The 54,731-nt window shown below is 63.4% G+C and carries 60 protein-coding genes and 2 tRNA genes (2 of these 62 running past the window's edge); 36 read left to right on the top strand and 26 right to left on the bottom strand.

Going from position 1 to position 54,731, the window contains the following annotated elements; translation table 11 throughout:
* Both AV059_RS15770 and menD read left to right on the top strand, forming a co-directional pair.
* On the top strand, nt 1-1,031 hold the 3' portion of the coding sequence (locus AV059_RS15770) for an isochorismate synthase MenF (protein ID WP_058995943.1). It extends 307 nt beyond the left edge of the window; 1,031 of the gene's 1,338 nt are visible here — the last part of the coding sequence; the start codon falls outside the window, past its left edge; it ends in the stop codon at nt 1,029-1,031.
* On the top strand, nt 1,028-2,806 hold the full coding sequence (menD, locus tag AV059_RS15765; RefSeq protein ID WP_058995941.1) for a 2-succinyl-5-enolpyruvyl-6-hydroxy-3-cyclohexene-1-carboxylic-acid synthase: 1,779 nt from the start codon (nt 1,028-1,030) through the stop codon (nt 2,804-2,806). The genes AV059_RS15770 and menD overlap by 4 nt, the downstream gene beginning before the upstream one ends.
* A 4-nt stretch (nt 2,807-2,810) precedes the next feature.
* Here the strand turns inward: menD and AV059_RS15760 are convergent, their stop codons facing one another.
* The 3 genes from AV059_RS15760 to AV059_RS15750 all read right to left on the bottom strand — a co-directional run bounded on the left by AV059_RS15760 (nt 2,811) and on the right by AV059_RS15750 (nt 5,100).
* Nucleotides 2,811-3,764: a J domain-containing protein gene (locus AV059_RS15760; protein ID WP_058995939.1), complete on the bottom strand. Its 954-nt coding sequence runs from the start codon at nt 3,762-3,764 to the stop codon at nt 2,811-2,813.
* Between the two features lie 58 nt (nt 3,765-3,822).
* The gene (locus tag AV059_RS15755; RefSeq protein ID WP_058995938.1) at nt 3,823-4,137 is read right to left on the bottom strand and encodes a hypothetical protein; all 315 of its coding nucleotides are present in this window, start codon (nt 4,135-4,137) and stop codon (nt 3,823-3,825) included.
* 279 nt (nt 4,138-4,416) lie between these two features.
* Entirely contained in the window at nt 4,417-5,100 is a 684-nt protein-coding gene (locus AV059_RS15750; protein WP_058995935.1) for a hypothetical protein, read from the bottom strand.
* A gap of 313 nt (nt 5,101-5,413) precedes the next feature.
* On the opposite strand from AV059_RS15750, the gene AV059_RS15745 reads away from it, so the two are divergent.
* Nucleotides 5,414-6,367 (top strand): 1,4-dihydroxy-2-naphthoyl-CoA synthase, encoded by a 954-nt coding sequence (locus AV059_RS15745; protein WP_058995932.1) that lies wholly within the window; start codon nt 5,414-5,416, stop codon nt 6,365-6,367.
* A gap of 21 nt (nt 6,368-6,388) precedes the next feature.
* On the opposite strand, the gene AV059_RS15740 is transcribed toward AV059_RS15745, so the two are convergent.
* From AV059_RS15740 to AV059_RS15720, 5 genes are read right to left on the bottom strand one after another with little or no spacing between them, the layout of a single operon-like run.
* The gene (locus tag AV059_RS15740) at nt 6,389-6,739 is read right to left on the bottom strand and encodes a hypothetical protein (protein WP_004517952.1); all 351 of its coding nucleotides are present in this window, start codon (nt 6,737-6,739) and stop codon (nt 6,389-6,391) included.
* A gap of 27 nt (nt 6,740-6,766) precedes the next feature.
* Nucleotides 6,767-7,504, bottom strand: a complete 738-nt coding sequence (locus AV059_RS15735; protein WP_058995930.1) for an NRDE family protein — start codon at nt 7,502-7,504, stop codon at nt 6,767-6,769.
* A 54-nt stretch (nt 7,505-7,558) separates the two neighbouring features.
* Nucleotides 7,559-9,082 (bottom strand): AMP-binding protein, encoded by a 1,524-nt coding sequence (locus AV059_RS15730; RefSeq protein ID WP_058995928.1) that lies wholly within the window; start codon nt 9,080-9,082, stop codon nt 7,559-7,561.
* Nucleotides 9,075-10,121 (bottom strand): mandelate racemase/muconate lactonizing enzyme family protein, encoded by a 1,047-nt coding sequence (locus tag AV059_RS15725; protein WP_058995926.1) that lies wholly within the window; start codon nt 10,119-10,121, stop codon nt 9,075-9,077. Before AV059_RS15725 ends, AV059_RS15730 begins: the two co-directional genes overlap by 8 nt.
* Nucleotides 10,118-11,077 carry a 1,4-dihydroxy-2-naphthoate polyprenyltransferase gene (locus AV059_RS15720; protein ID WP_058995924.1) on the bottom strand — a complete coding sequence of 320 codons (960 nt, stop codon included), beginning with the start codon at nt 11,075-11,077 and terminating at the stop codon, nt 10,118-10,120. Before AV059_RS15720 ends, AV059_RS15725 begins: the two co-directional genes overlap by 4 nt.
* Before the next feature lie 134 nt (nt 11,078-11,211).
* Here AV059_RS15720 and AV059_RS15715 point away from each other — a divergent pair, with 134 nt between their 5' ends.
* Nucleotides 11,212-12,831, top strand: coding sequence for a long-chain-fatty-acid--CoA ligase (locus AV059_RS15715; RefSeq protein ID WP_058995922.1), 1,620 nt, complete (start codon nt 11,212-11,214; stop codon nt 12,829-12,831).
* A gap of 157 nt (nt 12,832-12,988) precedes the next feature.
* Nucleotides 12,989-15,235: a PAS domain S-box protein gene (locus AV059_RS15710; RefSeq protein WP_058995920.1), complete on the top strand. Its 2,247-nt coding sequence runs from the start codon at nt 12,989-12,991 to the stop codon at nt 15,233-15,235.
* Nucleotides 15,236-15,385: 150 nt separating this feature from the next.
* On the opposite strand, the gene AV059_RS15705 is transcribed toward AV059_RS15710, so the two are convergent.
* From AV059_RS15705 to AV059_RS15685, 5 genes are all read right to left on the bottom strand, one after another.
* Nucleotides 15,386-15,820 (bottom strand): hypothetical protein, encoded by a 435-nt coding sequence (locus tag AV059_RS15705; RefSeq protein ID WP_058995918.1) that lies wholly within the window; start codon nt 15,818-15,820, stop codon nt 15,386-15,388.
* Between the two features lie 66 nt (nt 15,821-15,886).
* Nucleotides 15,887-16,936 (bottom strand): SMP-30/gluconolactonase/LRE family protein, encoded by a 1,050-nt coding sequence (locus tag AV059_RS15700; protein WP_058995916.1) that lies wholly within the window; start codon nt 16,934-16,936, stop codon nt 15,887-15,889.
* Nucleotides 16,937-17,027: 91 nt separating this feature from the next.
* Complete coding sequence (locus AV059_RS15695; RefSeq protein WP_058995914.1) at nt 17,028-17,330, bottom strand: hypothetical protein; 303 nt, start codon at nt 17,328-17,330, stop codon at nt 17,028-17,030.
* The gene (locus AV059_RS15690) at nt 17,323-18,336 is read right to left on the bottom strand and encodes a PGF-CTERM sorting domain-containing protein (RefSeq protein ID WP_058995912.1); all 1,014 of its coding nucleotides are present in this window, start codon (nt 18,334-18,336) and stop codon (nt 17,323-17,325) included. Before AV059_RS15690 ends, AV059_RS15695 begins: the two co-directional genes overlap by 8 nt.
* Before the next feature lie 78 nt (nt 18,337-18,414).
* On the bottom strand, nt 18,415-19,197 hold the full coding sequence (locus AV059_RS15685) for a DUF2797 domain-containing protein (protein WP_079990789.1): 783 nt from the start codon (nt 19,195-19,197) through the stop codon (nt 18,415-18,417).
* 48 nt (nt 19,198-19,245) lie between these two features.
* Between AV059_RS15685 and AV059_RS15680 the strand changes: the two genes are divergently transcribed.
* Complete coding sequence (locus AV059_RS15680; protein WP_058995908.1) at nt 19,246-19,701, top strand: YbhB/YbcL family Raf kinase inhibitor-like protein; 456 nt, start codon at nt 19,246-19,248, stop codon at nt 19,699-19,701.
* 8 nt (nt 19,702-19,709) lie between these two features.
* On the opposite strand, the gene AV059_RS15675 is transcribed toward AV059_RS15680, so the two are convergent.
* Complete coding sequence (locus AV059_RS15675) at nt 19,710-20,636, bottom strand: NAD-dependent epimerase/dehydratase family protein (RefSeq protein WP_058995906.1); 927 nt, start codon at nt 20,634-20,636, stop codon at nt 19,710-19,712.
* Between the two features lie 117 nt (nt 20,637-20,753).
* Here AV059_RS15675 and AV059_RS15670 point away from each other — a divergent pair, with 117 nt between their 5' ends.
* The 13 genes from AV059_RS15670 (at nt 20,754) to AV059_RS15610 (ending at nt 30,423) form a co-directional block, all read left to right on the top strand.
* Nucleotides 20,754-21,413 carry a thioredoxin domain-containing protein gene (locus tag AV059_RS15670; RefSeq protein WP_058995904.1) on the top strand — a complete coding sequence of 220 codons (660 nt, stop codon included), beginning with the start codon at nt 20,754-20,756 and terminating at the stop codon, nt 21,411-21,413.
* Nucleotides 21,410-21,952 carry a tRNA (cytidine(56)-2'-O)-methyltransferase gene (locus AV059_RS15665; protein WP_058995902.1) on the top strand — a complete coding sequence of 181 codons (543 nt, stop codon included), beginning with the start codon at nt 21,410-21,412 and terminating at the stop codon, nt 21,950-21,952. The genes AV059_RS15670 and AV059_RS15665 overlap by 4 nt, the downstream gene beginning before the upstream one ends.
* A gap of 55 nt (nt 21,953-22,007) precedes the next feature.
* Complete coding sequence (locus AV059_RS15660) at nt 22,008-23,360, top strand: sulfatase (protein WP_058995900.1); 1,353 nt, start codon at nt 22,008-22,010, stop codon at nt 23,358-23,360.
* Nucleotides 23,357-23,914, top strand: coding sequence for a dihydrofolate reductase (locus AV059_RS15655; RefSeq protein WP_058995898.1), 558 nt, complete (start codon nt 23,357-23,359; stop codon nt 23,912-23,914). The genes AV059_RS15660 and AV059_RS15655 overlap by 4 nt, the downstream gene beginning before the upstream one ends.
* A gap of 71 nt (nt 23,915-23,985) precedes the next feature.
* Nucleotides 23,986-24,264 (top strand): hypothetical protein, encoded by a 279-nt coding sequence (locus AV059_RS15650; RefSeq protein ID WP_058995896.1) that lies wholly within the window; start codon nt 23,986-23,988, stop codon nt 24,262-24,264.
* Nucleotides 24,265-24,456: 192 nt separating this feature from the next.
* Nucleotides 24,457-24,987, top strand: coding sequence for a transcription factor E (tfe, locus tag AV059_RS15645; protein ID WP_058995894.1), 531 nt, complete (start codon nt 24,457-24,459; stop codon nt 24,985-24,987).
* On the top strand, nt 24,987-25,661 hold the full coding sequence (locus AV059_RS15640) for a DUF2110 family protein (RefSeq protein ID WP_058995891.1): 675 nt from the start codon (nt 24,987-24,989) through the stop codon (nt 25,659-25,661). Before tfe ends, AV059_RS15640 begins: the two co-directional genes overlap by 1 nt.
* A 10-nt stretch (nt 25,662-25,671) precedes the next feature.
* On the top strand, nt 25,672-26,454 hold the full coding sequence (locus tag AV059_RS15635; RefSeq protein ID WP_058995889.1) for a DUF5803 family protein: 783 nt from the start codon (nt 25,672-25,674) through the stop codon (nt 26,452-26,454).
* A gap of 81 nt (nt 26,455-26,535) precedes the next feature.
* Nucleotides 26,536-27,375: an NOP5/NOP56 family protein gene (locus AV059_RS15630; RefSeq protein ID WP_058995887.1), complete on the top strand. Its 840-nt coding sequence runs from the start codon at nt 26,536-26,538 to the stop codon at nt 27,373-27,375.
* Nucleotides 27,372-28,004 (top strand): fibrillarin-like rRNA/tRNA 2'-O-methyltransferase, encoded by a 633-nt coding sequence (locus AV059_RS15625; protein WP_058995885.1) that lies wholly within the window; start codon nt 27,372-27,374, stop codon nt 28,002-28,004. Before AV059_RS15630 ends, AV059_RS15625 begins: the two co-directional genes overlap by 4 nt.
* A 107-nt stretch (nt 28,005-28,111) precedes the next feature.
* Nucleotides 28,112-29,191 carry a glutamate--cysteine ligase gene (locus AV059_RS15620; protein WP_058995883.1) on the top strand — a complete coding sequence of 360 codons (1,080 nt, stop codon included), beginning with the start codon at nt 28,112-28,114 and terminating at the stop codon, nt 29,189-29,191.
* Nucleotides 29,192-29,303: 112 nt separating this feature from the next.
* On the top strand, nt 29,304-29,864 hold the full coding sequence (locus AV059_RS15615; protein ID WP_058995881.1) for a winged helix-turn-helix domain-containing protein: 561 nt from the start codon (nt 29,304-29,306) through the stop codon (nt 29,862-29,864).
* A 70-nt stretch (nt 29,865-29,934) separates the two neighbouring features.
* Nucleotides 29,935-30,423, top strand: a complete 489-nt coding sequence (locus tag AV059_RS15610; RefSeq protein WP_058995878.1) for a phosphopantetheine adenylyltransferase — start codon at nt 29,935-29,937, stop codon at nt 30,421-30,423.
* Here the strand turns inward: AV059_RS15610 and AV059_RS15605 are convergent, their stop codons facing one another.
* Nucleotides 30,424-30,732 carry a cyclin gene (locus AV059_RS15605; protein ID WP_004961393.1) on the bottom strand — a complete coding sequence of 103 codons (309 nt, stop codon included), beginning with the start codon at nt 30,730-30,732 and terminating at the stop codon, nt 30,424-30,426.
* Nucleotides 30,733-30,818: 86 nt separating this feature from the next.
* Here AV059_RS15605 and AV059_RS15600 point away from each other — a divergent pair.
* A tRNA-Leu gene (locus tag AV059_RS15600) sits at nt 30,819-30,903 on the top strand.
* 232 nt (nt 30,904-31,135) lie between these two features.
* Nucleotides 31,136-31,324 (top strand): hypothetical protein, encoded by a 189-nt coding sequence (locus AV059_RS15595; RefSeq protein ID WP_058995876.1) that lies wholly within the window; start codon nt 31,136-31,138, stop codon nt 31,322-31,324.
* 136 nt (nt 31,325-31,460) lie between these two features.
* On the opposite strand, the gene AV059_RS15590 is transcribed toward AV059_RS15595, so the two are convergent.
* Nucleotides 31,461-31,545, bottom strand: a tRNA-Leu gene (locus AV059_RS15590).
* Between the two features lie 131 nt (nt 31,546-31,676).
* Here AV059_RS15590 and AV059_RS15585 point away from each other — a divergent pair.
* Genes AV059_RS15585 through AV059_RS15575 form a run of 3 tightly spaced genes read left to right on the top strand, consistent with a single transcriptional unit; the run spans nt 31,677 to nt 33,937 of the window.
* Nucleotides 31,677-32,180 (top strand): multiprotein-bridging factor 1 family protein, encoded by a 504-nt coding sequence (locus AV059_RS15585; protein WP_058995874.1) that lies wholly within the window; start codon nt 31,677-31,679, stop codon nt 32,178-32,180.
* A 38-nt stretch (nt 32,181-32,218) separates the two neighbouring features.
* On the top strand, nt 32,219-33,346 hold the full coding sequence (locus AV059_RS15580; protein WP_058995872.1) for an acyl-CoA dehydrogenase family protein: 1,128 nt from the start codon (nt 32,219-32,221) through the stop codon (nt 33,344-33,346).
* 48 nt (nt 33,347-33,394) lie between these two features.
* The gene (locus tag AV059_RS15575; protein WP_058995870.1) at nt 33,395-33,937 is read left to right on the top strand and encodes an HAD family hydrolase; all 543 of its coding nucleotides are present in this window, start codon (nt 33,395-33,397) and stop codon (nt 33,935-33,937) included.
* Here the strand turns inward: AV059_RS15575 and AV059_RS15570 are convergent.
* Nucleotides 33,916-34,143, bottom strand: a complete 228-nt coding sequence (locus tag AV059_RS15570; protein ID WP_058995867.1) for a DUF5822 domain-containing protein — start codon at nt 34,141-34,143, stop codon at nt 33,916-33,918. The genes AV059_RS15575 and AV059_RS15570 overlap by 22 nt on opposite strands.
* Nucleotides 34,144-34,240: 97 nt before the next feature.
* Between AV059_RS15570 and panB the strand changes: the two genes are divergently transcribed.
* Nucleotides 34,241-35,050 carry a 3-methyl-2-oxobutanoate hydroxymethyltransferase gene (panB, locus tag AV059_RS15565; RefSeq protein WP_058995866.1) on the top strand — a complete coding sequence of 270 codons (810 nt, stop codon included), beginning with the start codon at nt 34,241-34,243 and terminating at the stop codon, nt 35,048-35,050.
* A 22-nt stretch (nt 35,051-35,072) separates the two neighbouring features.
* Here panB and coxB read toward each other — a convergent pair whose 3' ends face one another.
* On the bottom strand, nt 35,073-35,795 hold the full coding sequence (coxB, locus tag AV059_RS15560) for a cytochrome c oxidase subunit II (RefSeq protein WP_058995865.1): 723 nt from the start codon (nt 35,793-35,795) through the stop codon (nt 35,073-35,075).
* A 176-nt stretch (nt 35,796-35,971) separates the two neighbouring features.
* Between coxB and AV059_RS15555 the strand changes: the two genes are divergently transcribed.
* Together AV059_RS15555 and AV059_RS15550 are read left to right on the top strand one after the other, a co-directional pair.
* Nucleotides 35,972-38,254, top strand: a complete 2,283-nt coding sequence (locus AV059_RS15555) for a DUF6789 family protein (RefSeq protein WP_058995864.1) — start codon at nt 35,972-35,974, stop codon at nt 38,252-38,254.
* 3 nt (nt 38,255-38,257) lie between these two features.
* Nucleotides 38,258-38,782, top strand: a complete 525-nt coding sequence (locus AV059_RS15550; RefSeq protein WP_058995862.1) for a hypothetical protein — start codon at nt 38,258-38,260, stop codon at nt 38,780-38,782.
* A gap of 22 nt (nt 38,783-38,804) precedes the next feature.
* On the opposite strand, the gene AV059_RS15545 is transcribed toward AV059_RS15550, so the two are convergent.
* On the bottom strand, nt 38,805-39,620 hold the full coding sequence (locus AV059_RS15545; RefSeq protein WP_058995860.1) for a heme-copper oxidase subunit III: 816 nt from the start codon (nt 39,618-39,620) through the stop codon (nt 38,805-38,807).
* Between the two features lie 105 nt (nt 39,621-39,725).
* On the opposite strand from AV059_RS15545, the gene bioB reads away from it, so the two are divergent.
* From bioB to bioD, 4 genes are read left to right on the top strand one after another with little or no spacing between them, the layout of a single operon-like run.
* A complete protein-coding gene (gene bioB, locus AV059_RS15540; RefSeq protein ID WP_058995858.1) occupies nt 39,726-40,841 on the top strand; it encodes a biotin synthase BioB in 1,116 nt (371 codons plus the stop codon).
* A 2-nt stretch (nt 40,842-40,843) separates the two neighbouring features.
* Nucleotides 40,844-41,971, top strand: a complete 1,128-nt coding sequence (locus AV059_RS15535) for a hypothetical protein (RefSeq protein WP_058995856.1) — start codon at nt 40,844-40,846, stop codon at nt 41,969-41,971.
* A 21-nt stretch (nt 41,972-41,992) separates the two neighbouring features.
* Entirely contained in the window at nt 41,993-43,195 is a 1,203-nt protein-coding gene (locus AV059_RS15530; protein ID WP_058995853.1) for an 8-amino-7-oxononanoate synthase, read from the top strand.
* Nucleotides 43,192-43,926 carry a dethiobiotin synthase gene (gene bioD, locus AV059_RS15525; RefSeq protein ID WP_058995852.1) on the top strand — a complete coding sequence of 245 codons (735 nt, stop codon included), beginning with the start codon at nt 43,192-43,194 and terminating at the stop codon, nt 43,924-43,926. The genes AV059_RS15530 and bioD overlap by 4 nt, the downstream gene beginning before the upstream one ends.
* A 198-nt stretch (nt 43,927-44,124) precedes the next feature.
* Here the strand turns inward: bioD and AV059_RS15520 are convergent, their stop codons facing one another.
* Both AV059_RS15520 and acs read right to left on the bottom strand, forming a co-directional pair.
* The gene (locus AV059_RS15520; RefSeq protein ID WP_058995849.1) at nt 44,125-45,201 is read right to left on the bottom strand and encodes a phosphotransacetylase family protein; all 1,077 of its coding nucleotides are present in this window, start codon (nt 45,199-45,201) and stop codon (nt 44,125-44,127) included.
* Nucleotides 45,198-47,303: an acetate--CoA ligase alpha subunit gene (acs, locus tag AV059_RS15515; protein ID WP_058995848.1), complete on the bottom strand. Its 2,106-nt coding sequence runs from the start codon at nt 47,301-47,303 to the stop codon at nt 45,198-45,200. The genes AV059_RS15520 and acs overlap by 4 nt, the downstream gene beginning before the upstream one ends.
* 133 nt (nt 47,304-47,436) lie before the next feature.
* Here acs and AV059_RS15510 point away from each other — a divergent pair, with 133 nt between their 5' ends.
* Together AV059_RS15510 and dpsA are read left to right on the top strand one after the other, a co-directional pair.
* Nucleotides 47,437-47,826 (top strand): hypothetical protein, encoded by a 390-nt coding sequence (locus AV059_RS15510; protein WP_058995846.1) that lies wholly within the window; start codon nt 47,437-47,439, stop codon nt 47,824-47,826.
* Nucleotides 47,827-48,003: 177 nt separating this feature from the next.
* The gene (gene dpsA, locus AV059_RS15505; RefSeq protein ID WP_058997639.1) at nt 48,004-48,537 is read left to right on the top strand and encodes a DNA starvation/stationary phase protection protein DpsA; all 534 of its coding nucleotides are present in this window, start codon (nt 48,004-48,006) and stop codon (nt 48,535-48,537) included.
* 146 nt (nt 48,538-48,683) lie between these two features.
* On the opposite strand, the gene AV059_RS22485 is transcribed toward dpsA, so the two are convergent.
* Nucleotides 48,684-48,833, bottom strand: a complete 150-nt coding sequence (locus AV059_RS22485) for a hypothetical protein (RefSeq protein WP_004517997.1) — start codon at nt 48,831-48,833, stop codon at nt 48,684-48,686.
* 139 nt (nt 48,834-48,972) lie between these two features.
* Between AV059_RS22485 and AV059_RS15500 the strand changes: the two genes are divergently transcribed.
* From AV059_RS15500 to AV059_RS15490, 3 genes are all read left to right on the top strand, one after another.
* Entirely contained in the window at nt 48,973-49,608 is a 636-nt protein-coding gene (locus AV059_RS15500; RefSeq protein WP_058995844.1) for an IS6 family transposase, read from the top strand.
* 77 nt (nt 49,609-49,685) lie between these two features.
* Nucleotides 49,686-50,270: a hypothetical protein gene (locus AV059_RS15495; protein ID WP_058995842.1), complete on the top strand. Its 585-nt coding sequence runs from the start codon at nt 49,686-49,688 to the stop codon at nt 50,268-50,270.
* A 79-nt stretch (nt 50,271-50,349) separates the two neighbouring features.
* The gene (locus tag AV059_RS15490; RefSeq protein WP_058995840.1) at nt 50,350-50,829 is read left to right on the top strand and encodes an HTH domain-containing protein; all 480 of its coding nucleotides are present in this window, start codon (nt 50,350-50,352) and stop codon (nt 50,827-50,829) included.
* 627 nt (nt 50,830-51,456) lie between these two features.
* On the opposite strand, the gene AV059_RS15485 is transcribed toward AV059_RS15490, so the two are convergent.
* From AV059_RS15485 to AV059_RS15470, 4 genes are all read right to left on the bottom strand, one after another.
* Nucleotides 51,457-51,837 (bottom strand): Zn-ribbon domain-containing OB-fold protein, encoded by a 381-nt coding sequence (locus AV059_RS15485; RefSeq protein WP_058995838.1) that lies wholly within the window; start codon nt 51,835-51,837, stop codon nt 51,457-51,459.
* Complete coding sequence (locus AV059_RS15480; protein ID WP_058995836.1) at nt 51,834-52,985, bottom strand: 3-ketoacyl-CoA thiolase; 1,152 nt, start codon at nt 52,983-52,985, stop codon at nt 51,834-51,836. Before AV059_RS15480 ends, AV059_RS15485 begins: the two co-directional genes overlap by 4 nt.
* 64 nt (nt 52,986-53,049) lie before the next feature.
* On the bottom strand, nt 53,050-53,877 hold the full coding sequence (locus AV059_RS15475; protein ID WP_058995834.1) for a hypothetical protein: 828 nt from the start codon (nt 53,875-53,877) through the stop codon (nt 53,050-53,052).
* 218 nt (nt 53,878-54,095) lie between these two features.
* Nucleotides 54,096-54,731, bottom strand: partial view of an ABC transporter substrate-binding protein gene (locus AV059_RS15470; RefSeq protein ID WP_058995832.1) — the 3' portion only. Its footprint extends 531 nt past the window's final position; the window shows 636 of its 1,167 coding nt (coding positions 532-1,167); its start codon lies beyond the right edge, outside the window; the stop codon is at nt 54,096-54,098.

Genomic DNA, 54,731 nt, shown 5'->3' with positions numbered 1-54,731 from the left:
GAACACATGAAGGCGAGGACTCTCCCTGGGATGGGTTCCCCAGTGCGGCGTTTTTCCTCCCCGAAATACAGGTAACCAGAAGGGACGACGATGCCTGGCTCACAACGGTCGCGACAGGACCCGAAGCCGCGACCGAAGCGGAGGCGCTACTAGAGGAGTGGCGCGACCGGCTGGTCGCAGACTCCGAGCGCAATCCGGGTACGCCGCCGGGAATCTCACACCGGGAGCGCACGCCAACACAGGACGGTTGGCGCGAGCAGGTGGCGGCCGCCACAGAGAGTATTGACCGGGGCGAGCTCCAGAAGGTCGTGCTCGCCCAGAGTCTCAGCGCCACACTGGACGCGGAGCTATCGGTCCCGGACGTGATGGCCCGGTTGTCGAAGACGTACCCGGACTGCTACCGATTCATGCTGTCGCCGGACTCCGGCGGCACCTTCTTCGGAGCCACGCCGGAGCGGCTGGTCTCGGTCCGCGGGCGAACCGTCCGGACGGAGGCGCTGGCCGGCTCGACAGGGCGGGGTGACACGCCCGCTGAGGACGAGTGGCTCGCTGCCGAACTTCTCGACAGCGAGAAGGACCGCCACGAACAGAAGCTCGTCGCTGACGCGATACGGGACCAGCTTGAGCCGTTTGCTTCGACGGTCCGCATCGGCGACCGGACCGTCCGCCGGCTCGCCACGGTTCAGCACCTTCGGACATCGATAACAGCTGAACTGGACGACGACGAGCACGTCCTCTCGTTGGTCGAGGCACTCCACCCGACACCGGCCGTCGGCGGGCTGCCGCCAGATGCGGCGTTACGGACTATCCGCGAGACGGAGGCGTTCGACCGGGGCTGGTACGCCGCCCCGGTCGGCTGGGTCGACGCCGCTGGCAACGGCACCTTCGCGGTCGGCATCCGTTCGGCCGTCGCCACGGAAGACGAGGCGACGCTCTTTGCAGGCGCGGGCATCGTCGCGGACAGCGACCCCGACCGCGAGTGGGACGAGGTCCAGCTCAAATACCGGCCGATACTGGACGAGCTGGAATGACGGCACCGAACGTCAACACGCTGTGGGCGGAGACGCTCGTTTCCGAACTCGTTGCGGGCGGCGTTGACGCGGTGTGTCTCTCGCCCGGGAGCCGCTCGACGCCGCTGACGGTCGCATTCGCCGAGCATCCCGACATCGAGGTGTTTTCCCATCTCGACGAGCGGTCGGCAGCCTTCTTCGCACTGGGACGCGCCCGGCGAACCGGCGAGCCGACGCCGCTGGTTTGCACGTCGGGGACCGCCGCGGCGAACTACCACCCTGCGGTCATCGAAGCGAACCAGTCGGGTGTCCCGTTGCTCTTGCTTACAGCGGACCGCCCGCCGGAACTCATCGACAGCGGGGCGAACCAGACTGTCGACCAGGAGAAGCTGTACGGCGACGCCGTCCGCTGGTATCGCGATATGCCAGAGCCAGAGGCCGAGCCGCGGAAGGTTCGGATGTTACGGACCACAGCGGCCCGAGCCCTCGCAGAGAGTACCGGTAACGACCCCGGTCCGGTTCACCTGAACTGTCGCTTCCGGAAGCCACTGGAGCCGACGTCGGTGCCCGAAGACGACCCGGCGGGCGTTCCGGCCGACTGGGCGAGCGGTGACAATGAGGCCGAAACCGGCCGTGATGGCCCGTTTGTCACGACGAGCGAGGGCGTCGCTGAACCGGATGAGCGGACAGTGCGCCGCGTGCAGGACGCACTTGAGGCCGCCGAACGGGGCCTCATCGTCGCCGGGCCGGCCGACAATGGACTCAGTGCAGACTCGCTTGAACGGCTGGCGGCGGCCACGGGCTTCCCCGTTCTGGCGGACCCGCTGTCGGACCTGCGGTTCGGCCCCCACGTCGACCGGCTCGATGTGCCGGTCTGTGGCGGCTACGACAGCTATCTCGGAAGCGACAGCGTCGACCAGTGGGACGACCCCGATGTCGTCGTCCGGTTCGGCGCGTCGCCGACCTCGAAGCCGCTGCGTCACTACCTCCGGGACGCCGACTGCCAGCAGTTCCTCGTCGACCCGGCCGGCGGCTGGTCGGAGGCCGAGTTTACGGCGACAGACCTGCTCGTTGCTGACCCCGACGCCACCGCGGATGCGCTCACGGACGAGACGCTGGGTGGCGGTGCAGCGTCGTGGCGCGACCAGTTCACCAGAGCGGAGCAGGCCCACTGGGACGCGGTTGTTGAAACCGCTTCGGGGACCTACTGGGAAGGAGGCGTCATCGCGGACGTGACCGCGCTGGCCCCGGACCCGGCCACGCTGTTCATCTCGAACAGTATGCCGATACGAGATATGGACCGCTTCGGCGGCCCCCGTGACGCCGACCTGACCGTGCTGGGCAACCGCGGGGCCAGCGGTATCGACGGCATCACCTCGACGGCGCTTGGAGCTGGGAGCGCGACATCCGACCCGCTCGTGCTCGTCACCGGCGACTTGGCGTACTACCACGACATGAACGGCCTGCTCGCACTCGGCCGCTGTGCGGTAGACGCGACAGTCGTTCTGCTCAACAACGACGGCGGCGGCATCTTCCACATGCTGCCCATTGAGGACCACCCCACCTTTGAGGACCAGTTCCGAACGCCGCACGGGCTCGATTTCGAGCCGACGGAGGCGCTCTATTCCTTGGAGTTCGAGCGGGTGGCCGACCGCCGGCAGTTCCGCGAGCGCTTCGCCAAGTCAGTCCAGAGCGATGGGACACAGGTCATCGAGGTCCGGTTCGACGCGGGCGACAGCCACGCGGTCAGAGATCGGCTTGCCGAACAGGTCGAGGAAGCCCTCACTGGCGACTGATCTGTTAGAGCCGCAACACGGACGCCGTCAACAGCGACAGTCCGAACGGGAGCCACGTCCCCGATAGTGCGAGCGCGCCGACAAGCGAGAGTGCGCTGATGTTCAACGTGACTAGCAGCACTGTCGTCGTTAGACTCCAGCTCCCAAACACCATAATCGCGATAGTAGGTTCGGACTGGAGGTAGCCGATCATAAACAGGGTACAGACCCCTATCGTCAGGTTGACCCACAGCGGGAACGCCGGGAGTAACGCGCTGAACAGCATCACTGGATAGAGGGCGAACGTAATGGCAAACAGCGTCAGCCCCCGGCCGGTCGGCCTCTCCAGAAGCGACCCGCGGGACGGGGTGTCCGTCTGTCGGACGGAGTACGCGGACGAAGAACTCCAAGTAGCACCGCTGCCGGCGTTATCGCTGAAGCCGCTGGTCGCCGTGGCCCCAGAGTGCCGAGTCGACTCTGCGTTCGACGCGGTCGCCGTCTCGCTGGCTGGGTCGGTCGATTGCTTGTTGCTCGACGACGCATCAGTGTCGGCGGTCGAGCGCTCGTCTCTGTCATCGGCGACGCGATCTCTGGCGGCCCGTTCACGTCGCGCCCGGTCCCGGGCGTTTGTCCGGGCTGTACTTCGGTCAGTGCTCGCCTCGGTTCGATCGGTTGCCGATTCGGACTCGTCATAGCCCGCGCGCCGTGCCGCTTCGGCCGCGTCGCTGCCGCCGTCGTCCGGTATGTTGCTCTCGCCCGCGACGTAGGCTTCGTGACCCAGCCGGTCGTATCGCGCCCGCTCGTCCTCGTCGGTGAGCACGTCCCGAGCTTCGATGAGCCGCTGTGTCGCCTCGCCGGCGTCGGCCGCATCGCTCACGTCAGGATGGGTTTCCTTCAGTCGCTCCCGATAGGCCGCTTCGATAGCCGCCGTTGAGGCGTCAGTTGGAACGCCCAGTACCTCGTAGAACGTCTCTGTCATGCCGGGGGTAGCACCTGCAAGCGAGTGAGCGAGGGTAGCTGCACGCGACCGCCGTCGGTCACTCGTCCTCTACGCCTCCTTCAGTTTCCGTGCTGTGTCCGTATGACTCCGACGGCCGCTGGGAGTCCCCAGCGGGTCCATCCCTATCGGGTTCCGACTCGCGGGTACGCGCTGTCGCAAGCCGTTCCAGCGCCGTCGCGATTCGTTCGAGCGTGAAAATGAACCGTACAACCAGATACAGGAGCCAGGGGACCACAGCGATAATCAGCCCGAGTAGAATCTGTTGGACGATGATGAGGCTGTACACGACAATAACGATAGAGAGACCCGCAAGTATCCCTATCATCGCTTTTCTGTTCGATGTGGAGGGCATCGCTAGTCGGTTCACGTGCGCGACACCAAAGCGTTTGCTCCGCAGGTACTGTCCTGTGTACTTGTGACAACAACCCAAGAACGTCCAAGAGTACGAATGTGAAGCCAGTATTCGCGTCCCACGTCGACAGATGACGGAGTTCCCCTAACATATATGTGCTTCTGTCGCTATAATTTAGGTATGGATGAAAACGAACGGAAGTTCAGGCAGCACTTCGAGGCCAGAAAGGAGTCATACGAGAAGATGGGCTCCGTTGATGCAGATGACGAATAAGCTCCCTTAGTTCTCGCCTCTAACTTTCCGTAGTTTCTCTCGTAGTTTTCCTTCGGAATGTTTGTGCAGCGCCAGATACCGAACGTCGTTTAACAGGTAATCGAAGTACTGGTACCAGTGCCAGTATAGCGTGTCACGCCGCCAGAGACTGCTCAGGTTTACTTTCGATGCGAGATGACGATGGAATTTCGACAGCAACACTGCCTTCCCAATTTCTTCGGGCTCGCCAGGCCACGGGTGATCGACATCGATGATATCGTTAGACAAGACGAGGCGACCTAATGTTGCCATGCCGGTTCGGTGGTTTGCGTCTGGGAAGAGGTGCAAGCCGACAATCGCCCGCATCCAGTGGGCACACTGTGCGGTAACGGGTTCTATTTTAGGGAACTCGGCTAACAGCCGCTGTAGTTTCCACATCTTCACTCCCCATATCTGTCGACGTCCGCGACGCAAGTCTCGTTCCTCAATGGTGTAAGTATCGTCACGGTGAAAAAACTCCGAGTTCTGCTTTTTAATAGTGATTTGAGAGAGGGCAGACAGATCTGTGATGCGTGGTGAGGGAACGGTAATCGTATCAGTGAGATCGAAGTAGCCGCCTGATATCGATATCGGAGCCTTTCCGTTCAGAGTCTCGGCCCCAGTAGACGAAAGAATGTACGATTCCGGGCTGACACTCGTCAGCAGCCCCATCCGTTCCAAATACCGGCACTGTAATCTGATTTGACTTTCGCGGCGGCGCCGCTCGGATATTTGCCGAGGGGCTGCCGGTCCGTGTGTTTCGACCCAAGAGAGTATCTCCAAGTCAGTCAGACAAGATGGACCCCGTTCCTCTCGCCAGGGTAAGTCAAGAGATGTATCCATCGTACGCAATGGGTCACACTGTCGACACAAACCAGTTCTCGTTGAACAGGGCGGTATCCGGCCTGACATTGGGGAACGCCGCTCGCGCTCAAACCGAATCCATACGAGGAATCTTTTTGCGAGGGCCGTCCCGAGCGACAGTATGGTCTCTGAGCTATTCGACCCGGAGCGGTGGAGTGCCATCGACCGGTTCGACTTCGCCGACATCACCTATCACCGCTCGACTGAGACGGGTGCGGTCCGAATCGCCTTCGACCGGCCGGAGAAGCGAAACGCCTTCCGCCCGGAGACGGTCGACGAACTCGCGACGGCGCTGGACCACGCCAAGCGCCAGACCGACGTTGGCTGTGTCCTCCTGACCGGGAACGGCCCCTCCGAGAAGGACGGCGGCTGGGCCTTCTGTTCCGGCGGGGACCAGGGTATTCGCGGTGAAAGCGGCTACGAGTACAGCGAGTCGCCACACGGCTCGGACACAGCGAGCGGGGAGCAAAGCGACCCGCGAGAGACGAGCGACGGCGTGGAAGACGACGCCCCGGAGAACGTCGGCCGGCTTCACATTCTCGAAGTCCAGCGCCAGATCCGACACATCCCAAAGCCCGTCGTCGCCGTCGTTCCGGGGTGGGCCGTCGGCGGCGGCCACTCGCTGCACGTCGTCTGTGACCTCACGCTCGCCAGCGAGGAGCACGCGAAGTTCCTCCAGACCGATCCCGACGTGGGGAGCTTCGACGGCGGCTTCGGCTCGGCGTATCTCGCGCGACAGGTGGGCCAGAAGAAGGCCCGGGAAGTGTTCTTCCTCGGCAAGACCTACGATGCCGATGAAGCCGCTGACATGGGGATGGTCAACGACGTGGTACCCCACGAAGACTTGGAAGACACTGCCATCGAGTGGGCCCAGCGGATGAACGAGAAGTCACCGACTGCAATGCGGATGCTCAAGTACGCGTTCAATCTGGACTCCGACGGCATGGTCGGACAGCAGGTGTTCGCCGGGGAGGCGACGCGGCTGGCCTACATGACCGACGAGGCCCAGGAAGGACGGGACGCGTTCAACGAGGGCCGCGACCCGGACTTCGACGACGTGCCGTGGCACTACTAACTCGCGCCGCGTAACTGTCGGTCAGTCCTCGTAGGCGAGGGTCATGACCCACTGCGAGAAGGTGTCGTCGTGGGGGTCGACTTCTTCGTCGCCGATGAACGGCGAGAGCTGGTCACCGGCCATCAGAAGCGAGAAGTCGAGGTCGCGGGCCGCGGGCGTCAGGTAATACGTGTTGTGCCCCTCATACACCGTTTCCTCACGCTGGATGAGGTCCTTCTCGAACAGGGACTCGACGATGCGACTCCCCTTTCGCGAGGAGACGTCGAGTTCCTTCCAGAAGTCGCTCTGGTGGATGCCACCGGACTCACGAATCAGTTCGAGCCCGGCCCGCTCGCCGTCAGAAAGGTCCGCCTCCGACGCTGCTGAACTCATGTATTGTGTACACCGTGAGACGGCCGCTTAAATCTGACCTTCGACCGGGCGGTACGGCGTCCGGCATGGCGGCCCGGCCGCGTGCCGATACTCGTGGGCAGCACCCAGTGTGATGAGCGACGACGACCGCGTCCCGAATCCGTCACCGTGGACACAGACGCCGTACTCGTGGTCGCTGATGGTTTCGCCTGCCCGGTCAATCCATTCGCCGGCGGATTCGCCGGGCTCCGGAACCAGCGCCTCGCGCAACCGCGTCGCGTTGGTCGCTTGCTCCTCGCCGGCGTCGGGCCGATGGGCTGGAATCCGGTAGTCGCCGTCCGCGCCAACGTTGACGACGACGTGAACGCCGGGCTGGAAGTTCTGGACCGCGAGCTGGCCGTCCCATTCCAGCAAGACGGCGGCGTTCTCGTCTGCCAGCAAAAGGTTGAATCCCGAGTATTCGGCGTCTCTGGTCGCTTGCTCGACGGCGCGGGCGGCTGACTCCGCGCTCTCGTGACTCAGCGCGTCCCGGACGAGCAGGCCGCGCGAGCGGTCGCCGGCGAGGTCGGTGTCGACCCAGCGGTTCGTCACCGCCGCCAGCAGGCCGTGCTCGTTGTAGCCGATCCACGTCCCGTCGGCTTCCTCGTCGGCCGGTGCGACGACACGACTGCCCCAGTGGCGCTGTTGTGGCGGCTGTGACGGCCTATCCAGCCGCTCGTCGCGGTTCGCCGCGACCGTGACCGGCGTGCCGTCGAAGACCTGCCACGCGAGGACGATTGTACACACGGAACTGCATACGCTATCGACGTAGAAAACCGCTTGGCCGCGAGCCCCAATCCGCTATGCCGATTCGTTCGACTCGCTGGCACTCCCGAAATGCGACCGGACGGCGGACCGGTCGACGGTCCCCGACGCCGTCCGTGGGAGCGCGTCAACAGCCCGCACTGTCTTCGGCACCTCGTACGGCGCGAGCCGCTCGGCGCAGTGGTCGCGAACTGCCGCGGGCGATACGTTCCCGACAACCAGTGCGGCGACGCGCTGTCCCCACTCTTCGTCAGCAAGTCCCACGACGGCCGCGTCCTCGACTGCCGGATGTGCACGAACAGTCTCAGCGACCGTCGACGCGTCGACGTTCTCCCCGCCGGTCACAATCTGGTCGTCGACGCGGCCCTCGACCCAGAGGTGGCCGTCCGCGTCCCGATAGCCGATGTCGCCGGTCCGAAAGCCGTGGTCGCCGAACGCGTCACTGTCACCGTTCAGATAGCCCGGCGTCACTGTGGGGCCGTCGACGACTATCTCGCCGCGTTCGCCGGGGTTGCAAGGTTCGCCATCGGCGACGACCGTAACATCGGTAAACACCAGCGGCTGGCCGACGGTGCCGGCATGTTCGAAGGCTGTCTCGGGTCGCGCCGTCGCTATCTGGGACGCCGTCTCGGTCATCCCGTAGGTGGGACAGACCGGCACGCCCCGCTCCCGACACCGTTCAATGAGTGTCTCGCTGGCCGGCCCGCCACCGAGCAGGACGAAGCGAAGCGAGGACGGCGGTTCCCAGCCGGCGTCCAGCAGCCGCGAGAGCATCGTCGGTACCAGCGAAACGCCCGTTACCCCGTGTTCTGCGAGCACCTGCTGTGTTGCTTCGGCGTCGAAGGAGCGCTGAACGACGGCCGCAGTGCCGTACAGCGCGCTTCGGACGAACGGCGCCAGTCCGCCCATGTGGTACGTCGGCAGGCAGACCAGCCAGCGGTCATCCGGAAGAACGCCGAGGCGGTACGACGACGCGACGGCGCTGGCGACGAGGTTGCCGACGGTCAGCCGGACGCCTTTCGGCTCGCTGGTCGTCCCCGAGGTAAAGATGACCAGTTGGGTGTCCGTCCGGGAGAGGGTCGCCGGGGTCACGTCGGTAGCTGTTTCGTCAGCCGATACCGCCGCTGCTGTCCCATCGGCGATAGCAGCCGCTGAGAGGGCTGTGTCGACCGAAACGACGGGACAGCCGTCGATGTCGGCCGCCAGCGACGCGGTGCTGTCCCCGTAAACTAGTAGGTCGGCGTCAACCGTCGAAAGCTGGCTTTGGAGCGTCGCCGCGTCGAGTTCGACGTTCAGCGGCGCGAGCGTCGCCCCCAGTCGCATCGCCGCAAACAGGAGCGTCCCGACTGCCGGCCGCGTCGGCAGGAGCGTCGCGACGGTGGCATCTGGGGCGTCGACCCGCCGGTTGAGTTCGGCAGCCACCGCGTCGACGGCAGCATCGAGTTCCCGGTAGGTGACCGCGTTCCCGGAGGCCGCCGCAACCATGGCCGTCCGGTCTGGTGTCGTGTCGGCACGGTGGGTGACAAGGTCCTGTGTCGGCCAGTCGAGAAGGTCACGCATCTGTTTCAACCTCCGCCGGGTCGATGCCGAGACCGGTCGCCTGGGGGACTGACATCGACCCGTCAGTCACCGTCGTCGGGTCCGGCGCGAGGTCGGCCGCCAGTCGGTCACCGGTCGCCAGACCGCACGCGGCCACGTCGGGAATCGCGGCGGCGACGTGCAGCGCCGCGAGACGGGCGACGACAGCGTCTATGGTCGTCGTGACGACCGGCTCGACACCCTGCTCGCGGGCCCGGAGCGCCAGCGTGTGGGCGTTGCCGGGACCGCCCAGCACCATCGGCTTCAGTATCAGCATGTCGGCCGCGTCGGCATCGAGGACGCTGTCGACCCGGCGGTCGACGAGGGACTCATCGAGCGCAACGCCGACCCCGTTGCCTCGAAGCCTGGCGTGCCCGGCGAGGTCATCAGCCGGAAGCGGTTGCTCGACGTATGCCACGTCCAGTGGCGCGAGGCGGTCGAAGGCCTCTTGCGCTCGGTCACGGGACCACGCGCCGTTGGCGTCGGCCCGCAGAGTCACGTCGTCGCCCACCCGCTCGCGGACGGTCCGAACGCGCGCCACGTCTTCGTCGACGGTTCGCTTCCCGACCTTGAGCTTACAGCAGTCGTAGCCGGCCGCGACCGCCCGCTCGGCGGCGTCGGCGGTCTCGGCTGGAGACCCATCGCCGACTGTCGCGTTGACTGGGACGCGGGTACAGTGCCTGTCGGGTGCGAACCACTGGTACAGCGGCACGCCGTCAGCTCTGGCGTCGGCGTCCAGCAGCGCGGTCGCAAAGCCGTGCCGCGCGGCGGGAACCGACGCAGCATCCAGCGACAGGAGGACATCCGTGTGCCCGCCGTCAACTGCGACCGTGGCAGCGTCGTCGAGCCCGCGCCGGCAGTCGTCGAGCGACTCCGTCCAGCCCGGGAGCGGCGTGGCTTCGCCGACGCCGGTTTCGCCGCGGTGGTCGTAGTGGACGACAAATCCCGAGCGCTGGCTAATTGTCTCGCGGGCGGTCGCGAGCGGACTCGACAGCGGGAGCGAAAACGAATCGACCTTCATAGTAGCTGTGTGGCGGCGAGACCTGCCGCGAACAGGACGGAGTGGGCGAACAGCGTCTGGCCGACCCGTTCGAGTGTCGGGTTCAGGGCGTCGCCGCCGGTCTGTGTGAGGACTGTTTTCGAGATAGTCGCCGCCAGTGGCAGCGTCAGCAGCGGGGCCAGTGCCGCCAGTCCGTACTGGCTATCGAGGGCGAACACGACCGGGACGACGTAGGCCATCCCGACCATCAGGAGAAATTCGACGCGGCTCCATCCATAGCCAAGATAGACCGCTAACGTCTTTTTGCCTGTGGCGCGGTCCGTCTCGCGGTCGCGAATGTTGTTGACGACGAGAATCGCCGTCGACAGCCCGGCTGCTGGGAGACTGGCTGTAATGGCGGCGGCAGTGACCGATCCCGGCGGGAGCGTCATCGGAAACGTACCGACGCCGCTTGCGCTCGCAACGGCCTGCACGTAATATGTGCCGGTGACCGCGATGACGCCGAAGTAAACGAACACGAACAGGTCGCCCAGACCGCGGTAGCCGTAGGGGAACGGACCGCCGGTGTAGAGAACCCCGGCGGCGATGCCCGAGAGGCCAACCACGACGATGGGCAGACCGCCGACGGCGACGAGATAGACGCCAATGACGACAGCGAGGCCGTAGGTCGCTATCATCGCCCGTTTGACCTCCTCGGCGTCGATGAGGCCGCCAGCGGTCACGCGGGTGAATCCTTCACGCTCGTCGGTGTCGGCCCCCTTCACCGCGTCGTAGTAGTCGTTCGCAAAGTTCGTTCCAATCTGGATAAGCAGCGCACCCACCAGCGCCGCAACTGCCGGCAATGGAGCGAAGACGCCGGCGTGGACCGCCAGCCCCATCCCGACGATGACCGGCGCGGCCCCGGCAGGCAGTGTCTGTGGCCGCGCGGCCATCACCCACGCCTGCCGCTTCGAAACGTCCGCCGTCGCTGTACTCATTGGCGAAAACTGGGGACGCTATCCTCAAAGCGACTGTGGTTCGACAGGCACCCTAAATATGACCGGTTCCGAGACAGCAAAATCAGGGGAGTATCACAACCACTTTATCATGATTAACCATACGATAGCCTGAGATGCATAAGCCACTGCTTACCACGGATTTTCTCGACCGTGCGCGGGAATACTACGGGGACAAAGAGGCTGTCGTCGCCACGACCGGTGAGCGCTTCACGTACGACGAGTTCGGGGAGCGAGCCGACGGGTTCTCGGCGGCGATGGCTGCCCGTGGCATCGAGAAGGGGGACCGGGTGGCCGTCTTGGACCCGAACACGCACTACCAGCTCGAAGCGGCCTACGGAACCATGCAGCTGGGCGCGGTCCACACGCCGCTGAACTACCGGCTCGTGCCGGACGACTTCGAATATATTCTCTCGGACGCCGAGGTCGACGCCGTCTACGCGGACTACGAGTACGCCGAGAAAATCGAGCCGATCCGCGACGAGGTGCCCACCGAAATTTTCGTCACCAACGACACGGATGCCGTCGACGGCGACTGGGAGTCCTTCGACGAAATCATCGAGGAGGCGGGAACCGACTACGAGCGCCCCGAGATGGACGAGGACGACCTCATCACCATCAACTACACCTCAGGCACCACCGGCGACCCGAAAGGTGTCTGTCGGACCCACCGGACCGAGACACTCCACGCCTACATCGTCGCGCTCCATCAAGAGATTTCGGACGACGATGTCTACCTCTGGACGCTCCCGATGTTCCACGTCAACGGCTGGGGCCACATCTTCTCGGTCACCGGCATGGGCGCGAAACACGTCTGTACTCGCGGCGTTGACGCCGAAGGCATCTTCAACGCTGTCAGGACAGAAGACGTGTCCTATCTCTGTGGCGCGCCAACGGTGCTGAACATCTTGGCGGACCGCTATGCAGCCCACGACGGAGAGATCGAGACGACCGGGGCGAATGACGTGCGCATCGCAACGGCCGGCAGCGCACCGCCGGAGGCCGTCATCCGGACCGTCGAAGACGACTTCGGCTGGTACCTGAAACACGTTTACGGCGCGACCGAAACCGGCCCGCTCGTCACGACTTCGGACGCCCGGCGCTTCTTCGAGGACGGGAGCAACGCCCGCTTCAGCGTCAAGAAGCGCCAGGGCATCGGCTACCTCGGGACCGATGTCCGGGTCGTCGACGAGGATGGCAACGACGTGCCACACGACGACGAGACGCTCGGGGAGGTCGTCGTCCGCGGCAATCAGGTGATGGACCGCTACTGGAACAAACCCGAACAGACGGAGGAAGCCTTCTCCGACCGCGTCGAGGGCTACTACCACATGGGCGACCTGGCGACAGTCGACGAGAACGGCATGGTCGCCATCCGTGACCGCAAGAAAGACATCATCATCTCCGGCGGCGAGAACATCTCCAGTATCGAACTGGAGGACACGCTCTACGAACACGACGCCGTCAGCGATGTCGCAGTTATTCCCGCCCCAAGCGACGAGTGGGGCGAGACGCCAAAGGCCTTTGTCGTCCCGAATTCAGGCGACCCCGACAACCCGGGCGTGACGGCCGAGGACCTCCGAACCTTCACCCGCGAACAGCTGGCGACCTACAAGGTCGTTCGCCGCGTGGAGTTCGTCGAGGAACTGCCCACGACAGCGACCGGGAAGGTCCAGAAGTACGAGCTCCGCGAACAGGAGTGGGAAGACGAAGACGAGATGGTCGGCCAGGGATAGCGACGTACGATAGCCCCACAAGACCACCGAGTAAAGGTCGACCGCCGGCCGCAAGATAGTGGAGATCGTCAGTTCGCGACGGGGATATGTCAGCTTTCGTAATTGGAGATGATCTTTTAACGCACCATCCTGTAATGTGACCCTACCAGACAGAGCTATGATTAATCTCGCTGACACTATCTGTATTCTTCATGTCGATGATGAGCCGGGGTTTGCCGATATGACGGCGACGTTTCTCGAACGTGAGGACGATCGGCTAGATGTCCAGACTGCGACGAGCGCCACAGCGGGGCTGGAAATCCTGGCCGACAACGATATCGACTGTGTCGTCTCCGATTATGATATGCCCGAGCGGAGCGGCATCCAGTTCCTCGAAGTCGTCCGCGAGGAGTACGGATCGATTCCATTTATTCTCTACACCGGCAAAGGGTCCGAGGAAATCGCAAGCGATGCTATCTCGGCCGGAGTCACCGATTATTTGCAGAAGGAGAGCGGCACCGACCAGTACGCGGTGCTCGCGAACAGAATCACCAACGCTGTCGAGTCCCAGCGCGTCAAGCGCGAGCGCAACCGCCAACTCGACGCTATCGAGACTGCACAGGAGGGGATCAGCATCCTCGACGAAGACGGACGGTTCATCTTCGTCAACGAAGCGTACGCGGACCTCTACGGCTACGAACCTGACGAGATGGTCGGTGAGCACTGGGAACTGCTGTATCAAGAGGAAGACATACCACGGATCAACGACGAGATCATCCCGACAGTTCAGGACACCGGGTACTGGAGCGGGACGACGACAGGACTCCGTGCCGACGGGAGCACGTTCACGGAAGACCACGTACTCGCGCAGACCGACCGCGGTGAGTTGGTCTGTACGGTCCGTGACATCTCTGAGCGGCGAGACGGCGAACGGGAACTCTCACGGACCAAACGCGCCATGAACGAGGCCCCTATCGGCATTATAATGACCGGCCCCAAGCAGGATGGGACCCCGATAACCTACGCCAACAGGCGGTTTCTGGAGCTGACCGGCTACACAGAGTCGGAGGTGCGTGGCCGAAACTGCCGGTTCCTGCAGGGCGAGGCGACCGAGTCCGAGCCGGTCGACGCGATGCGGGCGGCCATCGATGAGGAGGAACCTGTGTCGGTCGAACTCCGGAACTACCGGAAGGACGGGACGATGTTCTGGAATCAGGTGTCTATCGCCCCAGTCCGCGACGACGACGGAACGGTCGTCAGCTACGTTGGGTTCCAACGGGACATTACCGAACGGAAACAACACGAACGCCGCCTCAAAGCTCTCAGCGAGTCGGTGCAGGACCTGCTCCAGGCTGACACGCGCGAGAAAGTGGCCGAAATCGGCGTCGAGACGGCCCGCACTGTACTGGGACTCGAAGCGAATACGATCCACCTCTACAACGAGGACGAACAGACGCTCGAACCGGTCGCCGCCTCCGACGCGATATACGACCTGCTAAACGATTTGCCGACCTTCACGCCCGGAGACAGCATTGCGTGGCGCGTCTACGAGTCCGGCGACGCACTCGCCGTCGATGACGTCCACGCCGACCCGGACATCTACAACCCGGACACGCTGATCAAAAGCGAACTATATCTCCCGCTCGGCGAGCACGGCATCCTGCTGGCCGGCTCGGAAACGGCCGCGGCGTTCGACCAGCAGGACGTCGTCCTTGGAGAGATTCTGGCCGGACACGTCACCAGCGCACTCAAGCAGGTCGAGGGAACCGAACAGTTGCGCGACCACCAGCGGGAACTCGAACAGCACAATGACCGGCTCGAAGCGTTTACCAGCGTCGTCTCACACGACCTGCGAAATCCGCTGAGCGTTGCGCAAGGACGACTGGAACTGGCACGCAAGCAGTGCCAAAGTGAGCATCTGGCCGCTGTCGAGCGAGCACACGAGCGGATGGACACACTGCTAACTGATCTGCTCACACTGGCGCAGGACGGTGAGACCGTGACAGACCCCGAACCGGTTGCGCTCACACCGCTCGTGGAAGATTGCTGGACGAACGTCGAGACGGCCGATGCCACGCTCGTCACCGACATCGACCGGACTGTCCTGGCAAACGAGAGCCGTCTGAAACAGCTATTCGAGAACCTCGTTCGGAACGCGGTCGAGCACGCCGGGCCGGACGTGACCGTGACGGTCGGGGCGGTAGCCGACGGGTTCTACGTCGCGGACGACGGCCCCGGCATCCCCGAAGCCGACCGGGACACCGTGTTCGAAGCCGGCTACTCGACGAGCACGGAGGGGACTGGATTCGGGCTGAGTATCGCCAGGCAGGTCGTGGAGGCGCACGGCTGGGAGATCAGCGTCCACGACAGTGCTGACGGCGGCGCACGGTTCGAGATTACCGGTGTCTCGTTTGACGATATGTAGCGACTGGGAGACCGTCTTTTTCGGCTCTTGTTGGCCCCGTTCAGAGACTCATGTCACCCTATCGCTATTCGATGCTGAGCGGATGCTATCGGTGGGATTTGGATGACTCTGTCCCGTTCGTCCGCAAAAACGTCGGCAAGTCGTGTTCCGTTAGTCTTCGAGCGCGTCGGCGATGCGGTCGAGCGAGCGCCGCATATCGTGGACTTCGTCTCGGAGCTTTCGCATCTCGCGCGTGAGTTCCTCGTTGTCGCTGCCGCCCGATTCCTCGTGCTGGCTTGGCGGGCCGCCGCCCATGCCGCCGGGGCCACCCGGACCGGGACCGCCGGGGCCGCCACCCATCATGCCGCCCATCATCTGTGCGAAGGGGTTGCCCCCGCCCATGCCGCCGGGGCCGCCGCCACCGCCCATCATCTCTTCCATGCGCTCTTCGCGGCTCATCTCGTCGCCGTCGCCCTCGCCTTCTTCACGCTCCTCGGCGCGCTGCTGTCGGATCTCCTCGACTCGCTCGCGGAAGGACTTCTCCTCGCCGCCTTCCTCTGTCGCGTCCGCCGATTCGCCAGCGTCTTCAGGTTCATCGTCTGCCATATGCTCGGATTTGGTTGGGCCGCTGAAAAGGGTTGTCGTCCGAAGACAGACTCGATAAACGGTCGGTCAGCGAGGGACGCTAGTCCGGAGAATCGCGCCGTCTTCGGGCGACTGGTTTGCAAAGTTACAGATGAACAGCGACCCCCGCTGGTCGCCGGTCCCGAAGAGCACGTCCGAGGGGAACACCAAACCGTCGTCCGCCGTTGCAACGGCGTCCGTGGTCCCAGCCGAAGTCACTCGGACGACGCGGTTCTGGCTGTTGGCCGCGACGTAGATGTCCCCGTCCCGGCTGGTAATCCCGTCGGCTCCGAATATCGCCTCGCCCTCGAAGAACATCGAGGGGTCGCGGGCAGCGCCGTCCGACTCGACCGGAACGCGGAGCAGCCTGCCAGTTTCTTCGGGGGCTCGCGTCACCGCGACGTAGATATCGCCGTCGGCGTCGCGGGTGATCCCGTTCGCGCCGAAACTCTCCGTGTCCAGCCGGTCGTCGTCCAGCCAGGTCGACCGCTCACCGTCGGTCGTGACCGCGTAGACCACGCCGTTTTGCGATTCAGTCACCAGCAGGCGCTCCTGGTCATTGTCGTAGTAGATGTCGTTCGGGAACCCGCTGATGCCGACAAGCTGTGCCGCGCCGCCGTCGGGTGGGACTTCCCAGACGCCAGCCTGGTCGTCCTGCGTGGCGACGGCGACGTACACCGTCCCATCGGGCGCTGCTTCGACGCCAATCGCGCCGGGCAGCGTCGCAATCTGTTCGGTATCTTCGAGGGAAAGGCCGGTCGCGCCGGTCTCTGCTGCAGGGACGCGCCGAACCTCGCCAGCCGTGATACCGAAGTACAGGCCACCGTCAGGACCGAGCGCCAGATTCTCGGGCACACGGTCGCCGCCGACCGAGACGAGCGTCTCGACGGCTGCTTGGTCCGGCGTCGCTGTCGCGGTGTCGGTCGCCGTCGGTTCGTCGGTTGTCGTTGCGGGTGTGACACTGCCGTCGTCGGTGGGCGACGGCGTTGAGTCAGTTGCGGTCGACTCGTCGCCGCCGGTACAGCCCGCCAGACCCACACCGGCGATGGCGCTACAACTCGCCAGGAATCGTCGCCGCGTCGCGCGTCGTCGGGTCATGATATCCTTCTCGACGTATGGCTGACAGGTGCCTGAAACCTCGGATTACTGAAACGCCGACTGTGGGTACCTGATATGGCTGGGGACGGGCTCAGGCGAGCCGTCGGACCAGTACCGAGAGCCCCAGCCCGCAGCCGAGCACGACGGCGAGATTGAACGCCGCATTGAACAGCGGCCGATATCTGTCGGTGACGAACGTATCAATCGCCGACGACGCGGAGAAGTAGAACTGTAGTGTCGCGATGAGTGCCACGAGCGTGAGAATAGCGAACACCGCCCACTGCGCGTAGATAGCTATCGCGGGGCCCGAGTCGTCATCGGTCTCGCCGACAGCGTCGTCGGTCGCCGCGCCGGTGTCCTGTGCCACTGCGTCGGTGTTGGAGGTGTCACTCATTGGTCTGTCTCCGTGCGATGAGAAGGGCGCTTGCGAGGACCGCAATCAGTCCGAGCAACGCCGTGAAGCCGGGACCCTCGGCCGAGGTCTGCTGTGGTTCGTCCATCCCCTGCTCTTCCGGCCGGTCCTGCTCGAAATCGCTGGACTGGAAGCCGACCTGTTGTCTAGTTTCGTTCTCCTGAAGCCGCTCCGTCGGATGGAGGTTCGCCGGGGAGCTCTCGGTTCCGACGATGACGCCGTCGGAGAGCAACATCCCGTCGAGCCAGTAGTTGTAGTCGTCAGGCACCGTTAGCTGGGTTCTGACGATCTCCGTTCGGCCGGGACGGATCTGGCCAACCCGAACGCTCGACTCATCGGCGATAACGTTCGAGTCCGCCTGGCGTGCCCGGAGCCGCAGCGAGAGGTCATCAGACGGATTGTTGCCGGCGTTCGTAACGTACACCGAGACGTTCAGCGTCGTCTGGTTGTCCGAAACGCCGTCGATCCGATAGGTGATGGAATCGAGCGGCACGCCGGCGTTCTCGAAGCGCTGGAAGGTCACGGTACTGCGGGCGTACGCCGGTGTGAGGGCATCGACGTTCTGGACGGACTGCTGGCCGGTCTCGATGCGGTTCCCGTCTTCGTAGACGATAGTATCGATCCGATAGCCGCCCGTCCGCTCGACCGTGATGTTTGACCGCACCGATACCTCTCGTTCCCCTTCGACTGTGCCGACCGACTGTCGCGTCGTCGTCGCGACGAGGCCGGTGTCCGCGTCGATGGCCCGCGTCTCGACGGTGACGTTCTCGGCGGGACCGCCGCGGTGCGAGAGCCGGGCGTCGATGGCGAGCGTCACTGTCTGGCCGTCGACCGACGCCGGTTCGATGGTCGTCTCGCGGAGGTCGAGATAGCTCTCGCGAACGTTATCCTCGGGTTCGGAGAGCGCGCCGGGGACCGCTGTTGCACCGATGAGCATGGTCAGGACGACCACGACCACGCCACCGGTCAGGAGGGTTTCACGTCGCACACGAGGATGGGCAACAGCCGCGTTTAAATGTCTTCTGTACTGTCAAGTGCGGATTACAGCGACGCCGACCGCCCGGTGTTACCCGAACGCGCCGAGGCTCGACTGGAGGTCGCGGTCGGTTCCGCCGTCCGAGAGTTCGTACCCGACGAGCTGTCGGAGGTCGACGGCGTAGATACTGCCGTTGTTCTCCAGTACGGCAACTCGTCCCTTCGTTCCCTGGACGGTCCCCGTCGCCAGGGTTTCGGCCATCGGACGGTCCGAGAGGGACAGGTCGTACTCGAAGTCGTAGGTCGCCAGCGGGTCGTAGCGCTCACAGAGCGAGGCCCACCAGTCCGCGTCGACGGACTGGTCGAATCCCGCTATCTTCGTGGGGACTCTGACCCGGTCGCCCAACTCGACGGCGATGTCGGCCTCGACCTGTCGGGCGATACGACCGTCGGCGACGGTCCGGAGGTGGGCGGCCCTGTCAGCCCCCTGTTCACGGAGCCGCGTTTCCAGTCGCCAAGAGCGGGTGACACCGACCTTGATCACATCCGGCGCGAACGCTGCCAGATACACCGCGTGTTCCTCGTCGCAAGTGTCGAGGGGCTTGTTGCAGTCCCCGGTACAGCGGGCACACGGCCAGATGTCGGTGTGTTCCGGGCAGTACGGTGCGGGGTCGTTGTCACAGTGAAAATGTCTATCGTCGTCGACTGCGCCGGCACAGTGGCGCTCGCCAAGCGTGTACGAGAGTTCGGTGCCCGGGTCTAATCGCTCAGTAGTCACGCTTCCGTCCTCGGCCAACAGGAGCGCGGCGTGTTCGTCGACTCGCGCGCGGTAGCCCACGACCTGCACGTCCGGCGGTTCGGCGCGGAGCCGCAAATGGCTGCCGGGACGACGTTTTTCTGTTTGCCTGTCATATCTCCCGACATGGCAGACCTACAGCTCCGAAGTCCGGCCTTCGACGACGGGGACCGTATCCCCGAGGAACACGGCTACTCGGCGGCAAACACGAACCCACCGCTAGAAATCAAAAACGTCCCGTCGGACGCGTCGTCACTCCTCCTCATCGTCGACGACCCGGACGCCGAGGAGCCGGCCGGAAAGGTGTGGGACCACTGGCTCGTCTGGAAAATCCCGCCAGATATTGGTCGGATACCGGAGGGGTGGGTGCCCGACGAGGCCACAGAAGGACAGAACGACTTCGGCGAGGTCGGCTGGGGCGGTCCAAATCCGCCGGACCGAGAGCACACGTATCGGTTCCTCCTGTACGCGCTAGACACGACGCTCGATCTCTCCCCGGCGGCAGACAAGGATGACGTGTACGACGCGGCCAGCGGCCACGTCATCGAAAAATCACAGCTGAACGGTACGTACCCGGCCTAAGTCCGCCCTTAGAGTTCTTCGAGCAGTTCGCGGGTCGACTGCCGCACGGCGTCGTCGCTCGATTGTTCGGGTTCCCAGCCTAGCGCCGAGAGCTTGTCGACGGAGAGACGCATTCGCGGCACGTCACCCGTCCAGCCGCGGTCACCGCCGGTGTACTCATATTCAGGGTCGATATCCATCTCGTCAGCGACAATAGTGGCGATGCGGTCGACCGATGTGGTCGTCCGCGTGCCGAGGTTGAACACGTTGTGGTCCTTGTCGGCGTGTTCGACGGCAAACAGCATCGCGTCGATGCACTCGGAGATGTGCATATAGGACTTCTCCTGACGACCGTCACCGAGAATCGTCAGCGTCGACGGGTCATCGGTGAGTTTTTCGATGAAGTCGGGGATGACCGCACCGCGCAGGCGCGGGCCGACGATGTTCGCAAACCGGAACACCCACGACTGGATGTCGTGGCTGTGGGCGTACGTCGAGACGAGCGACTCTTCGGCGAGTTTCGTCGCGCCGTAGACACTGATTGGCTCAAGCGGCGCGTAATCCTCCGGAGTCGGTCGCGGTGCTTCGCCGTATACCGTGGACGACGACGTAAACACGAGGTTTTCGACGCCGGCTTCCTGCATCTGTTCGAGAATGTTGTACGTGATATCGCTGTTGTCCTCGAACTGGCGGCGAGGGGTGTCCGTGTCGACCAGCTTCGACGCCGCGAGGTGAACGACGAGGTCGACATCGCTCGTGATAGCCTCAGCGACGACATCGGGGTCGGTGAGGTCACCGTCCAGATAGGTTGCACCCTCATGGACCCACTCGGATTGCCCGTTCGCTTCGTTGTCGACGACGACGACGTCGTTGTCCGGAACGAGGCGCTCAACCAGATGCGACCCGATAAAGCCTGCCCCGCCGGTAACGACTATTCGCTTCTCTGATACGTCCATAGGTGCGATGCTTCCCAGGCGAGAAAAAACGTTGTGGTCGCGGCCGATTCCGGTGGAGTCGGTAGGCACGTAACAGATGACAACGTCGTTTTATAGCTTCCCCTGTGAGGGTCGGTTATGACCCGATTCACTCGCCGTAGCGTTCTCTCGGCGACGACCGTTACCCTCGGCGCGCTAGCCGGATGTGCCGGCGGCGGTTCTGAGTCGGCCGAAACAGAGACGGCGACGCCGACGCCCGCACCGGGCCAGCCGCTCTCGACGCCCGTCGCGGGCGACCCAGAGGCCGACGTTACGGTTGCGGTGTACGAAGACTACGCCTGTCCACACTGTGCGACCTACTCGGAGTCCGTCTACCCGCAGATTCGGGAGAACTACCTCACTGATGGAACCATCCGCTACGAGTTCCACGACTTCCCGGTTCCGGTCGACAAGAACGCCTCGTGGCAGGCCGCAAGCGCCGCGCGCGCCGTGCAGGACAACGTCGGCGACGAGGCCTTCTTCACCTACTCAGAGCGCCTGTTCGCGAACCAGAGCCAGCTGGGGCCGGACACCTACGCCGACCTAACGGAAGGCATAGACATCGACGGCGAGACGGTTCGAGCGGCCGCGACGGGAGAACTGTACCGCCCGACAGTTTCCGGTGACCGCGAAGCCGGTATCGACCGCGGCGTTGGGGGAACGCCAGCCGTGTACGTCAACGGCGAGCAAGTCGAGTTGAGAGAAATCGCCTACGAACCAGTCCGGGCCGCCATTGAAGACGCACGGAGCGACGGATGAAGGACTCCCCGCAGGTGACGGTGCTCCGACTGGGCCACCGGCCCGGCCGGGACGAGCGGATGACGACCCACGTTGGACTGACCGCACGCGCGCTCGGGGCCGACAAGGTTGTGCTGGCCAACGCCGCCCGCAACCAGGCTGATACTGTCATCGACATCACCGACCGGTTCGGTGGCCCCTTCGACGTGGCTTCGACAGAGGAACCGAAGCGGCTCATCCGCGATTTCGAGGGGCGCGTCGTCCATCTGACGATGTACGGCGAGCCGGTCCAGGATATCGAGGCCGATGTCCGCGAGGCCCACGCCGAAGAGCCGCTACTGGTCGTCGTCGGCGCGGAGAAAGTCCCCTTCGAGGTGTACGAACACGCCGACTGGAACGTCGGCGTCACCAACCAGCCACACTCCGAAGTCGCTTCGCTGGCCGTCTTCCTCGACCGCCTGTTCGAGGGCCGGGAACTGGACCGCGAGTGGGAGAACCCCGATAGAGTCGTCGTGCCGCAGGAGACCGGCAAGCGAGTCGTCGACCCCGACGAGGAGTGATACCCACGCAGTTGTGCCGCGGGCCTTTTATCGCTCGACGCTAACTGTGGCTCAGATGTCGCGTCATAACGTGTTGCTCGTCGTCGCTGACAGTCTCCGCGCCCGGAGCACCTCCGTGCTGGGCTATCGCCGGGAGACGACGCCCTTTCTCGACGCCTTCGCCGAGGAGGCGACGGTGTACACGCAGGCTCGCAGCCCGAGCAACTGGACCGTCCCCAGCCACGTCAGCATGTTCACGGGCCACGAGACCCACGAACACGGTGTCGACCACACCGCTAGACTCGACGCCGGCCACACAATCTTCGAAGAACTGGCTGAAGCGGGCTATGACACGGGGTTGTTCTCCGACAATCCGTTCCTGACCGACCACGAATCAGGGCTCGACGACGTGTTCCAGACGGCGGTCGGCTCGCCCGAGCAGTACGACTCGGCCTACGAAACGAACGGCTCACTGGGTGACTGGCCCAACGGCTTCTGGTACGCCGACCGGACGCTGGAGTGGGTTGCCGAGCAGGAGAGCGAGTGGGCCGCCTGCATCAACCTGATGGACACCCACCGCCCGTACGAACCGCTCGCCGAGTACGACGAGTGGAGCGACGAGCGCTCCCGCGACATGCAGGAGTCGATGGGGTTCAAGTGGCACTGGGAGTTCCTTTCGGGGAACCTGTCGCTTGGCTTCGCCGGCATTCTCGAACAGATATACGACGGTGCAGTCCGGCAGGCCGACGCCATCTTTGAGACCCTGATCCGCGGACTGGACGATCAGGGCGTCCTCGATGACACGCTTGTCGTCTTCGTCGGCGACCACGGCGAGGGCTTCGGCGAACCGACAGCGATTCCCGAGGAACCACCAGCCGTCAGCCACCGTATCGGGACTCACGAGACGATGTATCACGTCCCGCTCGTCGTCCGTGCTCCCGGCCAGCGGGAGGGACACCGCGTCACCGACCTGGCGACACTCAGCCGGTTCCCCGACGCTGTCCGCGCGATAGCGCTCAACGATGGCAACGCGGACGGCCCGGCGTTTGCCTCCCCGAACGGGACCGTCGTCGCGTCACAGGCCCCCATCGGCCCGGCGATGCGCGAGGAAGCCGAACGGGTCTGTGGCGACGCTGCACCGTTTGCAAAGCACGCCCGCTTGGTCTACCACGACCGGCCCGGCGACGAGGTCCGAAAACGGGCGGCATGGGGTGAGAGTGCCCACGAATCCGTTATCAAGGGCTGTGGCGGCACGGTCGAGGACAGCAATATCGACGCCGCTGTCGTCCGGAACCACTTCGACAGCGACCGGTACGCCGACGTGGCTATCGCGACGCCGCTCGACGGCTACACCGAGTTCGAGGATGCGTCTGACACGCAGTTTGCCGGAGACCTTGACGACCGACTGGAGGCGCTTGGATACAAATGACAACGATACCTGACACCGAACTTGTCCTCGTGGTCGCAGCCGACGAAAACAACGTCATCGGCCTAGATGGCGGCGTTCCCTGGCACTACCCGGAGGACGTGCGCCAGTACAAGAACCGCATCGCCGGCCACCCAATCATCCTCGGGCGGCGAACGTTCGAGTCGATGAAGCCCATCCCGGACTGTTACACCGTCGTCTTGACGAGCGACGACAGCCGGAGCGCCGATTCGGAGACAGTTGAGTACGCCACGACGCCGCAGATAGCTGTCGAAGCAGCCGCTCGCGCCGGTGCGACCGAGGCGTTCGCCGGCGACGGCACTGGAACGAGCGACTCGCCGCCTGTCACCTACGTCATCGGCGGTGAGGCAGTGTACGACCTGTTTCTCCCGTTCGCCGGCCGGGTTTTCCTCAGCCGCATCCACGAGCGAAACGAGGGGGACCGCTACTTCCCGAACCTGGGAGAGGAATGGACGGAGTTGTCCCGAGAATCCCACGATGGGTTCGACGTTATCGAATACGAACAGGCGTCGCCGCGACCGCTCGACGACCTCTGACCGTTCATCAGTGAAGCCGGTCGTCCGGAACTGTCCGTGACTTGAAAACCACAGCTGTTAAAGTAATTCAAATGACTACTATCCTGCAACAACTCGCGATGCTAGACAAAATCAAAAAATCCGTATCGGACGTACTCTCGAGTGGGAAACGGCAGTCGGACAACGGACCACAGGCCGGAACAGTGACGGAGAAACGCGTTCAGGCCAGCTCTGCCGGCGATAGCGGTACGGACGCGGCTGACGAACCTGAATCGAATCTCTACGAGTGTCCCTCCTGTGACTCCGTCTTCGTCGCTATCGACAAAGAGACCTGTTCCTCCTGCCGGACCCCGGTCGAGAAAATCGAATAGCGGGGTTTTCGAGGTCGTCACGACGAATTCCAAGTGTGGTGGTACCGCAAAAGGGACTGCTATCCGTCGTTGTTGTCCGTCTGCAGGCACATCGAGCACTCCCCGACAGCATCATGGCCCCGGCCTCTGCGTCAGCGTTCGAGAGAGGACGACCCGATGGTTTTAACCACATGACTCCCGGATGTGCGGGTAATGGCTTTTGAGGAACTCTTGGAGGACCCCGTCATACAGAAATACCTCCACGAGCTGGTCGGACCGAAAGGGATGCCGGTCGCCGCCGCGCCGCCGGACGGCGAAGTGACCGACGAGGAACTGGCCGAGGAGCTCGGACTCGAACTGAACGACGTTCGCCGAGCGCTGTTTATTCTCTACGAGAACGACCTCGCGACGTATCGTCGGCTCCGCGACGAGGACTCAGGGTGGCTCACGTACCTCTGGACGTTCCAGTACGAGAAGATCCCCGAACAACTGCAAGAGGAGATGTACCGCCTGCTCGACGGCCTCGAAGAGCGCCGCGAGTACGAGCGGGAAAACGAGTTCTACCTCTGTGAGCACTGCGGTATCCGCTTCGAGTTCGGCGAGGCAATGGAGTTCGGCTTCGAGTGCCCCGAATGTGGCAATCAGGTCGAGACGATGGAGAACACCCGTCTCGTCACCGCGATGGAGAATCGCCTTGAGGAGCTCAGAGACGAACTGAACGCTGACGTGGACGTGGAAGCCTGATGGTCGTTCTCGGTACCAAAGTGTACGTCGCCGGCGACGCTCGGGACCGTACGCTCGACGGACTGCGTTCGATGGTCGGCAACGAACTCGGCGACCTCGACGTGGCGTACGACATCGGTCTCCGTGACGACGACTTCCCGACGGTGACCCTCGACGGCCCGGACGAGACCGTCGCGAAGAACCTGCTGCGCGAGGAGTTCGGCGAGCTGGTCGCCGACCACGAGGACGGCGAGACGTACGTCGGAACGCTCGATAGCTGGGACGAGGACGGGTTCGTCCTCGATGTCGGCTTCGGCCAGACGGTCCGGGTTCCGGCCGATGAGCTCGGTCTCGGGCAGGGAACGCCGTCACAGATCCGGAAACGGTTCGGACTGGTCCAGCACCTCCCGCTCCGGTTCGTCGCCGGTGACACTGCACGCCTTGCGGATGTCGAGCAGGACCGCCTGTACGAGTGGACCCGTGGCAACAACGGTCGTATCAACGCGAACAGCGTCACGCGCTCCGAAGCGCGCGCGACGGTCAACCGCGCCGGCCACGCACAGGATATCGTCACTGTCGAACGAATCGGCCTGTTAGAACAGAGCATCATCTGCAACCCGGACACTGACCCGCCAGGGCTGATCGCCGACATCGGGCAGTACATGCCATCGGAGCTGCTGGCAATCGTGCCCTGACTTTCGAGCTATGAAACGCCGCCACCTCCTGTTGGTCGCCGTTCTCGCACTGGTCGCCCTTTCGGGGTGTAGCGGCTTCTTCGGCCCCGAAGAGGTCGACCCAGAGCGGCTGAACGAGAACGCGAGCTACGACTGGAACACTTCGACAGACGGGACAATCGTCATCGAGGAATCGAAATACACCGCCGTCTACGCCGTCGAAAACGAGACGACGTTCGACGTGTATACCGTCGACGGCCTCGGGCGCGAGCGGAGCGTCCCGATCAGTGCGCTTCGATTCCGGTACGCGAACGGGACAGTCGTTAGCGCCGCAAACTCCTCACTGAGCGCTTCGGAGAGTCGCCAGCGAACGACAGTCAATCTCTCCGGGAACGTCTCCGGAAAGGTGGGCTACTCGGTCGCTCGAACCGGCAAGCGCTTCGCTTCCCCCACGCTCGTCGAGGACGGCTCGTACACGGTCGTGCTCCCGCCTAACACCGGGGCAGGGATTCCGTTCCTCTCACGGATCAGCCCCGGTGGCTACGAATCGGAGACCGTCGACGGCCAGCAGGTCATCCGCTGGGACGAGGTGACCTCCGACCAGATCGTCGTCCGGTACTACCTCGACCGCGACCTGTGGCTGTTCGGCGGCCTGTCCGCTATCGCCATCGTTATCGGCGTCGTGGGAACACTGTACTACTATCGGCAGTTACAGGAAGTGATTCGCCGACGCAAGGAGGCCGGTATCGACCTCGAAGAAGACGACGGCGACGACGATCCACGGGACCGCGGTCCGCCGCCAGGGATGCGCTGAGGCGGGATCGAAGGCGGAATTCGGCACGTTTCGCAGACGGTAACCGGGTCACTTTTTCGCATCGGGCGTGCACACACGGCTATGAGCAACGGGTGGTTCGCCGGGCTGGACCCGGACGACGACGCGGCCGCTGTCGAACAGATAGAGGCCGGGCGAGCCGACACGCCGAAGGACTGGCCACAGCAGGCCGTCGAGGCAGGGTTCGCCGACGACGAGGCGGCCTACTACGACCGCCTGCACGAGGTGACGATGGCGGCCACCAGCGCGGCGGTCGCCGAACAGGAGGGCGCTGACGACCAGCAACTCGTCCACGCGGTCCGGGCGATGGCCGACTGCGAGCGGACGGCGAATGAACTCGCCGAACGGGTCGCCGAATGGGGCGGGAGCCGACACGGTGACAGCGGCAGCGGCGTCGAGTACGCCCGCTCGCTGGCCGACCGGGACGACGAGGACGAGGGCGACACGGCCCTCCGGACGCTTGCCGAACAGACGGCCGGGCTGGCTGACGAGGCGGACTCGCTTCGGGCGTACATCGAGCGGACCGCGCCCGCCGTCGCGCCGAACCTCTCGATGCTGGCCGGACCGGTGCTGGCGGCCCGCCTTATTTCACTGGCCGGTGGCCTCGAAGCGCTTGCGAAGAAACCGAGCGGGACGGTGCAGGTCCTTGGGGCGGAAGACGCGCTCTTTGCCCACCTCAAGGGGAATGCGCCGTCACCGAAACACGGCGTCATCTTCACTCACGAGTACGTGCGCGGGACCCGGAGAGAGGACCGCGGCTCGGCTGCACGGGCACTTGCCGGGAAGCTCTCGATTGCTGCCCGAATCGACCACTACAGCGGCGACCGCCGGCCGGACCTGCAGGCGGAACTCGACGAACGAATCGAGCGGATTCAGGCCCGAGCCGAGGAGGGCGACGAATGACGCTCCCGGCAGGCGTCGAGCGCCACGACTTCGATGGTGAGACGAGCCTCGCCACACAGGGCCAGCCGGTGTACGGCGAGCGGACCGACGGCGACTGGCGACGGTGGGACCCCCACCGCTCGAAGCTCGGCGCGATGCTTGCGCACGGAATGGACACCGGCCTCGATGGCGGCGAGACAGTGCTGTACCTCGGTGCGGCGGCCGGGACGACCGTGAGCCACGTCGCTGATTTCGGCGGGCCGACCTACGCCGTCGAGTTCGCGCCCCGTCCGGTGCGGGAGCTGCTGGACGCCGCGGAGAGCCGGCGGAACCTCTTTCCGCTGCTCAAGGACGCACGCAAGCCTGAGAGCTACGCCCACGTCGTCGAACCGGTCGACGTGGTCGTGCAGGACGTGGCGACCAGAGGGCAGGCCCGGGTGGCGACGCTCAACAAGCAGTTCCTGGCCGACGACGGTCGGCTCCTCGCAGCTATCAAAGCCCGGAGCGAGGACGTGACTGCTGACCCCGACGCCGTGTTCGACAGCGTGCGTGCGGAACTCAGCGCCGAGTATGAACTGCTTGAGACGGCGCGACTGGACCCGTATCACGAGGACCATCTCGGTATCGTCGCTCGGCCCCGCAAGGACTGACGCGGGACCTCTTGCTCACGCGATTCACGTCAGGATGGAATCCAGTTGTGCGGGCTGAGCGGGCGGGGACGGAAGGCTTTAGCGGGTCGATTCCGATGTGCTGATTAATGGACGCGACGGGTTCTGCCGAGCATTTTACCCGGATGGGGACGCTCGGCATCGAAGAAGAGTTCTACGTCGTCGACGAGTTCGGTCGCCCAACGTCTGGCACGGACGAACTCGTCTACGAGACGGAGCCACCAGCGGTTCTTGACGGGCGGCTTGACCACGAACTGTTCAAGTGCGTTATCGAGACGCAGACGCCGCGTATCGACGACCCGGCCGACGCTGGTGAGTACCTCCGGTCAGTCCGGGACGCGCTGGTCGACCACGCCGAAGCGAACGGGTTCGGTATCGCCGCTGCGGGCCTGCACCCGCTGGCGAAGTGGCGCGAACTCGAACACGCCGAGAAGCCCCGCTATAAGTCACAGCTGGACCGTATTCAGTACCCACAGCACCGCAACACGACTGCGGGACTGCACGTCCACGTCGGCGTTGACGACGCCGACAAGGCCGTCTGGGTGGCAAACGAGCTTCGCTGGCATCTCCCACTGATGCTCGCGTTGTCGGCCAACTCCCCGTACTGGAACGGCTTCGACACCGGGCTGCAGTCCGCCCGCGGGAAGATATTCGAGGCCCTGCCCAACACCGGAATGCCGACAACCTTTGACGATTACGACGCCTTCGAGACCTACGAACGGCGGATGCTTGAAACGGGGAGCATCGACGACCGCGGCGAGCTCTGGTTCGACGTGCGGCCCCACTCCGGCCACGGCACCGTCGAGGTACGTGCCCCGGACGGGCAGGCCGACCCGGACAGAGTGCTGGCCTTCGTTGAGTACGTCCACGAGCTCGTCGTCGACCTCGCCGAGCGCTACGAGGATGGAGAGTCCGGCCGGCGACTCCGACGGGAGTTCCTCGACGAGAACAAGTGGCGCGCGATCCGCCACGGTCAGTCTGCAGAACTGATATCGCGTGACCTCTCGACGACGCACTCGGTCGAGAAACTGGTCGAGATGGAGAGCGACCGGCTGGGTATCGACGGACTGTGGGAGCTGTACGACCGCGAAAGTGGCGCCGAGCGACAGCGCCGGCTTCGGTCAGAGGAGGGCGTCATGGCGCTCGCTGACTCGCTGCGCCTGTCCTGATCTGGGCTGTCGTCTGCGGCCGGGCTTGACTGTTTGGTACTGCGTAGCGACTGGAGAGTCTGAGCCAAGGGTTTTTATCAAGCTGTAGCTTTTGTCCTCACAGAGACAACGCATGTCTGCAGACGACAACAACCACGACGACCTTGAGGACACAGACGATGTCCGGGACCGAATCGAGCAGGAGGCAGACCGCGCGGTCGAGCAGTTCGACGAAGGAATTGTCGACCTGCTGGCGTGGGTCCTCGACACGGAGACGCGGGCGCGGATCTACGTCCACCTGCGACAGCAGCCCGAAAGCACCAGCGAGGAGATAGCCGAAGGGACCGGCCTGTATCCGAGCACTGTCCGCGAAGCCCTGGCCGCGCTCACCGAGGAGGAGGTCGTGACCCGCCAGAAGCGTGAGAGCGACGGCGCGGGCAACAACCCCTACGAGTACAGCGCTATTCCGCCGAGCGACCTCGTCAACACCATCGTCGGTGACATCCAGTCGGAACTGAACACGGTGTTCAACCTCGACGACCACATCGGCGGCGAAACGACACTGGAACCCGACGACGAGCCGGTGACGATTTCGGTCGAAGATGCAAACGATAGCGCGGCCGACGCCGACGCAAGCGACCACACTGGTGACGAAGGAGACGAGTCCGAGGACGAAGACGACGCTGACGTATAACCAAACCCGGCTCCAGCAGGCTGTTTCGCGAGTCGATATTACTAAACCTACCCGCGCCGTTGCCCGGGATATGAATGTCGCGCTGGGGGGAACGTTCGACCCGATTCACGACGGACACCGCGCGCTGTTCGAACGCGCATTCGAACTCGGGGACGTGACAGTTGGCCTCACCAGCGACGACCTCGCGCCGAAGACACGCCACGACCAGCGCCACGTTCGCCCGTTCAGCGAACGGCAATCCGCACTCGCCGACGAACTCGCAGCGCTCGCCGCCGATCAGGGGCGCGAGTGGCAGGTCCGAGAGCTCACCGAGCCGACCGGTATCGCCACGGAGCCGCAGTTCGACACACTCGTCGTCTCGCCCGAGACGGAGACCGGCGGCCGCCGTATCAACGAAATCCGCGAGGAGCGAGGCCACGACCCGCTCGAAATCGAAGTCGTCCCGCACGTCCGCGCCGAGGACGGCGACATCATCTCTTCGACCCGGATTGTCGAGGGAGAAATCGACGAACACGGGAACCTCACGCCGAATCGCGCCGGCCGCCAGAACATTTCGTAGCTACCAGCCCGGCGCTTCTAGCCCGGCTGTCTCCAGCAGGTCCTTCCAGCGCTGTTGAATCGTTAACCGAGAGACGTCCGTCGCCTCCGCAACGGCCGACTGGGACCGCTCCTCACCGGCGACCAGCGCACCGACGTACACACTGGCCGCCATCGTCGCCTGTTTCGACCGGTCTTCCTCTGGAACTGTCGAAAGGAACAGGTCAACCGCGTGGGACCGCGCCGCCGTCCCGAGGTCGAGCCTGTCCGATGCCGCCTCGATATCGGAGAGCCACTCATCGTGCTCGATTCGGTCGCTGGCGCGGTACATACCAGCTCGTTGGTCCCCATCCTATCTAAACCTTCGTCGCCCGCAAGCGAAGGGTTCTTTATTCCAACACGGATAGCGACTGATGCGCGCGGGTTGCCGAGCCAGGCCAAAGGCGTAGCGCTTAGGACGCTATCCCGTAGGGGTCCGCCGGTTCGAATCCGGTCCCGCGCATTTTTCAGCTCGAACAACTCGTGAGAGCCGTGAATGCGGAATGAGGATTCGAAGCACGGAACGAGCGAACGAAGTGAGCGATGTTCAGGCGGTTCGAATCCGGTCCCGCGAAGTCCTGCTACAGACGCGGGCGATAGTCTCCACCTTCGTGTCAGACCTGATTCTCACACCGCAAGAATTGCGACTGCCGCTTATGTGAAGTGTCCGCGTTCTTCCAAATGAGGGACTGACGATGTCGGTGTATGACCCACTCCGTGACTCGTCTGCTCGCCCCGCAGGATCGGCTCGGTTCGAGTATGCGGTCGACGATGCGGACAATCCGACGGAGCTCACCGTCTTCAGCGATCAGGACGATGAGCTCCCGACCCACTGGATTTCGGTCGGCATCGAGCACGCCGTCGCGCTCGACGAGATGCGGTGAGCGAGGGGTGGGTTCGCTCAGGTCGCGTCTGTCGATTTCTTGACGACGGACTGGACAGCGAACGCTCTGGAAGCGTTGTGTCCGAAGTAAGTTTGCGTGGGTGCAGTCCCAAGGGAATGCACCTGCACTCTGAGAGTGCGTGGGACCGGATTCGAACCGGCGGACCCCTACGGGACAGCGCCCTCAACGCTGCGCCGTTGGCCTGGCTTGGCTACCCACGCGCGCTCTTGCTTAGTGCATTCAATCGTACCCGGTGGGATAATAAAAGCGCTTTCGTTTGGACCCGCCCCGGGAGGGTGTGACACTCGGTCGAACCGGACGTTTGAAATATCACGAAACCGCTACGGGGGGCATGGCCAAATACTCGACCGGCAGTGGTGGCGATAGCGCCGGCGGGAGCTGTGAGCTCTGCGGTAGCGACGGCGGCGACCTCCAGACCGCAAACGTCGCTGGTGCGACCCTCCAAGTGTGTGACAGCTGTGCGCGTGACCACGGGGAAAACGAGCGAACGACAGGCAGTGACAGCTCGCGCGACGAACAGAACCGGAAACGCAAAGCCGCACAGAACGCGGCGAAGCTACAGGACGCACAGCAAGCCGACACCTCCCACTGGGAGGACGGCGCTGACTACGACGATGACCAGCTCCCGTATCTGGTCAGTAAGTACGGCGAGCGCGTAACGGAGGCGCGACAGGACGAGGGACTGCAGACGAGTGAGCTAGCCGAGGAACTCGATCTTGACGAAGCAGATATCCTCGCTGTCGAGCAGGGGCGCGCGACGCAAGCGAACGTCGGCGGCTCGACAATCAAGGCGCTTGAGCAGTACCTCGACATCGACCTCGTCGAGTCCAACTAACCCCCGGATATTTTGCCGACTCCGGTGTAACGCCCGGTATGGACCTCTCCGCTGAGCAGCGAGCCATCCGCGACACCGTTCGAGAGTTCGCCGTCGAGGATATCCGTCCGAAAGCCGCCGATGCCGACCGCGAGCAATCCTTTCCCGAGGAGTGCTGGGATGGGCTCGCGGATATCGACATCACTGGGCTGACGACACCGGCCGAATACGGCGGCTTCGACGCCGACAAGCCGACGTACGCGCTGGTCAACGAGGAACTTGCATACGGGTCGCTCGCGGTCGCGACGGCGCTGTCGGTCCACTGCCTCGCGACCTCGTGTATCGCACAGTTCGGCTCCGAAGCCGTTCAGGACGACTGGCTCCCCGATATGGCCGACGGCCGCCCGGTCGGCGCGTTCGCGCTCTCGGAGCCACAGGCCGGGTCGAACCCGCGGGAGATGTCGACCACCGCCCGGCGCGACGGCGATGAGTACGTCATCGACGGCGAGAAGCAGTGGATTACCAACGGCAAACGGTCGGGCGTCGTCATCGTCTTCGCGAAGGCCGACCCCGACGACCCGGATTCGATAACGCAGTTCTTGGTGCCGAAAGACGCAGAGGGACTCACCGTCGGCGAGAAAGAGGACAAACTCGGCCTCCGCGCGAGCGATACGACACCGCTCCAGTTCGACGGCGTCCGCGTTCCCGAGCGGTACCAGCTGACCGAGGAAGGCAAAGGGATGGCCGCAGCCCTGTCGATTCTGACTACCGGCCGGGTCGCTATCGCTGCCCAGGCTGTCGGACTCGCACAGTCAGCTCTTGACGAGGCCATCGACTACGCTAAGGAACGCGAGCAGTTCGACCAGCCGATCAGCGAGTTCCAGACAATTCAGCATAAACTCGCGGACATGGCGACGAACGTGCAGGCTGCGCGGCTGTTGACGTGGAACGCCGCACAGCAACTGGAGCGCGGCGAGGATGCGAGAGCAGCAGCGAGCATGGCGAAGTACTTCGCGAGCGAGACGGCGGTCGAGGTGGCTAACGAGGCGATTCAGATCCACGGTGGCTACGGCTACACGACTGACTACCCCGTCGAGCGGTTCTACCGCGACGCGAAGGTGACGACCATCTACGAAGGAACCAGCGAAATCCAGCAGAACATCATCGCGCAGGACTTGCTGGAGTAAGTGAGCCGGGGCGAAGCGGTTTTGCGGGCGTCAGCCCTACCACTGGGTGTGACACACGACGCCGTGATTTACGACCTTGACGGGACGCTCGTCAGGCTAGCCGTCGACTGGGGCACAGTGACCAGCGACGTGGCGACGGTCCTGCGCGAACGAAACGTCGAGCCCGAGAGCCGCGACCTCTGGGAGATGCTGACGCTGTCTTCGGAGACTGGCCACCGTGACGCTGTCGAAGCGGCGATCACCGACCACGAGCGGACCGGTGCGCATGAGTCAGACCGACTGGCTCTCGCAGAGGGACTCCCACACAGCGTCCCCGTCGGCGTGTGCTCGCTCAACGCAGAGGAGGCGTGTCGGGCGGCGCTAGATGTGCATGACCTCGACAGCTACGTCGGTCCGGTTGTCGGCCGTGACACCGTCGAGTCACCGAAACCGGACCCGGAGGGACTACTGGCGATTACCGACGAAATCGGCGTCGACCCCAACGCAGCCGTGTTCGTTGGTGACTCGGAGAGTGATGCGACAGCCGCCCAGCGGGCCGGGATGGCATTTGAGTGGGCGAGCGAGTTCGATCAGGACCGATACCGCGCGTAAAGGTAGACGCAGACGGCCGTCAGGAACCAGATGAGCGCGCCGACGCGGACCGCGAACAGCGCCCGCGCGGTCCAGGTCTGGAGCGTGACCGCGGTCGACGCGAGCACGACGAGCGGCGAGCCGACCAGAATCGTCGCCACAAACGTGACCTGCATCACCCACCCGAAGTCCACGCCGTCCGGGTCCGTTTTCTCGACTGTTGGCACGTCTGATGGTACAGCTAGGTGCGGCAAGCGCCTTGCGGTTTCCCGGGCGAAGTGCGCAACCCGAACAGGTAAGGCCCAGGCGCGCCCCCGCTGGGATATGCCAACTGTCCGGGACCTGCAGGCGATGGCTGGTGAGGAGCCGATCACGATGCTGACAGCGTACGATGCTGTTACCGCCAGCATCGTTGACGACACCGGCGTAGATGTCATTCTCGTCGGCGACAGCATGGGGAACGCCGTCCTCGGCCACGACGACACGCTCCCGGTCACGCTCGACGAGATGGCCTCCCGGGTCGGTGCGGTCGCACGCGGCGCAGACGACGCGCTTGTCGTCGCCGATATGCCGTTTCTCTCCTTCGGCGCGGACGAAAGCGAGAGCATCCAGAACTGCGGGCGAATGCTGAAAGAGGAGGGCGCAAACGCGGTCAAGCTCGAATCCGGGCCGCACACGGTCGAGCTGACTGACCGGCTGACGGACCTCGGCATCCCGACGATGGCCCACCTCGGGCTCACGCCACAGAGCGTGAACCAGACCGGCTACACCAGACAGGCGACCGGTCGGGAGGAGGCCGAGGAGATCGTCGACCTCGCGCGAGAACACGAGAACGCCGGTGCGTTCGCGCTGGTACTCGAACACATCCCGTCGAACCTCGCCGCTCAGGTCACCGAGACCGTCGATATCCCGACAATCGGTATCGGGGCCGGCGGTGACTGCGACGGCCAAGTACTCGTGTTCACCGACGTGGTCGGCCTCTCCGAGTCCAGCCCGCCGTTCGCCGAGCAGTTCGGCGACGTACGCGGCGAGGTAGCCGACGCTGTCGACGAGTACATCGACGCCGTTGAGTCCGGTGAGTTCCCGGGCAAGTCACACAGCCACACCGAAGACGAACTCGACGACCTGTACTGAGCGGTCACATCGGTATGCCGACCTACCCAGCTGCAGTCGTCTGGTTTTCCATCCAGGCGTCGTAGGCGGACTGGTTCTTGACGACGACGGTGGCGTCCATCTTGCTATGCCCGGCCCCACACATCTCGGCGCAGTACAACCGGTACTCGCCGGGTTCTGTCGCGTGCGTTCGGGCCGTCATCGTCCGGCCGGGGAAGATGTCCTGTTTGACGCCCAGTTGCGGAATGTAGATAGCGTGAATCACGTCTGTCGTCTGCAGTCTGAACGTGACGTTCTGGTCGGCTGGAAGCACGAGCTGTTCCTCAGTCGTGACGTTCGCATCGGCATACGAGAACTCCCACCCCCACTGGTAGGCGAGTACGTCTATCTCCGTATCGTCCGCGAAGGCGTCGCCACCGTCGGCGGATGTCTCGGCCGCTGCAGGCGTGATGTATGGGTTGGCCATCACCACGAACGCCGAGACACCGACGAAGACGAGTATCGCACCCGTCGCGGCCGTCCAGGTTACCTCTAATGCCGGGTCGTCGACCGTTGGCTTCGGGTCGTCGTTGTTCCGGAACCGGTAGATCACGTACACGAGCGTGAGTTCCACGAATAACGTCAGTGGCAGAGCAACGTACAGGAGTTGTTCGTTGAGGTCGTCGATAGCTGCCCTGTTGACCGACTGCGCTGTGGCCGGAGCAGCAAGTAACGAGAGCCCGACCACGACAAGGCTCGCCTGAATCACGCGCCGCCGGAGACGCATTGTCACACTGTACCAATCGCCATGTCAAATAGCTTGCCCAAAGACCGGCCAGTTACCGGTCGACCGCCACCGGACCCGGGTCTCCGCGTGGTTTTATGAGCGTGGGCGTGTCAGAAATTGGTAACGTATAGCATGGCGACACGAGCAACCGTTCCGGCACGGCACGTTACACACAGATGCTAAACAGGGCTATCGTCGAGGGTACCGCTCTCGCTGTGCTGGCGCTGGCAGTGCTTTTCCTGTGGGTCCGGGAGCGACGGAAGGCGCGACCGGAGAGCGACGGCGGCTACACGACGCGGGAGGAGGTCGAATTCGAAATCGGTCGAATCCAGTCTGAACTGTCCCGCTGGCTGACGACGACGGATCACCGGGACATCGGACTGTTGTACATCTTTTTCGGCACCGCCGCCGGCCTATGGGGCGGTGTCGACGCGATGATGCTCCGGACGGAACTGCTGACGCCGCCGGCGGACATCTGGACGCCGGAGACGTACAATGCGCTGTTTACCACGCACGGCCTGACGATGCTGATATTCTTTGTCCTGCCCGTGTTCTTCGGCATCGGGAACTACGTCCTACCGCTGCTCATCGGGGCCGACGACATGGCGTTCCCGCGGGTCAACGCCATCGGCTTCTGGCTCCTGCCGCCGGCGCTGATTCTGGTCCGGATGGGGCTCATGGTTCAGGTACTCGGCCAGGTGCTGAATCTGGTGCTCCCGGCGGACGCTATCCGGTTTTTCCTCACGATGCGCGAGGTGAGCGTCGGCTGGACGCTGTATGCGCCACTGTCTGTGCAACAGCCCAATCCGCAGATAGACCTGCTGTTGCTCGGGTTACACCTGAGCGGCATCGCCACGACGGTCGGGGCCATCAACTTCATCACTACAATCGTCTACGAGCGCGGCGAGGGTGTCAGCTGGGCGAACCTCGACATCTTCTCGTGGAATATGCTCGTCACGAGCGGGATTGCGCTGTTCGCCTTTCCGCTGCTTGGAAGCGCACTCGTGATGCTCCTGCTAGATCGGAACCTCGGAACGGCCTTTTTCGCCACGGAGGGCGGCGGTGCCATCCTCTGGCAACACCTGTTCTGGTTCTGGGGCCACCCGGAGGTGTACATCCTCTTCCTTCCGGCGACGGGGCTGATGAGTCTTATTTTACCGAAGTTCGTCGGGCGCAAACTCTTCGGCTATCAGTTCATCGTCTACTCGACGCTAGGGCTGGGCGTCCTCTCTTTCGGCGTCTGGGCGCATCACATGTTCACGACGAGCGCGGACCCGCGAGTGAAGCTGTCGTTCATGGCCGTCTCCATCGCCATCGCCGTTCCGAGCGCCATCAAGGTGTTCAACTGGATCACGACGATGTGGGAGGGGGATATCCGCCTGACTGCGCCGTTTATCCTCTGTGCCGGCGGCATCGGGACGTTCATCATCGGGGGCGTCACCGGCGTGTTTCTCGCTGTTATCCCAGTCGATATCCTCTATCACGGGACGTACTACGTCGTCGGCCACTTCCATCTCATCGTCGTCGGCATCATTCCGTTCCTGATGATTGCCGCGAGCTACTACTGGTACCCGCTCATCACTGGCCGGTGGTACGACACGCGGATGGCGAGGTTTCAGGCACTGTTGATCGTCTTTGGCTCGTTCGTGACGTTCATGACGTTGCTGGTCATCGGCGGGCTGGGGCTCCCGCGACGGCAGGCGATCTACCCGCCGGAGTATCAGCTTGCCCAACAGATTGCGACCGTGGGCGGCTACATCATCGGCCTGAGCGCCTTGTTATGGCTGTATAACATGCTTGTCTCGTACTGGCGAGGGACGCCCGTGACCACAACGGACCCGTGGGGCCTGAAGGCGACGAGCCAGTTCACCCGCGAGTGGCAGTGGTTCGAACAGCACATGATGGACAAATACGACATGGAGCCGACGGAGCCCGAGACGACACGGCGCTCCTACGCCCCCGAAGCCGAACCGACCGGGCTGGCCGGCGGCGTCGGCACCGTCGCCCAGACGGTCTCTCGGAACGCCTGGATGGCCGCAGTCGGCGGGTTCGTCGGCACGGTCCTGATGAGCGGCGGACTCATCACGGCGATACTCATTGGCGTCCTCGACCCGGTTTCGTTCGGTGAAATCGCCGAACTGGTCGGGCTGCCCGCGAATCCGGCAATCGGCGCGGTCCTGTTCCTCGTTGGCGGGACCGTCACCTGGCCGCTCCTGTTCCTTGCCTTCTCCGACTACCTCCCCGGTCGCCTCCTGTTCGAGACCGGGCTGGTGTTTGCGACACTGATATCTAGCGGGTTCGCCATCGCGTTTTACACCGGCCAGAGCGGGCTTACGTTCATCGGGTACCTCACGTTCGTGCTTGTCTCTCACTGGGCGTACGGCATTGGGCTAACCGTGACCTTCCAGTACCTCAAATCGGACGAGGCGCTCCGCAGCCGCGGCGGAGGAGGAAGCTAACGGATGAGCGACGGTGCTGACTCGTTCGTCTTCCAGTATCTCGCGCCCTTCGTTGGCGTCCTGCTCGTCGCGGTCGGTATCGCCGGAGCCGTGCCCGGCGGCTACGCGCTCATTGAGCCGGACCTGGAGAACTGCGGGAACCCGACCATTGGCGTGGAAGGGCCGGAGCGGACGGCCGAGCGGTTCAGCGGAGCCGAACCGGGACCGCGGCTCCCACAGCTGGCCTTCGAGGACCTCTCCTCGGCCGAACAGACGGCGTTTCTGACGGCTGCGGACGACCCAGTTGGTGAGCAGCAGGTCGTCGGTAGCGTGCCCAACGCCGACGCCTTCCGGCGCGGGGCCATCGTTACCTACGAGGGTGAACAGTACTACGTGACCCTCGTCGCGGAGAACACCTGCTTCGCGGCCGCACCACTACAGTTCCCGCTTGGAGTGTTCGCCATTGCACTCGGATTCCTCGGCGTTCTGGCCCCGCCACTGTACCGGCGGCTGGTGCGGCTGGAACAGCGGGCCGGCCGGTCAGAGTAGCGGTCTCGCACTCAGAGCATGGTCAGAGCGCAGCGCCGACGTACAGCACGACGACGAGGAACACCCACACGAAGTCGACGAAGTGCCAGTACAGTGACGTGGTCCGGATAGCCGTGTCCCGTTCGGGCGCGTAATGGCCACGGAGCGCGCGCCCGAAGGCGATAGCGAGCAGCAGGACGCCGAGCGCGACGTGCAGACCGTGGAGGCCGGTCAGGCCGTAGAACGCGCTCCCGAACGCGCCCGAACCGATGCCGAACCCCTCCACGGCAACGAACTCGTAGTACTCGTACACCTGTCCGGCGAGGAAGACGACGCCGAGCGCGAGCGTCACCCCGAGCAGGCCGAGGAACCGGTCCCGGTTCCCGTCTTCGAGCGCCTCGTGCCCGTAATGGAGCGTCACGCTGCTAGCAAGCAGCAGCGCCGTGTTGATGACCACGAGCGAGCCGAGCAACGGCGGGAGGTGGGCCGGCGGCCACGACCCGGCCCGAATGAAGGCATAGTAGACGAAACCGGCGGAGAAGGTCGCCACGTCGGAAACGAGAAACAGAATCATCGTCGTGGCGTACAGGTCGGAATCGCCATCGCTGCGGTTCCGTAGGTAATCGGCGATGAAGGCCTCGTTAGCCCACCCGGCGAGTCCGGTCAGCAAGCCAATCGCACCAGCACCACCGAGGACAATCGGGACCACAGACGGGACCAGATCGAACCCGACAAAGACCAGCCCGATACTCAGGTACAGCGACGCAGCGCCGGCTGCAGCTAGCAGCGGCCACCGACTTCGGTGTTCGTGGCCGTCTTCGGCGACGTGTTCGGTTCCCGCCTCCGTCGAACCAGCCATGTGAACGCGTAGCAGTGGGTTCGGTAAAACGGTACCCCCGCGATTAGCGCGTCGGCTGCGAGACCCACCCGAATCTTTATCAAACCGTCAACCGACACCGAGAATGTGGTTTACGAGACGGGCAACCAAACGGTAGATGATGCCGTCGCACGCGTGCTGGACGGCGAGCGCCTCAACCGACGGGACGGACTGGCTCTCATCGCACAGCCGGTCGACGACTTGGCGGCCGGGGCCGACTACGTGCGCACGCAACTGGGTGATGACACCGTCGACGCGTGTTCGATCGTAAACGCCAAAGCCGGGAACTGCGCGGAAGACTGTGGCTTCTGTGCCCAGTCGGTCCATTTCGACACCGGCATCGACAACTACGGCTTTCTCGGCCCGGAGAAGATACTCGAAGCCGCAAAGCGCGCCGAACGCGACGGCGCACAGCGGTTCGGTATCGTCGTCGCCGAGAAAGGCGTCTCGAAGGAGAATCGACCCGAGGAGTGGGCGGAGGTCCTCGAAGCCATCCGTCTCGTCCGCGACGAGACGGACGTGGAAGTCGACGCCAGTCTCGGCATCCTCACGGAGGAGGAGGCCGCGATTCTGGCCGACGAGGGACTCAACCACTACAATCACAACATCGAAACCTCACCCCGATACTTCCCGGAGGTCGTCCAGACCCATACCTTCGAGAAGCGGGTCGAGACGCTCCGGGTCGCCAAGGACGCCGGCATGGACCTCTGTGCCGGCGTCATCCTCGGGATGGGCGAATCGCCGACTGACAGGGTCGACGCGGCGATGGCCCTGCAGGACATCGGCATCTCCTCGCTTCCGGTGAACATCCTGAATCCGGTCGCTGGCACCCCCATGGCCGAACAGGGGCTGCCCGACATCACGACCGAGGAAGTCGTCAAGACCATCGCGGTGTACCGCCTGCTCCATCCAGAGTCCCGCGTGCGCCTGACCGGCGGGCGCGAGGTCAATCTCGACACGGACGGACAGGTGGCCGCGCTGGAGGCCGGTGCGGACGGCATCCTCACTGGTGATTACCTCACAACAGAGGGACAGACGGCGGCCGACGACCTCGAAATCATGGAGGAGGCCGGACTCGAGCCGAACACCGAGGCCAACGAGTTCGACCCCGAGGCGGTCAAAGAACGCGCGGCTGACGAGACAGAAACCGAGACGGCGGCAGGGACAGCACAGACCAAATCAGAGCTCAAATCCGACGACTGACAATGGACGACATACGCTTTGCAGTGCTTGGAACCGGTGGAATCGGACGGCGGACGCTCGAAGTCTCACAGCACAAGGACGGCCTCACCGCCGTCGCGGCCTGTGACCGAAACGGCGTGGCTCTCGACCACGACGGCCTCGACGTAGACGAACTGCTGGAGGCGACGGAAGGCAACATCGCAAGCGGGCCGCAAGGCGGCCCGGACCAGTCGAGCGGTGATGAACCGCGAGACAGCGGGCCGGAGGACGACCCGGACATGGCCCCCGACGGCGGCACAGCCACGGCGGAAACAGCCGACGGCGTCAAACAGCACGGCGAGCAGGCTGGCATCGTCGCCAGTACGCAGGGCAAACCGGCGGAAACGCCCATCGACGACATTATCGCCGAGAGCGACGCCATCGACGCTGTCCTGCTGGCACTGCCGAACCTCGAACACGACTTCATCCCGCGTGTGGCCGAGCGCTTCGCCGAGGCTGACTACGAGGGCGTCATGATTGACGTGCTCAAACGCTCCCGTGTCATCGGGATGCTCGATGACCGTGAGGAGCTGCTGAAGGAGTCCGGCATCACGTTCGTCTGCGGGGCCGGCGCGACCCCCGGCTTCCTGACGGGGGCGGCGGCGCTGGCCGCCCAGTCCTTCGTTGAGGTCGAGGAAGTCGAGATCTGGTGGGGCGTCGGCCTCAAGTCCGGTTACGAGGACAACCGCGGGACGGTCCGGGAAGACATCGCGCACCTCGACGGCTACGACATCGAGACAGCCCGCGAGATGAGCGAAGCCGAAATCGAGGCGCTCATCGACGAGCACGACGGCGTGCTAGAGTTCCACGACATGGAACACGCCGACGACGTGTTGCTAGAGCGTGCGGGCATCTGCGATGCCGAGGATGTCCACGTCGGCGGCGTCCTCGACGTGCGCTCTGATGAGAAACCGACCACAACGACGGTCAGCGTGACGGGCACGACATTTGATGGGGAAACGGGAACGAACACCTTCGAACTAGACAACGTGACGAGCATGGAAGCCAACGTCAACGGCCCGGCACTGGGCTATCTGAAAGCCGGTGTCCGGAACAACCGCGCCGGGCACTACGGCGTGTTCGGCCCCGCCGACCTGATGCCTGGTTTCTGAGACTGCCTGACTCTACGCTTCATGACTCACGGCTTCGATTTGAACGAGCGACTCGAACAGCGCGACGCACAGAACCTCCGCCGCCATCTGGAAGTCGCCGAATCCGTTTCGGCGCGGACCCGCTTTGCCGATGACCCTAAAGGAGAACCACCGGAGTTCGGCGACAAGGAAGTCGTTTTCGCCGCGAACAACTACCTCGGACTCGCCGATGATAGTCGGGTCCAGCGAGCGGCCGAACTGGGGGCACGGACCGTTGGGAGCGGCGCGGGGGCCTCGCGGCTGGTCACAGGTGACACGAAGGTCCACCGAGCGCTGGAGCGCGACCTCGCGGCCTCCAAAGGGACCGAGCGGGCTCTGGTGTTCTCATCGGGCTACGCGGCCAATATCGGGACTATCGATGCGTTGGCCCCGGACGTCGTCTTCTCCGACGAGCTGAACCACGCCTCGATTATTGACGGCTGTCGCGTCGGGGCCAGCGAGACAGTGGTGTACGACCATTGTGACGCCGACGACCTGCGAACGAAGATGAACGCACGAGCGGCCGATGTCGATGGGGACGAACAGTGGCTCGTGGTCACCGATTCGGTGTTCTCGATGGACGGAGACATCGCGCCGCTATCGGCCATCTGTGACGCCGTCGACGAGTACGGCGCGTGGCTGATGGTCGACGAGGCACACGCGACGGGGTTGTTCGGCGACAGCGGCGGTGGCGTTGTGCAACGTGAGGGGCTGAGTCACCGTGTCGACATCCAACTGGGGACGCTCTCGAAAGCGCTGGCGAGCCAGGGCGGCTACATCGCCGGCGACGAGGTGCTCATCGAGTACCTGCTGAACGCCGCGCGGTCGTTCGTCTTCTCGACCGGGCTATCCCCACCGAACGCCGCGGCGGCCTGCGAGGCATTACGAATTGCTCGCGAGACCGACCGCGCGGCGAAACTCTGGGACACCGTGGCGACACTCAGGGACGGGCTGGAGACGATGGGCTACGAGGTGCTTGGCGAGACGCATATCCTCCCAGTTGTCGTCGGTGACCGCGGCGACGCGCTGGAACTGGCCGACCGCCTGCGCGACCACGGTATCGTCGCGCCCGCGATTCGACCGCCGACGGTGCCAGAGGGAACGTCCCGCATCCGGGTTGCACCGATGGCGACACACACCGCCGACGACATCGCGCAGTGTCTCGATGCCTTCCGGACTGCCGGCACGGAGGTGGGCGTACTGTGAGCGAAACAAGCACCGGTTCGAGACCTAAAGGCGAAACCGGCCAGATCGCCGAGGACGGTGTCTTCGTCGTCGGCACCGACACCGGCGTCGGCAAGACGGTTGTGACCGCCGGGCTGACGGGCTGGCTGCGGGAGGTGGGGACAGCCGCCGTCGCAGTAAAACCCTGCCAGACTGGATACCCGCCGGACGACGACGCGGCGTTTGTCGAGTCCGTCTGTGGCACAGCGGACGCCGCAGTCTGTCTGCAGCGGTTATCGCCACCACTGGCACCAAAAGTGGCCGCACGGGAAGCAGACGACGATGTCACGCTTTCCTACGAGTCGATCCGCGACGGTGTCACCGATGTCGTGGCGGGAAGCGAGACGGCTATTGTCGAGGGCATCGGTGGCCTGCGCGTCCCGCTCGCGGACGATCGAGAAGTCATCGACCTCGTTGCGGATGTCGGGCTTCCTGCGCTGGTCGTCGCCCGTTCGGGCCTCGGAACGCTCAATCACACGGCACTGACGGTTCAGGCGCTCCGCCAGCGGGACGTGCCAGTCGTCGGTGTCGTTCTCAACGAGTACAAAGGCGAGACGACCGCTGAGCGGACGAATCCGGATGGTATCGAACGGATGACCGACTGTACTGTCTGGCCAGTACCACCCCTTGACATCGAGTCGTCTGCGAGCGTAATTGACGGACTCAGAACGCATCTCCAACAGTCGGTTCTGCGGCCAGCTATCGAGCAGTAGCTGTCGGTGTGTGCCGGTACAAAGGGGATAGAACGGGGGCAAACCCCCGTCGTGTGACACTACGGAGCCGGTAAGGCTCCATCTGGTACTTGACTACCGATCACTAAAATAGTAAGGCACGTTTCATCTGGAGATTTCCCCTCAGCACCGGGCCATGTTCCGTTAGGAACGGGCTACCGCCCAGCCGAAACGACGGTGCTAGAGGTCGATTGACAGCAGCGACTCGACGTCGACGCCGTCGTCCAGTAGCGTCCGCATACGGTCGACTGTTGCCTCGTTCCGAGTCTGCCCGGTTCGGAGCACTTCCTCGACTCTGTCTATCGTCGTCCGCGTGTCTGACTGGACTGACAGCACTGGGACGTTTTTCTCAGCCGCCTGTCCGATGACCGCACTGGCGGGCTGGAACCCACCAGTGAGGAGTAATGCGTTGATACCAGACGCTTCGAGGGCCGCTGTCTGGACCTCCGACCGGTCGCCACCGGTGACGACGACGGCATCGCGTGTCCGCCGGAAGCGTTCGAGTGCGCTGCTCCCACTCATCGCGCCGACGCTGAACCGCTCGACGTGTACGTCGGTGTTGGCATCACCAGTGAGGATGTCCGCGCCGAGGTTCCGGGCGAGGTCGGCAACCGTGACGCCGGCGAGCGAGCGGTCACGCGGCAGAATGCCGTGGACTGGGATTCCCTCGCCTTCGAGGAACGGGACCACGTCGTCGGCGAGTTCGTCGACCGTCGCGTCGGTGACGCCGTTGAACAGGACGCCGTCGAGTCGATCACCAATCGCTTCGGCCGCAGACAGAATTTCGTCCGTATCACTGGGCGTGTCGTAGCCAGTGACTAACAGCACGCGGGCGTCGAGCAGTTCCGCGATATCGATGTCAGTGAGATCGACGATACTGCCGGTCGTCAGGTCGCTACTCCCCTCGACGAGGAGCAGGTCGGTCCCGTCCGAACACGTTTCGATGCCCTCTTGCAGTCGCTCACGGAGGTCATCCGGGTCCTCACGCCCGCGGATGGCTTCCTGAATGAACGTCGGCGAGTAGACGATGGGCTCCATGTCGTGGAGGTCGGTCTCCAGATCGAGCAGTTCGCGGGCGAGCATCGGGTCCTCGTCCCGCGTCTTGCCGACCGCGCTCCGCAGGCGCGTCCCCTTGGGCTTCATGTAGCCGACGTCGTAGCCCGCGTCGTGGGCACGCGTCGCTAGCGCGAGCGTGATAGCCGTCTTGCCGATACCTTCCTCCAGTGACGTGACGAGTAGCGTGTTCGTGTCGGTCATAGTTTCTCCTGGTCGAGGGTGAGTCGCAGGTCGACCGCCTGCACCCCGTCGGGCGTCGCGACGAGGGGGTTGATGTCCAGTTCGACGATAGCGGGGAAGTCAGTGACGAGTTGCGAGAGCCGCTGGATGGTTTCGACCAGCGTCGCTTCGTCGACGGGGTCGCGACCCCTGGCACCGCGCAACAGCGGTGCGGAGTCGATGTCATCAAGCATCCCTTTCGCCTCGTTCTCGCTGACGGGGGCGACACTGACAGTGTTGTCTTCGAGCACCTCGACGAAAATACCGCCGAGGCCGAACAACAGCAACGGTCCGAACTGCGGGTCGCGGTTCATCCCGAGAATCGTCTCGACGCCGTTGTCGAGGTCGACCATCTCCTGTACCTGGACGCCGAGGATTGTCGCGTCCTCCTGGTAGTTGCGCGCCCTGACGACGAGGTCCTCGTAGGTGTCCCGGACGTCTTCGACGGGGACACCGACCTCAACGCCGCCGATATCTGACTTGTGCAGGATGTCCGGGCTGACGATTTTCATCACCACGTCGTCGCCGATCTCCTCGGCGATAGCCTCCGCTTCGACGGGCGAGGAGACGACATCGCCCTGTGGTGTCGGGATTCCGTACGCGTCGAGCAGTTCCATCGCTTCCACGCCGAGCCGGTTCGACCCGCGCCGGGCGCCGGATTCGAGTATCTCACGGGCCCGCTCGCGGTCCACGTCGAACGTCGTTGGCTCCTCGTACTCGGTCGCCCTGATCTCCCGGTAGCGCCTGAGAGCGTCCAGACTCCCGACGGCGCGGGCCGGGTCGAAGTAGTTTGGCACGCCCGCTTCGCTCAGGACGTTTGCACCAGCGTCGACTGACTTGCCGCCCATCAGCGTCGCCGCGACGGGTTTCTCGAACCGCTCCTGCTGTTCGACGATGCGCTCCGAGAGTTCCTCGAAGGAAAGCACCGCCGTCGGGCAGGCGACGACGACAGCCATCGAGACGCTGTCGTCTGCAAGGACGGTTTCGAGGGCTGTCTCGAAGCGCTCTGCAGGAGCATCCCCGATGATGTCGACCGGGTTGTAGATGTTGGCTTCGTCGGGCATCTCCTCGCGGAGTCGGGAGAACGTCTCGTCGCCGAACTGCGCGAGTTGCAGGTCCGAGTCGCCGACGGCGTCGGTCGTCATCACGCCGGGACCACCGGCGTTCGTGACGATGGCGATCTCGTCCCCGTCCGGGAGCGGCTGGCCAGCGAGAATTTGTGCGTAGTCGAACAGTTCCTGCACAGATTCGACGCGGAGCGTTCCGGCCTTATCGAGGCCTGCCTCGTAGGCTCGCTCCGACCCGGCCATTGCACCGGTGTGGGAGGCGGCTGCGCTCGCACCCGCGTCCGTGCGGCCGGACTTGACCAAGACAATCGGCGTGTCCTGTGTCACTTCCCGGGCCGTCTGAACGAACGAGGACCCGTCATTGATGTCTTCGAGATAGCCCAAAATGACATCAGTATCAGGGTCGTCACCCCACTCAGCGACGAAATCACTCTCGTCGAGTACTGCTTTGTTCCCGAGCGAGACGATGTCCTTGAAGCCGACATCGCGCTCGGCGGCCCAGTCCAGGACGGCGGTGATGAACGCGCCCGACTGGCTCATAAAGGAGATGTCGCCATCGCTGGCCATCTCGTTGCCGAAGGTGGCGTTGAGCCCGACGGGGGTCGACATCACGCCGAGGCTGTTCGGGCCGACCAGATTCAGGTCGTATTCGCGGGCCGCCTCGCGGAGCCGTCGCTCGCGTTCGGCCCCGTCGCTGCCGGTCTCACCGAAGCCAGCGGTGATGACGACCACGTTTTCGATACCCGCTTCCCCGGCGTTCTCGATAACGTCGACCGCCACTGTCGGCGGCACGACGACGACGGCAACGTCGACCGACCCGGGGTCGTCCAAGCCGGCGAGGTTGTCGTAACACGGCAATCCAAGCACTGTCTCTTTGTTCGGGTTTACGGCCACGACCTCCCCTGCAAACGAATCGAGCAGGTTCGTGGTGACCGCGTGACCGACGGACCCCTCCGAATCGGTCGCCCCGACCACTGCGACACGTTCCGGCGCAAACAACGTCGATAATCGTCCCATGCCTCTACTTGGAGGTTACAGTGGGGCCCGAATATATGTGTGGGGAACTCCCAGCGAGCGGGAATCTAGACGATTCATTACCGCGATTTCGGTGTGATGGTGCTTTTGTTCGCCACCCCCGTAGCGGCGTCCAATGAATGACCCAAGACTCCTAGCACCGTTCGACGACGACGTGGTCCGTGGCGTTGCGGGGACGAACAGCGTCGACGAAGAGCAGTTGCGGGACGCGCTCGCCGACCACCAGCGAACGATGCGCGAGAATCCGGGTGTCGAGAACCTCGTTTACGAGTGGCGAAAGCGGTTCGACGACGCAGTACTACACCGCACTCCTGCGACGTTCTTCATGGCGGTCAGAGAAACCGTCTGGGAGGAGTACGGCACACATCTTGGCCTCGACGACTACCTGCTCGCCGCAGTTGTCGCCGTCCATCAGGAGCAAGTCCTCCGTGAGACAGCGGTTGACAGCAGCGCAATCGACGAGGACGCCGTCGCGCTCGTCGTTTCCCGGCCGTCGTCGCAGTAGTCCTGTCCCTTTTATATCAGGCGTAGTGTGCTGACTCGAGCGATGGTTGGTATCAGCGGATAATATTTCTGTTCAGGTAACCAGCCATTCTATCTTAGAACATATTTTTTGGGTTCCCGAAAACATATTTTCACAAAACAATCTTTAAGTGGCTTCCCCCTGTACAATAAGATGACTATGGCAACACAAGAGCACGTCCGACGCGAGTTCGGGAACGTCGAAGAGAACGAACTCCGCCTCGACAAGGAGAAGTCCGAGCAGGTAATCAACGCGCTGAACCAGGACCTTGCGGACACGTACACGCTGTACCATCAGGTCAAGAAGCACCACTGGAACGTCGAAGGCGCCGAGTTCCGCGACCTCCACCTGTTCCTCGGCGACGCCGCCGGACACGCCGAAGAAGCAGCCGACGAACTCGCGGAGCGAGCGCAGGCCCTCGGTGGCACACCTATCGCCGGCGGCAAGGCACAGGAAGAGCACGCGTCGGTAGAACCGGAAGGGCAGGACGTGTACGACATCCGGACATCGCTCGAAAACGACCTCGAAATGTACGGCGACATCATCGAGTCGCTCCGTGACCACATCGACCTCGCGGAGAACCTCGGTGACCACGCGACTGCACAGATCCTCCGGGAAATCATCGTCCAGACCGAGGAAGACGCCCACCACATCGAGCACTACCTCGAAGACGACACGCTCGTGCTGGACTAACTCGATACAAGGGTTTCTCTCTCTCAGTTTCTTCCGCCGGCTAGTCACTACCTAGCTCAGGAGTATAGCGTGGTGTGAGTCGTTCCAGCAGAAAACAGTGCAGACTCGGAGGAAAGAGAAACGCGATGCGAGGGCGGACGAGCGGACTACCGTCTGAGGTCAACGGTGACGTCAGTCGAAATCCAGCCGTCTCGGTTCCCGTCTTCGGTAAACACGGTTCTGTCAGCACCACTATCCAGTGCTGCAACGTCCGGGCGATCCTCGGAGGCCTCGACATCGTCCGTCTGTGATGGCATTACCTGAGTTAGGCACCCCTAAAGCTAAAAGGATTTTGGTTGGCCTAATCATCTGTGGATGCCGGCCCCCGACCCGAGGGCAGAGACGGTCGTGTTTAGTTAAGCGTGAAAAGTGAGGCGGACAGATTTCTTGGTGCCTATGCCAGAAATCAGCCGCCTCAGCGGACATAGAGACTGGATTGATTTGGATTTTGTGGAGCGTGAGCGGACACCCGAGTCGGCGATGGCGTTGGGTATTAAATCCCACGTTACGGGACTGTCGTTGTCGAATACCGTCGAATTACTCGATTCGCTGGGTGTCCGACGCAGTCGGAAAGCGATCCACGATTGGGTTCAGAAAGCCGATCTACAGCCCGAATCTGGGAAATCTCCGAATCAGGTTGCGCTCGACGAAACAGTGATTCGCATCAATAATCAGCAATTCTGGCTGTACGCTGCCGCCGATCCGCAGTCGAACGAACTGCTTCACGTCCGGCTGTTTGCGACGACTACGACCACCCTCACGGAAATTTTCCTGCGCGAACTTCGGCAAAAACACGATGTCGAAACTGCTGTCTTTCTGGTCGATGGCGCTCAACACCTCCAAACTGCACTGCAACGAACTGGACTCCGATTTCAGATGTGTCGCAACGGAAATCGGAACGCTGTCGAACGGATTTTTCGAGAACTGAAGCGTCGAACCTCGTCGTTTTCAAACTCCTTCAGTCACGTCGACCCGGAAACCGCCGAAAACTGGTTGCAGAGTTTCGCTTGCTGGCATAATGCTACAAACTAAACACTACCGCAGAGACGGCCCGAAACTGGGTGCCAACACGGCGCGGCCTTTAGTACCCGAGGCGACAAGAGAGAGGTATGAGCTCGGACGACGACCTTACCGCCCTGATTACGGACCTCGTTACGACGCTACAGGAGCTAGAGACGGAGGTCGAGCCCACAACCGACAGCGGCCTGCCGCGGCCACCGACACCGGGCGAACTCCTCCGGTTCACCAGCGACGTGACCATTCCCGCGGTCATCCTCGTGTTGAAGAGCAACATCGAGGCACTGAAACTTCTCCGGCGAGCCCTCCGGATGGCCGAGGGGCGGCCGACATCGACGGGCTCCGCCTCGGGTGAAGTGCGACAGCGTGCGAGTGACCTGAGCCGGGCCACGCTCTCCCGCCTCGACGGTGCGTTGACAGACCTCCAGCAGGCTGTGGAAGGGACGCCAGAAGATGAGGAGGCCCGCGAGCTTATTCAGGAAGCCCAACAATTACGCGGCCAGATCCGGGATAGGTTAGCCGATGAAACTGAAGTAGGTGAGGGGGTCGACCCCGATCAAGTTACTGACGTTCCTGTGGACGTAGACGCCGAGCTACGGTCGATAAAAGACGATATCGATGGTCCAGACAGGGACAACGACGGTACCGAAAACGGAGACGGAAGCGACGAGGAGTAACGGAATCCAGCGCGGTGTGAAAGTTATGTTATACCAAACATAATGATTTATCATTGTACAAGTCTAGATGTGAATACCGATGTCCAGCTCTACCGCTCTGGGCGGTCGTCGGGCGACCCTGTTCGTCCGGTCTGACCTCCCTTCGCCGTCACAGAAACGCTGTACCGCTATCGAACGTGAGCTACAGGAGCTGGTGTGCCGTGGCGTACTCGACGATGTCGAAACAGTCGAATGGGAGAAACGCGTGCCGCTGCAGGGTCCCGGTAACGGAACCGAACGGGGCCTGTACAACGAGTTTGCGGACTGGGCCCGCGAGGCCGGAGTCTGCCTCGCACCGTTTTTCGACACCCGGCTCTGTTACAGTTCGACGACGGGCGAGAAGCGCCGCGAACTCGTCATGCCGGCCGTCTGTCTTGCGGTCTACGAGGACGACGATCTCGTGCAGGTAGCCCCCTTTGCCGACAGAGGTCGAACTGAGTCCGTCGAAGAATGTATCGCTGAACTGGCCGAGACCGGGGCCCTTCCGGACACCTATTCGACAACGGTCTCGACCGTATAGGTCCACGTGCCCCGTTTGGCTTCTACGCCGTCTTCGGCAGCGTCAGCGACAGTCTGCTCAGCGGCGGTCCTTGCCTCCTCCAACAAGACACTTTTCTCTGTCCTCGTGAGAAACACTATCAGTAGCTGGTAACACGGTCTCTCTCTACTCAGTCGTAGCGATGAAACTTGTTTAGTAAGCATGTGAATACAAAATAAAGAATCTCTCAAAAGTGTGTAGACTTCATAACGGATAACCGACCTCTTGAGACAGTTCACAAACTGTCCTATATTATTTTCATTTGACAAATTCACCCAATAACGTTGGGCATTTCATCATCGAAGAGCAGACGGACAGTACCGTACATGACGCCTATCCCAACACAAACTGCAATATACAATTCTATCACATTCATATTATCATCTACACATCCTTTCAACAAATAAGTACGGATTTAGTAAAACACCAGACCATGCCCAACTTATCCACTGTCTTGCGGACTTCACAAAGTGGGCTTACGCACCGATTCGGCTGTTTCAGTTCAGGCACAAATCTGAATAAAGAAATCGCGCTAGCAACTACTGCTATTGATAAACAGGGGATGGTATCGCCGACAAAGAGGGTCGCCCGGCAGTATGTGGAGAGCGATCAGACCGGGTCCCAGCGGTAGCCGTCCCAGTCCTGACTTTCGGGCACCTTGATACCCGCGTCGGGGTCGCGGAGTTCCTCGACGTAGACCGGCTCAACCGTGTCACCTGTTTCGACCTCGTCCGTCGTCACCTGCCCGAGCGCGCGGACGAACTCGTCGCTCGCGTCGTCGATGTCCGTTACGTCGAACTCCACGATAGCCAGCGTGTTCGGCTCGCGGACACCCGGTGGCGTCGCTGTCGAATGGGTCCAGGTGACGACTTCGGCGGTCCGGTCCGCGAGGTCGAACGTCTCGTCCTGTGGCTCGCCACACTCAGGACACAGCGGATGCGTGGGGTACGAGACATGACCGTTCGAACACATACCTGCTTCCAGCGTCATTCTGCGGCCTCCATGATGGTGGTGATGACACAGTTCCCGAACCCGCCGACGTTACACGCCAGTGCGGTGTCAGCCTCGACCTGTCGCGGCCCGGCCTCGCCGACGAGCTGTTCGTAGATTTCGACGCCTTGCGCGACGCCGCTTGCCCCCAGCGGATGCCCCTTCGATTTGAGCCCGCCGGAGGTGTTGATCGGCAACTCGCCGTCCTTGGCCGTCGCACCGTCCATCGCCAGCTCCCAGGCCGTTCCCTGGTCGGCGACGCCGATACCCTCCAACTGGAGGAACTCCAGAATGGTGAACATATCGTGCAGTTCGGCCACATCGAGGTCGTCGGGGCTGAGGCCGGCCATCTCGTAGGCCTGTTTGCTCGATTCGACGACCCCGTCCATGACCGTCGGGTCGTCGCGCTCGTGGACGACGTGCGTGTCGGTCGCCCCGCCGATGCCGGAGACCAGCGTGTACTCGTCGGTTATCTCCTTAGCCCGCTCCTCCGTCGTGAACATGAGCGCGGCGCTGCCGTCCGTAATCGGACAGAAGTCATACAGCCGCAGCGGGTCGGCGATGATGGGCGACTCCAGCGCTTTCTCCATCGTGATCTCCTTTTGGAACTGCGCCTTGGGGTTGTCCACGCCGTTTCTATGGTTCTTGACCGCGACCCGGGCGAGTGACTCTCGGGGGGCGTCAAACCGCTCCAGATAGTGGCGAGCGGTCATCCCGGCAAAAGACGGGAGCGTCACGCCGTGTTTGTACTCGTCAGGGTGGGTTATCGAGGCGATGATGTCGGTCGCCTGGCCCGTCGTCTTGTGGGTCATCTTCTCCCCGCCGACCAGCAGCGTCATGTCGCTGGCCCCGCTGGCGACTGACTGCCAAGCCTCGTAGATCCCGGCCCCGCCCGAGGATGAGGTCTGGTCGACCCGTTCGCTGTAGGCCGGAAGCACCCCCAGGTCGTGGGCCAGCAGATTCATGATTCCCGTCTGGCCTTCGAACTCGCCGCTTGCCATGTTCGAGACGTACAGGTGCTCTACGTCATCGGGCGCGACGCCGGCGTCCGTGAGGCACTCCTCGCCCGCCTGCGAGAGCAACTCACGGATCCAGGCGTCGCGTTGCCCGAACTTCGTCATTGACGCGCCGATTACTGCGACTCCCATACCTGTGCCGTCACAGGGGTCTCGTGTATGTATTACGGTCCGACCTATAGAACGAGTGGAATGTTCACGCAGTCGTCGTGACGACCGATAGCCCTTCGGCGGGTTGGTCACCGGCTAGTGAGACGAGCAACCGCCAGCCGTCCGCAGTTCGCTCCGCCTGGGCCATCTGTGGCGTGATACTCGTCCGGCGCAGTAGCTCGACAGCAATCGGCAATACCGGACAGCGAAGGTCCGACAGCGTCGGCCGATAGTTCTGTAATGTGATATATTTGGAACAACGGCCGGGGCCGACGGCTGCGGGTTCGATTGCTGCCTCGTCGACTACCCCCGCTGTTTCGAGGTCGGCGACAGCGTCCCGGACCGGCTCGGGTCCGCTTGGCTTTCGCGGCAATTGCCCGGCGGCTTCTCGGAGGGTATCCGCCTGTAGTTCCGGGTCGAGGTGTTTTGCGAGCGCCGTGGCCATGCTTTCGAGCATCGCCAGACAGAGTCGCTCGCGGTTCTCGGTCTCCTCGGCCGCTTCGAGATAGCTGTCGATGACTGCCTGTTCGACGGAGCGATGACGGCCCGACAGCACCTCGAACAGTGACCCGGCGACCGTGTGACAGTACTCCGGGAGCGACGACGGGGCAGTCCTGACGGCGTCGGCCCCCCACGGCGCTTCACAGACGATGAGGCCGTGAACGGTGACACGTGGGTCGTAACGACGGAGGGCACTTCGGTAGGCAGTCGCTACGCTGGCCGCTTCGGCGGCTGTCTCGCGGTCCGGGAACTGCATCCCTGACACCGGGAACGGCGGCGTGCCCGTCCTGGCGCTGACGACACGATACGGCCCGACAGCCACGCTGAGGTCCGAGAGCCTGTCACGGATGTCTGCGAGTGTACGTCCAACCATTGTTACAGTGTCTGTCTCGGCGTCGGTTCGGAGCCCGATGCATCGGTGACGGCGTGTTCAGTTGAGTGCCGATACCCATCGACGGCTCCGCTTACCTCGTGCTCGATTCCAGTCATGGCGACACAGCCACAGAGCCGCCCGACCGGAGTCGTGCCTCTCCGCCCTCTTACCCCCCTTGCATCCTCGTTAGTGAGTCGGGTTGCTCTGGCCATGGATCCTTACAGGTCTCCGGCGACGATATCGGCGACGCGCTGGCGGTCGAACAGCTCCCGGTCCACGTCGTACACTTGCGACGCGGCCCGCTCCGTGAGGACCAGGTTCGTTATCGGCCCCTGATACAGCGGCCCGCCGCGGTACACGTTCCCGTTCTGGACCGCCGTCAGTTCACTCCCGGTCTGGTCTGATTCGAGGAAACTGACGACCGTGTCTTCGAACTCCGAGCGCGTCTTATTCTCCTGCCCCCGAAAGAGAAGGTACTCGGGGTCGATGTCCAGCAGCGTCTCGAAATCAACCGTGCTCCGGTCGGCGTGGAAGTCCCTGACCGCTGTCTTTGCGAACGCGTCGCGCACGCGCAGGTCCCGCCACTGTTTGAAGCTGGTCCCGTCCTCGATGAGGTACGGGGAGAAGCTCGTCGGCTCGTCGCTCCCTGCCCACATGATGGCGACCTCCGGCCGGTCGGACTTCGAGTCCGGAATGATGTCGTCCAGACTTGTCTGGAACTCTTCGTGGAGGGACTGGAACGCCTCGAACCGGTCGGTCCGCCGGAATGCCTGGGAGAGTTTCTCGAAGGCTTCGTACAGCGTGTAGTAGGTGTAATCGTGCCACTCGTAGCCCGTCGAGAAGATACTGTTCCC

This window comes from Haloarcula sp. CBA1127, from assembly GCF_001485575.1.
Classification (GTDB): Archaea; Halobacteriota; Halobacteria; order Halobacteriales; family Haloarculaceae; genus Haloarcula.
This window is presented reverse-complemented; position numbering and strand designations above follow the sequence as displayed.

What these genes read in the sequence shown, in the direction of transcription:
- menD (WP_058995941.1), top strand. Translation starts at nt 1,028, where the DNA reads ATGACGGCACCGAACGTCAACACGCTGTGGGCGGAGACGCTCGTTTCC.
- AV059_RS15760 (WP_058995939.1), bottom strand. Translation starts at nt 3,764, where the DNA reads ATGACAGAGACGTTCTACGAGGTACTGGGCGTTCCAACTGACGCCTCA.
- AV059_RS15755 (WP_058995938.1), bottom strand. Translation starts at nt 4,137, where the DNA reads ATGCCCTCCACATCGAACAGAAAAGCGATGATAGGGATACTTGCGGGT.
- AV059_RS15750 (WP_058995935.1), bottom strand. Translation starts at nt 5,100, where the DNA reads ATGGGGCTGCTGACGAGTGTCAGCCCGGAATCGTACATTCTTTCGTCT.
- AV059_RS15745 (WP_058995932.1), top strand. Translation starts at nt 5,414, where the DNA reads ATGGTCTCTGAGCTATTCGACCCGGAGCGGTGGAGTGCCATCGACCGG.
- AV059_RS15740 (WP_004517952.1), bottom strand. Translation starts at nt 6,739, where the DNA reads ATGAGTTCAGCAGCGTCGGAGGCGGACCTTTCTGACGGCGAGCGGGCC.
- AV059_RS15730 (WP_058995928.1), bottom strand. Translation starts at nt 9,082, where the DNA reads ATGCGTGACCTTCTCGACTGGCCGACACAGGACCTTGTCACCCACCGT.
- AV059_RS15725 (WP_058995926.1), bottom strand. Translation starts at nt 10,121, where the DNA reads ATGAAGGTCGATTCGTTTTCGCTCCCGCTGTCGAGTCCGCTCGCGACC.
- AV059_RS15720 (WP_058995924.1), bottom strand. Translation starts at nt 11,077, where the DNA reads ATGAGTACAGCGACGGCGGACGTTTCGAAGCGGCAGGCGTGGGTGATG.
- AV059_RS15715 (WP_058995922.1), top strand. Translation starts at nt 11,212, where the DNA reads ATGCATAAGCCACTGCTTACCACGGATTTTCTCGACCGTGCGCGGGAA.
- AV059_RS15710 (WP_058995920.1), top strand. Translation starts at nt 12,989, where the DNA reads ATGATTAATCTCGCTGACACTATCTGTATTCTTCATGTCGATGATGAG.
- AV059_RS15705 (WP_058995918.1), bottom strand. Translation starts at nt 15,820, where the DNA reads ATGGCAGACGATGAACCTGAAGACGCTGGCGAATCGGCGGACGCGACA.
- AV059_RS15700 (WP_058995916.1), bottom strand. Translation starts at nt 16,936, where the DNA reads ATGACCCGACGACGCGCGACGCGGCGACGATTCCTGGCGAGTTGTAGC.
- AV059_RS15695 (WP_058995914.1), bottom strand. Translation starts at nt 17,330, where the DNA reads ATGAGTGACACCTCCAACACCGACGCAGTGGCACAGGACACCGGCGCG.
- AV059_RS15680 (WP_058995908.1), top strand. Translation starts at nt 19,246, where the DNA reads ATGGCAGACCTACAGCTCCGAAGTCCGGCCTTCGACGACGGGGACCGT.
- AV059_RS15675 (WP_058995906.1), bottom strand. Translation starts at nt 20,636, where the DNA reads ATGGACGTATCAGAGAAGCGAATAGTCGTTACCGGCGGGGCAGGCTTT.
- AV059_RS15670 (WP_058995904.1), top strand. Translation starts at nt 20,754, where the DNA reads ATGACCCGATTCACTCGCCGTAGCGTTCTCTCGGCGACGACCGTTACC.
- AV059_RS15665 (WP_058995902.1), top strand. Translation starts at nt 21,410, where the DNA reads ATGAAGGACTCCCCGCAGGTGACGGTGCTCCGACTGGGCCACCGGCCC.
- AV059_RS15660 (WP_058995900.1), top strand. Translation starts at nt 22,008, where the DNA reads ATGTCGCGTCATAACGTGTTGCTCGTCGTCGCTGACAGTCTCCGCGCC.
- AV059_RS15655 (WP_058995898.1), top strand. Translation starts at nt 23,357, where the DNA reads ATGACAACGATACCTGACACCGAACTTGTCCTCGTGGTCGCAGCCGAC.
- AV059_RS15650 (WP_058995896.1), top strand. Translation starts at nt 23,986, where the DNA reads ATGACTACTATCCTGCAACAACTCGCGATGCTAGACAAAATCAAAAAA.
- tfe (WP_058995894.1), top strand. Translation starts at nt 24,457, where the DNA reads ATGGCTTTTGAGGAACTCTTGGAGGACCCCGTCATACAGAAATACCTC.
- AV059_RS15640 (WP_058995891.1), top strand. Translation starts at nt 24,987, where the DNA reads ATGGTCGTTCTCGGTACCAAAGTGTACGTCGCCGGCGACGCTCGGGAC.
- AV059_RS15635 (WP_058995889.1), top strand. Translation starts at nt 25,672, where the DNA reads ATGAAACGCCGCCACCTCCTGTTGGTCGCCGTTCTCGCACTGGTCGCC.
- AV059_RS15630 (WP_058995887.1), top strand. Translation starts at nt 26,536, where the DNA reads ATGAGCAACGGGTGGTTCGCCGGGCTGGACCCGGACGACGACGCGGCC.
- AV059_RS15625 (WP_058995885.1), top strand. Translation starts at nt 27,372, where the DNA reads ATGACGCTCCCGGCAGGCGTCGAGCGCCACGACTTCGATGGTGAGACG.
- AV059_RS15620 (WP_058995883.1), top strand. Translation starts at nt 28,112, where the DNA reads ATGGACGCGACGGGTTCTGCCGAGCATTTTACCCGGATGGGGACGCTC.
- AV059_RS15615 (WP_058995881.1), top strand. Translation starts at nt 29,304, where the DNA reads ATGTCTGCAGACGACAACAACCACGACGACCTTGAGGACACAGACGAT.
- AV059_RS15610 (WP_058995878.1), top strand. Translation starts at nt 29,935, where the DNA reads ATGAATGTCGCGCTGGGGGGAACGTTCGACCCGATTCACGACGGACAC.
- AV059_RS15605 (WP_004961393.1), bottom strand. Translation starts at nt 30,732, where the DNA reads ATGTACCGCGCCAGCGACCGAATCGAGCACGATGAGTGGCTCTCCGAT.
- AV059_RS15595 (WP_058995876.1), top strand. Translation starts at nt 31,136, where the DNA reads ATGTCGGTGTATGACCCACTCCGTGACTCGTCTGCTCGCCCCGCAGGA.
- AV059_RS15585 (WP_058995874.1), top strand. Translation starts at nt 31,677, where the DNA reads ATGGCCAAATACTCGACCGGCAGTGGTGGCGATAGCGCCGGCGGGAGC.
- AV059_RS15580 (WP_058995872.1), top strand. Translation starts at nt 32,219, where the DNA reads ATGGACCTCTCCGCTGAGCAGCGAGCCATCCGCGACACCGTTCGAGAG.
- panB (WP_058995866.1), top strand. Translation starts at nt 34,241, where the DNA reads ATGCCAACTGTCCGGGACCTGCAGGCGATGGCTGGTGAGGAGCCGATC.
- coxB (WP_058995865.1), bottom strand. Translation starts at nt 35,795, where the DNA reads ATGCGTCTCCGGCGGCGCGTGATTCAGGCGAGCCTTGTCGTGGTCGGG.
- AV059_RS15555 (WP_058995864.1), top strand. Translation starts at nt 35,972, where the DNA reads ATGCTAAACAGGGCTATCGTCGAGGGTACCGCTCTCGCTGTGCTGGCG.
- AV059_RS15550 (WP_058995862.1), top strand. Translation starts at nt 38,258, where the DNA reads ATGAGCGACGGTGCTGACTCGTTCGTCTTCCAGTATCTCGCGCCCTTC.
- AV059_RS15545 (WP_058995860.1), bottom strand. Translation starts at nt 39,620, where the DNA reads ATGGCTGGTTCGACGGAGGCGGGAACCGAACACGTCGCCGAAGACGGC.
- AV059_RS15535 (WP_058995856.1), top strand. Translation starts at nt 40,844, where the DNA reads ATGGACGACATACGCTTTGCAGTGCTTGGAACCGGTGGAATCGGACGG.
- AV059_RS15530 (WP_058995853.1), top strand. Translation starts at nt 41,993, where the DNA reads ATGACTCACGGCTTCGATTTGAACGAGCGACTCGAACAGCGCGACGCA.
- AV059_RS15520 (WP_058995849.1), bottom strand. Translation starts at nt 45,201, where the DNA reads ATGACCGACACGAACACGCTACTCGTCACGTCACTGGAGGAAGGTATC.
- acs (WP_058995848.1), bottom strand. Translation starts at nt 47,303, where the DNA reads ATGGGACGATTATCGACGTTGTTTGCGCCGGAACGTGTCGCAGTGGTC.
- AV059_RS15510 (WP_058995846.1), top strand. Translation starts at nt 47,437, where the DNA reads ATGAATGACCCAAGACTCCTAGCACCGTTCGACGACGACGTGGTCCGT.
- dpsA (WP_058997639.1), top strand. Translation starts at nt 48,004, where the DNA reads ATGGCAACACAAGAGCACGTCCGACGCGAGTTCGGGAACGTCGAAGAG.
- AV059_RS22485 (WP_004517997.1), bottom strand. Translation starts at nt 48,833, where the DNA reads ATGCCATCACAGACGGACGATGTCGAGGCCTCCGAGGATCGCCCGGAC.
- AV059_RS15500 (WP_058995844.1), top strand. Translation starts at nt 48,973, where the DNA reads ATGCCAGAAATCAGCCGCCTCAGCGGACATAGAGACTGGATTGATTTG.
- AV059_RS15495 (WP_058995842.1), top strand. Translation starts at nt 49,686, where the DNA reads ATGAGCTCGGACGACGACCTTACCGCCCTGATTACGGACCTCGTTACG.
- AV059_RS15490 (WP_058995840.1), top strand. Translation starts at nt 50,350, where the DNA reads ATGTCCAGCTCTACCGCTCTGGGCGGTCGTCGGGCGACCCTGTTCGTC.
- AV059_RS15485 (WP_058995838.1), bottom strand. Translation starts at nt 51,837, where the DNA reads ATGACGCTGGAAGCAGGTATGTGTTCGAACGGTCATGTCTCGTACCCC.
- AV059_RS15480 (WP_058995836.1), bottom strand. Translation starts at nt 52,985, where the DNA reads ATGGGAGTCGCAGTAATCGGCGCGTCAATGACGAAGTTCGGGCAACGC.
- AV059_RS15475 (WP_058995834.1), bottom strand. Translation starts at nt 53,877, where the DNA reads ATGGTTGGACGTACACTCGCAGACATCCGTGACAGGCTCTCGGACCTC.